The organism is Tautonia marina (assembly GCF_009177065.1).
Lineage (GTDB): Bacteria > Planctomycetota > Planctomycetia > Isosphaerales > Isosphaeraceae > Tautonia > Tautonia marina.
The window spans coordinates 1-57671 of the sequence record NZ_WEZF01000013.1; the positions used below are offsets into that span (position 1 = coordinate 1).

At 65.7% G+C, this 57671-nt stretch carries 49 protein-coding genes (1 of these 49 running past the window's edge); 31 read left to right on the plus strand and 18 right to left on the minus strand.

Going from position 1 to position 57671, the window contains the following annotated elements:
* The first annotated feature begins 427 nt into the window (after positions 1–427).
* The 7 genes from GA615_RS16080 (at position 428) to GA615_RS16110 (ending at position 9848) form a co-directional block, all read left to right on the plus strand.
* Complete coding sequence (locus tag GA615_RS16080) at positions 428–979, plus strand: hypothetical protein (protein WP_152052340.1); 552 nt, start codon at positions 428–430, stop codon at positions 977–979.
* Positions 980–1345: 366 nt separating this feature from the next.
* Positions 1346–3232, plus strand: coding sequence for a TIGR00341 family protein (locus GA615_RS16085; RefSeq protein ID WP_152052341.1), 1887 nt, complete (start codon positions 1346–1348; stop codon positions 3230–3232).
* Between the two features lie 132 nt (positions 3233–3364).
* Positions 3365–4015 (plus strand): hypothetical protein, encoded by a 651-nt coding sequence (locus tag GA615_RS16090; protein WP_152052342.1) that lies wholly within the window; start codon positions 3365–3367, stop codon positions 4013–4015.
* Between the two features lie 183 nt (positions 4016–4198).
* A complete protein-coding gene (locus GA615_RS16095) occupies positions 4199–5173 on the plus strand; it encodes a metallophosphoesterase family protein (RefSeq protein WP_201750209.1) in 975 nt (324 codons plus the stop codon).
* A 208-nt stretch (positions 5174–5381) separates the two neighbouring features.
* A complete protein-coding gene (locus GA615_RS16100) occupies positions 5382–6743 on the plus strand; it encodes a Gfo/Idh/MocA family oxidoreductase (RefSeq protein ID WP_152052343.1) in 1362 nt (453 codons plus the stop codon).
* A 220-nt stretch (positions 6744–6963) separates the two neighbouring features.
* Positions 6964–8331: a Gfo/Idh/MocA family protein gene (locus GA615_RS16105; protein WP_152052344.1), complete on the plus strand. Its 1368-nt coding sequence runs from the start codon at positions 6964–6966 to the stop codon at positions 8329–8331.
* A gap of 248 nt (positions 8332–8579) precedes the next feature.
* Entirely contained in the window at positions 8580–9848 is a 1269-nt protein-coding gene (locus GA615_RS16110; RefSeq protein ID WP_235905508.1) for a PQQ-dependent sugar dehydrogenase, read from the plus strand.
* On the opposite strand, the gene GA615_RS16115 is transcribed toward GA615_RS16110, so the two are convergent.
* Complete coding sequence (locus GA615_RS16115) at positions 9797–11593, minus strand: potassium/proton antiporter (RefSeq protein ID WP_152052345.1); 1797 nt, start codon at positions 11591–11593, stop codon at positions 9797–9799. The genes GA615_RS16110 and GA615_RS16115 overlap by 52 nt on opposite strands.
* Positions 11594–11790: 197 nt before the next feature.
* Positions 11791–12891 carry a M48 family metallopeptidase gene (locus GA615_RS16120; protein WP_235905509.1) on the minus strand — a complete coding sequence of 367 codons (1101 nt, stop codon included), beginning with the start codon at positions 12889–12891 and terminating at the stop codon, positions 11791–11793.
* Between the two features lie 243 nt (positions 12892–13134).
* Here GA615_RS16120 and GA615_RS16125 point away from each other — a divergent pair, with 243 nt between their 5' ends.
* The 3 genes from GA615_RS16125 to GA615_RS16135 all read left to right on the plus strand — a co-directional run bounded on the left by GA615_RS16125 (position 13135) and on the right by GA615_RS16135 (position 15035).
* Entirely contained in the window at positions 13135–13539 is a 405-nt protein-coding gene (locus tag GA615_RS16125) for a BlaI/MecI/CopY family transcriptional regulator (RefSeq protein ID WP_152052347.1), read from the plus strand.
* A gap of 81 nt (positions 13540–13620) precedes the next feature.
* The gene (locus tag GA615_RS16130) at positions 13621–13851 is read left to right on the plus strand and encodes a hypothetical protein (RefSeq protein ID WP_152052348.1); all 231 of its coding nucleotides are present in this window, start codon (positions 13621–13623) and stop codon (positions 13849–13851) included.
* 50 nt (positions 13852–13901) lie between these two features.
* Positions 13902–15035 carry a TLC domain-containing protein gene (locus GA615_RS16135; protein ID WP_152052349.1) on the plus strand — a complete coding sequence of 378 codons (1134 nt, stop codon included), beginning with the start codon at positions 13902–13904 and terminating at the stop codon, positions 15033–15035.
* A 24-nt stretch (positions 15036–15059) separates the two neighbouring features.
* On the opposite strand, the gene GA615_RS16140 is transcribed toward GA615_RS16135, so the two are convergent.
* The 7 genes from GA615_RS16140 to GA615_RS16170 form a co-directional block, all read right to left on the minus strand.
* Positions 15060–16022, minus strand: a complete 963-nt coding sequence (locus GA615_RS16140; RefSeq protein WP_152052350.1) for a M28 family metallopeptidase — start codon at positions 16020–16022, stop codon at positions 15060–15062.
* Between the two features lie 3 nt (positions 16023–16025).
* Entirely contained in the window at positions 16026–16745 is a 720-nt protein-coding gene (locus GA615_RS16145) for a hypothetical protein (RefSeq protein ID WP_152052351.1), read from the minus strand.
* A gap of 313 nt (positions 16746–17058) precedes the next feature.
* Positions 17059–20007, minus strand: a complete 2949-nt coding sequence (locus tag GA615_RS16150) for an FAD-binding and (Fe-S)-binding domain-containing protein (protein ID WP_152052352.1) — start codon at positions 20005–20007, stop codon at positions 17059–17061.
* Positions 20008–20332: 325 nt separating this feature from the next.
* Positions 20333–20635 (minus strand): hypothetical protein, encoded by a 303-nt coding sequence (locus tag GA615_RS16155; RefSeq protein WP_390622239.1) that lies wholly within the window; start codon positions 20633–20635, stop codon positions 20333–20335.
* Positions 20636–20639: 4 nt separating this feature from the next.
* Positions 20640–21716, minus strand: a complete 1077-nt coding sequence (locus GA615_RS16160; RefSeq protein ID WP_152052353.1) for an FAD binding domain-containing protein — start codon at positions 21714–21716, stop codon at positions 20640–20642.
* A 109-nt stretch (positions 21717–21825) separates the two neighbouring features.
* Positions 21826–23985, minus strand: coding sequence for a xanthine dehydrogenase family protein molybdopterin-binding subunit (locus GA615_RS16165; RefSeq protein WP_152052354.1), 2160 nt, complete (start codon positions 23983–23985; stop codon positions 21826–21828).
* Between the two features lie 3 nt (positions 23986–23988).
* Positions 23989–24648: a (2Fe-2S)-binding protein gene (locus GA615_RS16170; protein WP_152052355.1), complete on the minus strand. Its 660-nt coding sequence runs from the start codon at positions 24646–24648 to the stop codon at positions 23989–23991.
* Between the two features lie 284 nt (positions 24649–24932).
* Between GA615_RS16170 and thiO the strand changes: the two genes are divergently transcribed.
* The 6 genes from thiO to GA615_RS16200 all read left to right on the plus strand — a co-directional run bounded on the left by thiO (position 24933) and on the right by GA615_RS16200 (position 31231).
* Positions 24933–26087, plus strand: a complete 1155-nt coding sequence (thiO, locus tag GA615_RS16175) for a glycine oxidase ThiO (RefSeq protein WP_235905510.1) — start codon at positions 24933–24935, stop codon at positions 26085–26087.
* Between the two features lie 69 nt (positions 26088–26156).
* Positions 26157–26489 carry a hypothetical protein gene (locus tag GA615_RS16180; protein WP_152052357.1) on the plus strand — a complete coding sequence of 111 codons (333 nt, stop codon included), beginning with the start codon at positions 26157–26159 and terminating at the stop codon, positions 26487–26489.
* Between the two features lie 306 nt (positions 26490–26795).
* The gene (locus tag GA615_RS16185; protein ID WP_152052358.1) at positions 26796–27248 is read left to right on the plus strand and encodes a hypothetical protein; all 453 of its coding nucleotides are present in this window, start codon (positions 26796–26798) and stop codon (positions 27246–27248) included.
* An 84-nt stretch (positions 27249–27332) separates the two neighbouring features.
* Positions 27333–28274 carry a DUF1559 domain-containing protein gene (locus GA615_RS16190; protein ID WP_152052359.1) on the plus strand — a complete coding sequence of 314 codons (942 nt, stop codon included), beginning with the start codon at positions 27333–27335 and terminating at the stop codon, positions 28272–28274.
* A gap of 48 nt (positions 28275–28322) precedes the next feature.
* On the plus strand, positions 28323–29399 hold the full coding sequence (locus GA615_RS16195; protein ID WP_152052360.1) for a tetratricopeptide repeat protein: 1077 nt from the start codon (positions 28323–28325) through the stop codon (positions 29397–29399).
* A 41-nt stretch (positions 29400–29440) separates the two neighbouring features.
* Entirely contained in the window at positions 29441–31231 is a 1791-nt protein-coding gene (locus tag GA615_RS16200; protein ID WP_152052361.1) for a CRTAC1 family protein, read from the plus strand.
* Between the two features lie 11 nt (positions 31232–31242).
* Here GA615_RS16200 and GA615_RS16205 read toward each other — a convergent pair whose 3' ends face one another.
* Entirely contained in the window at positions 31243–31917 is a 675-nt protein-coding gene (locus tag GA615_RS16205; RefSeq protein ID WP_152052362.1) for an FKBP-type peptidyl-prolyl cis-trans isomerase, read from the minus strand.
* A gap of 379 nt (positions 31918–32296) precedes the next feature.
* Between GA615_RS16205 and GA615_RS16210 the strand changes: the two genes are divergently transcribed.
* Positions 32297–33220, plus strand: coding sequence for a GGDEF domain-containing protein (locus GA615_RS16210; protein ID WP_161602377.1), 924 nt, complete (start codon positions 32297–32299; stop codon positions 33218–33220).
* A 17-nt stretch (positions 33221–33237) separates the two neighbouring features.
* On the opposite strand, the gene GA615_RS16215 is transcribed toward GA615_RS16210, so the two are convergent.
* Positions 33238–34977: a hypothetical protein gene (locus tag GA615_RS16215; RefSeq protein WP_152052364.1), complete on the minus strand. Its 1740-nt coding sequence runs from the start codon at positions 34975–34977 to the stop codon at positions 33238–33240.
* A 344-nt stretch (positions 34978–35321) separates the two neighbouring features.
* Between GA615_RS16215 and cyaB the strand changes: the two genes are divergently transcribed.
* Positions 35322–35891, plus strand: a complete 570-nt coding sequence (gene cyaB, locus GA615_RS16220; protein ID WP_152052365.1) for a class IV adenylate cyclase — start codon at positions 35322–35324, stop codon at positions 35889–35891.
* Positions 35892–35906: 15 nt separating this feature from the next.
* On the opposite strand, the gene GA615_RS16225 is transcribed toward cyaB, so the two are convergent.
* Positions 35907–36488 (minus strand): beta-lactamase hydrolase domain-containing protein, encoded by a 582-nt coding sequence (locus tag GA615_RS16225; protein ID WP_152052366.1) that lies wholly within the window; start codon positions 36486–36488, stop codon positions 35907–35909.
* A gap of 40 nt (positions 36489–36528) precedes the next feature.
* Complete coding sequence (locus GA615_RS16230; RefSeq protein WP_161602378.1) at positions 36529–37119, minus strand: pyridoxamine 5'-phosphate oxidase family protein; 591 nt, start codon at positions 37117–37119, stop codon at positions 36529–36531.
* 178 nt (positions 37120–37297) lie between these two features.
* Here GA615_RS16230 and GA615_RS16235 point away from each other — a divergent pair, with 178 nt between their 5' ends.
* The 5 genes from GA615_RS16235 to GA615_RS16255 all read left to right on the plus strand — a co-directional run bounded on the left by GA615_RS16235 (position 37298) and on the right by GA615_RS16255 (position 44054).
* Entirely contained in the window at positions 37298–39412 is a 2115-nt protein-coding gene (locus tag GA615_RS16235; RefSeq protein WP_235905511.1) for a molybdopterin-containing oxidoreductase family protein, read from the plus strand.
* Between the two features lie 79 nt (positions 39413–39491).
* Positions 39492–41378, plus strand: a complete 1887-nt coding sequence (locus tag GA615_RS16240) for a right-handed parallel beta-helix repeat-containing protein (RefSeq protein WP_152052368.1) — start codon at positions 39492–39494, stop codon at positions 41376–41378.
* 50 nt (positions 41379–41428) lie between these two features.
* Positions 41429–41755 (plus strand): glutaredoxin family protein, encoded by a 327-nt coding sequence (locus tag GA615_RS16245; protein ID WP_152052369.1) that lies wholly within the window; start codon positions 41429–41431, stop codon positions 41753–41755.
* A 4-nt stretch (positions 41756–41759) separates the two neighbouring features.
* On the plus strand, positions 41760–42479 hold the full coding sequence (locus GA615_RS16250) for a TIGR04282 family arsenosugar biosynthesis glycosyltransferase (protein ID WP_161602379.1): 720 nt from the start codon (positions 41760–41762) through the stop codon (positions 42477–42479).
* A gap of 42 nt (positions 42480–42521) precedes the next feature.
* Positions 42522–44054 (plus strand): ArnT family glycosyltransferase, encoded by a 1533-nt coding sequence (locus tag GA615_RS16255; RefSeq protein WP_152052371.1) that lies wholly within the window; start codon positions 42522–42524, stop codon positions 44052–44054.
* Positions 44055–44111: 57 nt separating this feature from the next.
* Here GA615_RS16255 and GA615_RS16260 read toward each other — a convergent pair whose 3' ends face one another.
* Positions 44112–44603: a DinB family protein gene (locus GA615_RS16260; protein WP_152052372.1), complete on the minus strand. Its 492-nt coding sequence runs from the start codon at positions 44601–44603 to the stop codon at positions 44112–44114.
* Positions 44604–44659: 56 nt separating this feature from the next.
* Positions 44660–45805, minus strand: coding sequence for a TolB family protein (locus GA615_RS16265; RefSeq protein WP_235905513.1), 1146 nt, complete (start codon positions 45803–45805; stop codon positions 44660–44662).
* Between the two features lie 156 nt (positions 45806–45961).
* On the opposite strand from GA615_RS16265, the gene GA615_RS16270 reads away from it, so the two are divergent.
* The 6 genes from GA615_RS16270 (at position 45962) to GA615_RS16295 (ending at position 52623) form a co-directional block, all read left to right on the plus strand.
* On the plus strand, positions 45962–46516 hold the full coding sequence (locus GA615_RS16270; RefSeq protein ID WP_152052373.1) for a cob(I)yrinic acid a,c-diamide adenosyltransferase: 555 nt from the start codon (positions 45962–45964) through the stop codon (positions 46514–46516).
* On the plus strand, positions 46513–47289 hold the full coding sequence (locus GA615_RS16275) for an SDR family NAD(P)-dependent oxidoreductase (RefSeq protein ID WP_152052374.1): 777 nt from the start codon (positions 46513–46515) through the stop codon (positions 47287–47289). The genes GA615_RS16270 and GA615_RS16275 overlap by 4 nt, the downstream gene beginning before the upstream one ends.
* A 152-nt stretch (positions 47290–47441) precedes the next feature.
* On the plus strand, positions 47442–48698 hold the full coding sequence (locus GA615_RS16280) for a PAS domain-containing protein (RefSeq protein ID WP_152052375.1): 1257 nt from the start codon (positions 47442–47444) through the stop codon (positions 48696–48698).
* Between the two features lie 6 nt (positions 48699–48704).
* A complete protein-coding gene (locus GA615_RS16285; RefSeq protein ID WP_152052376.1) occupies positions 48705–49025 on the plus strand; it encodes a circadian clock KaiB family protein in 321 nt (106 codons plus the stop codon).
* 7 nt (positions 49026–49032) lie between these two features.
* A complete protein-coding gene (kaiC, locus tag GA615_RS16290) occupies positions 49033–50553 on the plus strand; it encodes a circadian clock protein KaiC (protein ID WP_152052377.1) in 1521 nt (506 codons plus the stop codon).
* A gap of 36 nt (positions 50554–50589) precedes the next feature.
* Positions 50590–52623 carry a PAS domain-containing hybrid sensor histidine kinase/response regulator gene (locus tag GA615_RS16295; protein ID WP_152052378.1) on the plus strand — a complete coding sequence of 678 codons (2034 nt, stop codon included), beginning with the start codon at positions 50590–50592 and terminating at the stop codon, positions 52621–52623.
* Positions 52624–52675: 52 nt separating this feature from the next.
* On the opposite strand, the gene GA615_RS16300 is transcribed toward GA615_RS16295, so the two are convergent.
* The 3 genes from GA615_RS16300 to GA615_RS16310 form a co-directional block, all read right to left on the minus strand.
* Entirely contained in the window at positions 52676–53149 is a 474-nt protein-coding gene (locus GA615_RS16300) for a sirohydrochlorin chelatase (RefSeq protein ID WP_152052379.1), read from the minus strand.
* A gap of 281 nt (positions 53150–53430) precedes the next feature.
* Complete coding sequence (locus tag GA615_RS16305) at positions 53431–54507, minus strand: hypothetical protein (protein WP_152052380.1); 1077 nt, start codon at positions 54505–54507, stop codon at positions 53431–53433.
* Between the two features lie 146 nt (positions 54508–54653).
* Positions 54654–55622, minus strand: coding sequence for a cation diffusion facilitator family transporter (locus GA615_RS16310; RefSeq protein ID WP_201750211.1), 969 nt, complete (start codon positions 55620–55622; stop codon positions 54654–54656).
* A gap of 188 nt (positions 55623–55810) precedes the next feature.
* On the opposite strand from GA615_RS16310, the gene GA615_RS16315 reads away from it, so the two are divergent.
* Positions 55811–57169 carry an MFS transporter gene (locus tag GA615_RS16315; protein ID WP_161602380.1) on the plus strand — a complete coding sequence of 453 codons (1359 nt, stop codon included), beginning with the start codon at positions 55811–55813 and terminating at the stop codon, positions 57167–57169.
* A 206-nt stretch (positions 57170–57375) separates the two neighbouring features.
* Positions 57376–57671, plus strand: partial view of a nuclear transport factor 2 family protein gene (locus tag GA615_RS16320; protein ID WP_161602381.1) — the 5' portion only. 115 nt of this gene lie beyond the right edge of the window; the window shows 296 of its 411 coding nt (coding positions 1–296); the start codon lies at positions 57376–57378; its stop codon lies off the right edge, out of view.

The window sequence follows — 57671 nt, forward strand, 5'->3', positions numbered from 1 at the left end:
TTCGGGAGGGGTTTCGGGCATGTCCTTGCTGGTCCAGGAGGCGACGAGCACTTCCATGCGCTGGCGTTCCTCGTCGCAGAGGGGACGCTTGGCGGTCAGGCCGTGGGTGAGGGCGTTGGCGGAGGGGTCGGACGGGAGGGGATGAGGGTTCGGGTCGTGGGGTTGCGGAATCATAGGGGGGGCCTCGATCGGTGCTCGGGTCGGGGTGGGTGTTTGGCTCGCTCGGGATCGAGGGCTCGGAGGGAATCGTTGCGGTTGGACAGTCGCGGAATGACGGAGACGGAGAATCAGCCCTCATCTTTCATCATCGAAACAGATCGGAGGTTTAAGCACATTTTCCGAAAAAAATCGTCGGTGGACCGATTACGATGGAACGAGGACGCGCGGCGAGGCGGCTCGGCGCGAGCGGCCAGAAGGAGGGGAACCGATGAGCGACGTGGAAAAGGCTCGGTCCCTGTTCGAGCAGGCGGGGTTGAGCTTCCCGACGATTCCCGAGGCGCTCGCGGGGCAATTGAAGGAGCGCGAGGAATGGCGCTTCTCGACGCGAACGCTCCCGAGGATTCCGTACGACCTGCCGTATTATTCTGAGGAAACCGATGGTCCCGAGGAGTACGCCGTGCTGAGCCACGACGGACACGGGGTGAACTCGTATGCAATCCAGTACTACCTGGTGACTGGCCCGCTCAGGATGTTCCTCCACCTGGGATGGGGTGGGGCCTACATGGATCACGATCGGGAGGCGTCGAAGATCCGGACCTGCTTCGCGCTGGCCGATGCCATCGTGAGCGAAGTGAAGACGACGGAGAAGCTCGCCCCGGGGGAACGGCTGACGATCGTCGGCGCCGACTTCTACGGCAGTTCCTGGTCGGCCCCGAGGCAAGGCCCCTACCGATACGAGGCGGGGATGGAAGGGGTGGTGCAGGTTCTCAGTGGTGCCCTGGCGTGGCTCCGGATTGGCCTGATGAATTCCTCGGAGTGAGCGGTTCTCGATGGCCGGAGGAGGCCCCCTTACCCCGGCGCTCTCTCCCGTGAGCGCAGACGAGGCGGCCCCGGGGATGGGACGGGTGGGCTCCGCTCAACGACGAGGGTGGACACGAGGGGCTCTGCGTTGCCAGGGGGGAGACGGAGCCTGGCGGCTTGTGCCGGGGGGAACCAGGGGGTAGGTTGCCGGTCGGGAAGCGAGCGGGGATCAGGCAACGCGGCAAACGGGAGGCTCCCGAGGTCCGGGCATCGGCCGTCGGGGTCGGTGGCCGGTGCGCTGGCGAGAGTTGGACCTCCCCGGCCCGACGCTCGCGTGTACATGCAATGACATCATGCATTTCTATTGGGTTCTGAGACGAAACCGATGGCGATTCTCTTGTTGTTTGATCCCGCCGAGGAAGCGAAGGTGCGCGAGACGATCGTGCCGCTGTTCGGGGAGGAGGTGGTGGAGGCGATCCCGTATCCGTCGGCCGAACTGCCGGAGAAGGAGGCCGGGACTCGGGTGGTGACGTTTCTGGGGGACGAGGCGTTGGCGCCGGTGGTCCAGGAGGCGGCGAAGCGAGGGTGGCGGCTGGGGATCTTGCCGCATCCGGGGCTGGATCGGGCGCGGTCGAGTCTCGGGATTGCGCCAAAGCTGGAGGAGGCGGTGGCCGACCTGCTGGACGGTCAGGCCGACGAGGAGAAGGACCTGGAGCTTGACCTGTTGCTCTGCAATGGTCGGGTGGTGTTTCAGGATGTGGTGATCGGTCATGCGTTGACCCTGGCGCCGGGAAGCACGCCGATCAACGGGATCTGGGGACGCCTGAAGCACTTTGCGGGGCTGGTGCGGGATCTGACCTCGCTACGGCTTCAGCCGGTGCAACTGGTGACTCAGAACGAGAACGAGATCGACACAGCGGCGTTAGGAATTGTGGCGGTTGAGCAAGGGCGAAGCTCGCTGCTGGCCAGGCGGATCGTGGATGCGTCGAGCGATAACGACGGCATGTTGTACGCGATGGTGCTGGCCCCTCGAAGCCTGCTGCAATTGCTCGGGTATCTGGTGACCTCGGTGGTGATGGGGCGGTGGGGAGGGACGAGGATTCCGTCGTTTGTGGGGCTGGTTCGGGCGTCGAGCTTGACGATCCGGAGCCCGAAGCCCCTGGAGCTGGCGCACGACGGCGTGCTGCTGAACGCCAAGCAGGTGGAGCTGATCGTCGAGCCGAAGGCGCTTCGGCTGATCGCCGGACATCGGCTGACGCTGGAGCCGGGGAGCCCGGAGTCGAAGGAACGGTTTCAGGTGCAGGCGCTGCCGGTGGGAGAGGCGAAAGGGGCGCTGATGTCGAAGCCGCTGCCGTGGCTCTCGCACGCCAGCACGGAAGAATTCAAGGAACTGTATTCGCTGTTGCGAGACAATGCGCGCTGCTCGTCGTCGTACCTGACCTTGATGGTCCTCTCGACCTTACTGGCGACGCTGGGGCTGTATGGCGACTCGGCGCCGGTGATCATCGGGGCGATGATTCTGGCCCCGCTGATGGCGCCGATCATCGCGCTGGCGATGGGTCTGGTGCGGCAGGATTTTCGCCTGCTCGGAAAGAGTAGCGGGACCCTGGCGGCGGGCCTGGTGCTGGCGCTCGGCTTTGCGATGGTGACGACCTGGTTCACGCCGCTTCGGGTGGTGACCGACGAAATCAGCGCCCGGATGCGGCCGACCTTGCTGGATCTGGGAGTGGCGGTGATTTCGGGAATCGCCGGGGCATATGCTCATGCTCGGGCCGAAGTGGCTCGAAGCCTGGCAGGCGTGGCGATTGCCGTGGCCCTGGTGCCGCCGGTGGCGGTGGCAGGGATCGGGATCGGCTGGGCGGACTGGTCGGTGTTTGGCGGGGCGAGCCTGCTGTTCTTGACGAACCTGACGGGGATCATCCTGGCCAGCGGTGCGACGTTCCTGTGGCTCGGGTTCGCGCCGTTCCGGAGGGCTCGGAGCGGGCTCTTACTGGAGCTGGTGCTGGTGGCAGCGGTGAGCGTGCCCCTGGCGTTCAGCTTCGGCCGGATGGTGGAGGAGCATCGGATCATCCGGGAGCTGGACGGCTGGGAGGTCGGTTCGATCGCCGTGCGGAGCGTGGACGTGCGGCCCGGCGACCCACTGCAGATCGGGGTGACGCTGGTGAGCCGATCGGCCCTGAATGACGCGGACCTGGACCGAGTGAAGCGGGCGATCGAGGAGCGGATCGGCCAGGAGGTCGAGCTGGTGATGAGCGTGGCTATCATGCGATGAGCGACGGGGTTGATCGGCCGAGGGGATGTGATCGGCCACGGTGGAGGCAGACAGGGCGTGACATCGCCTGTCGGGCGAAGACCTGGTGCGGGCACCCGTGCCAACCGACCAGCAAGGGGGGATGGTGAGTCGATGGGGATTGGAAGGCGAGAATTCCTCAAGTTTGTTGCCACCGCGCTCGGCGGGCTGGCCATCGATCCAGCCCGGGAGATTGCCGTCAACGGCGACTACTATGTCAACACGAGGCTCGGCCTCGGGTTCGTGAAGCCCGGGGGCTGGACGCTCGACGTGTTCCGGGATTTCGCGGCGAAGCATGAAGGGCAGATCGTCCACGGCCTGCAGCCCGGCGTCGATGAGGAGGAGTTCCGACGCGACCAGGCCGCGACGATGGTCGCGACCATCAGCAAGTATGGCGACGCGGTGCGAGCGTTCGGCCCCTCGATCACCGTCTTCAAGAACCAGGAGGATTATCCGGGGGCGATGCCCAGGGGCCTGGAGGCGATCACCTGGGGCGGGATCGATGGGTGGGGGAGCCTCTTGAGGGATTACGAGGTGCTCGAAGAGCCGAGCCGAGGCGAGGTCTCGCGGTGTGCCTGCATGCGCTTCAAGGCCCGATGGCTCTTCGAACATCGCGACATCGAACCGGTCGTGATCGAGGATGAGACCCTGTTGATCGATCAGGGATCGCTGCTGTACACGATTCATCTGTACGATTCGCCAGAGGAGGGGGAAACCGCCCCCGAGGAGTTCGCACGGTTCCTGGAAGGTCTGCATCTGGCGTGAGGCTGTGCTCGGGATCGGGACACAGGGCCGGGCGGGCGATCGCCGCGTTCATGGAGATTTCATGGGCGAGGGACGAGGACAATGGGTAAGATCGAGCCGCGAATTGAGTCCGGTTTCGCGGTTTTCATGATCCTTTCTCCAGAGTAAATGATGTTCAATCGATTCTTTCGGAAGGGCGAACAATTGCCTTTTCATGCCGGGATGACCCGGCGAGGAATCTTGCGGGCGACCGCCGGCGCGGCCGGTGGAGCGCTGGTGCTGGGATCGGGGGCAGAGGCGGTTGCGGCCACGCCGAAGGGTCGGCGGGTGCTGAGGCTGGCGCATTTGACCGACATCCACATCACGCCCGAGCGGAACGCCGAGGCGGGGTTTGCAGCCTGTTTGGAGCATGTGCAAGGGCTGGACGATGCGCCGGAGCTGATCCTGTTCGGCGGCGACTGCATCATGGACGCCTTCGCGCAGGATCGGGAGACGGCGGCGAGGCAGTGGGCGCTCTGGCATCGGAGCCTGGAGCAGGATTGCTCGCTGCCGGTCGAGGCGTGCATCGGCAATCACGACGTCTGGGGATGGCGAGGGGGCGGATTCGAAGCGTCGACCGACGGCAGTTGCGCGGGGAAGCGCTCGGCGGTGGAGGAGCTGGGGCTGCCGGGTCGCTACCGAGCGTTTGAGAAGGCCGGTTGGAAGTTTGTGGTGCTCGACAGCACCCACCCCGGGGCCGAGCCGGGCAGCTACACGGCGAAGATCGACGAGGAGCAAATGGACTGGCTCGTGAGGGAACTGGAAGCGACCCCGGCCTCGACGCCGATTCTGATCCTTTCGCATATTCCCATTTTCGCGGCATGCCCATTCCTGGATGGAGAGAACGAACAAAGCGGCAACTGGCAGGTGCCGGGGGCCTGGATGCACATTGACGCCCGCACGCTGACGGCCTTGTTCCACGAGCGGGGGAACGTGCGCGCCTGCCTGAGCGGACACATTCACCTGGCCGATCGGGTTGATTATCTGGGCACCACGTATTACTGCAACGGAGCGGTTTGCGGGGGTTGGTGGCGGGGACCGTATCAGCAATTCGCCCCGGCGTATGCGGTGGTGGACCTGTACGATGATGGATCGACCGCGTGCCAGATGATTCCCTATGGATGGGATGCCACGGGCTGATCGGTCGATCGTTCGGCGCGGCTCTCCGAGGCCGAGGGGCCTCGGGGGGGATGCCCGAAACGGAGGAGGCCCCGGGAGTGGCCGACGCTGGCGGAGTGGGAGACGGGCCGTTAGGATCGAGGCGATCGCATCCTCTCGGCTGGGCCCCTCAAGGGTCCGGGCCTGTTGATCGGGTCACTCGATACCACTCGAAACGGGGAAGAGGCCAATGACCTCCAAGCAAGGGCTTTCGCGTCGGGGATTTGTGGGTTCAGTGGGTGTTGCGGCAGGCGCGGCGACGTTCGGGATCAGGGCGTCGGGGGCGAGCCCTGCGCAGGATCGGGTGCGGCTGGGCCTGATCGGCGCGGGGAGCCGGGGGAATCAACTGCTCAGCGAGTTTTTGAAGCGCGAGCAGGTGCAGTTCGTCGCGGTGGCCGACGTGGACGATCGGCACGCCAACGACACGGCCGATCGCATCCACCGCGAAAAAGGGGGTGAGCGTCCGGAGTCGATGCGAGACTACCGGGCGATGCTCGACCGGAACGACCTGGACGCGGTGGTGATTGCCACGCCGGACCACTGGCACGCACACCCGACGATCCACGCCTGCCAGGCGGGCAAGGATGTTTATGTCGAGAAGCCATTGGCCCATAACGTGGTCGAAGGGCAGGCGATGGTCAAGGCGGCGCGGAAGTATGGGCGGGTCGTGGGCGTGGGCACGCAGCAGCGATCGAGCGAGAACTTTCGCAAGGCGGTTGAAGCGATCCGAGCGGGGAAGATCGGACGGGTTCACTGGATTCAGACCTGGAACTTTGAGAACATCAGCCCGTTTGGCATGGGGGTTTCTCCGGACAGTGAGCCGCCGTCGGGCGTGGATTACGACGCCTGGCTGGGACCGGCGCCGTCGCGGCCGTTCAATATCAACCGCTTTCACCTGTTGTTCCGCTGGTTCTTCGACTATGCCGGCGGCATGATGAGTGACTGGGGTGTGCATCTGAATGATATTGCCCTGTGGGCCCTCGATCAAAAAGGCCCGACGACGGTGAACACGACCGGCGGCATCTGGACGGTGAAGGACGACCGCGACACGCCGGACACGATGCAGGTGGTGTATGAATTCCCCGGCGATTGCGTGTTGACCTATTCGATGCGCAAGGGGAACGGCTACCCGATGAACGGGCACGGCTACGGCATCTTGTTCTGCGGGACCGATGGGACGTTATTCATCGACCGATCAGGGCATGAGATTTTCCCCGATCGGATGGCCGAGCCGTATGGCATCAAGCTGATCAAAGGGGAAGTGCCCACGCGGTCGATTCCGACCCAGGCCGAGGACTTCAAGGCCCAGGACGACGGCCTGCCCGACCACGTGACCGACTGGCTCGAATGCCTGAAGACCCGAGGGCGGCCGATCTGCGATGTGGAAGTCACCCACTGGTCCACGAACACGACGCACCTGGGGAACATCTCGTACCTGCTCGGCCGCAAGCTGACGTGGGACGCCGAGACGGAAACCTTCCCCGGCGATGACGAGGCGAACCGCTTGCTCTCGCGGCCGTACCGGACGGGGTATGAGCTGCCGGAGGTGTGAGCGGGAGGGTTCGTTTCGGCCTCCCTCTCCCCCGCTCGCGGGGGAGAGAGCCGGGGTGAGGGGGCCGGAGACAAACGGAATCGCCATGCAATCCGAACGAAGACCCCCTCACCCGGCCTGCGGCCACCCTCTCCCCGCCAGCGGGGAGAGGGATGAGATGGAAGCGGATCGGCAAACAAGCGAGTCAATCAACATCTTGACCCAACAGGAGTCTCAAGCGATGGCGCACCGTTTTGACCGTCGGCAGTTTTTGCGATCGACGTCGGCCGCGGCGGCCGGGTTTTTGATTTTGAGCAAGGATGAACGGGTGGCGTTGGGACGGTCGCCGAACGAACGAGTGGCGATTGCGTGTATCGGGGTTGGGGGGAAGGGACGGAGCGACACGGATCACGCGGCAAGCTGCGGGCAGGTGGTGGCGCTGTGTGATATTGATGATCAGCGGTTGATGCAGAAGGCAGAGCAGTACCCGGACGCGAAGAGGTTTCACGACTTCCGGGAATTGCTGGAGACGCTCGACGATCGGGTGGACGCGGTGGTCGTGAGCACGGCGGATCATACGCACGCGGTCATCGCGATAGCGGCGATGAAGCGAGGCAAGCATGTCTATTGCCAGAAGCCGCTTGCGCATTCACCGTTTGAAGCGAGAATGATGATGGAGGCGGCGCGGCGCTATGGCGTGGCAACGCAGATGGGGAATCAAGGAACGGCGTCGAACGGGTTCCGGACGGGAGTGGAGTTGATCCGGTCGGGGGTGATCGGGCCGGTGAAAGAGGTTCATGTCTGGACGAATCGGCCGTTCAAGTACTGGAAGCAGGCGCCCGACATTGTGGCACGGCCGACCGAGACGCCGCCGATTCCGGAGCATGTGAAGTGGGATTTGTTCCTTGGCCCCGCGCCGGAACGGCCGTATCACCCGGTCTATCACCCGCACGACTGGCGAGGCTGGTGGGACTTCGGCACGGGATCGCTGGGTGACATGGCCTGCCATACGGCGAACCTGCCGTTCATGGGGCTCGAGCTGGGGTATCCGACGCGGGTTTCGGCCGAGAGTGGCGAAATCAACCCGGAGACGTACCCGGCGTGGGCGACGATTACCTATGAGTTCCCGGCGCGGGGGGATCTGCCGCCGGTGAAGCTGACCTGGTACGAGGGGGCGAAGGACGGCGAGCGGAACCTGCCCGATCCGGCGTTGTTCCAGGGGCGAGAGGCGGTCGATAGCGGCTCGCTGTTGATTGGCGAGCGGGGGTCGATGTACTCGCCGAGCGATTACGGCATGGAACAGGTTTTGTTGCCGGCCGATCGCTTCTCGGGATTCTCGGCGCCGGAGCAGACCTTGGAACGGCTCGGCGGCGAGGACGAGCGGGACCTGAACGCGAAGCGGGAGTGGGTCCGCGCGATCGAAGGTGGCCCGGCACCGCTGGGGAATTTCGACTACGCGGCGGTCCTGACCGAGTCGATGCTGCTGGGCAATGTTGCCGTCCGGCTGGGCCAGGCGATCGATTACGACGCGAAGACGATGACCGTGGCCGGCGTGCCCGACGCAGCGGCGCTCATCAAACCACCGTACCGGCAAGGGTGGTCGCTTTGACGCGAAGCCGACCGAGCGACCCTGGAATGGCCCGACGCGAAGCCGGGGACGAACAGATCCCCCTCGGGCGACCATTTTGTTTAGAATGACGGTTCGCACGAGGGGCCGATTGGGGAACAATCCCAGGGGATTGCCCGCGATCGGCTCGTCGTGGTCCCGACGGCTGCGCCTGCAAGCGTCGCCGGTTTGCTTGATCCCACCTTCTCCGCCCGACGTTTGACTCGACCCGCACCCCGGAGATCGACTGCATGCCCCTTCCGACGACTCCCCTGCCCCGCCTGAGCCTGGTCTTTGGGCTGGCGATGACCCTTGCGGTTGCCGTCCGGCCCGCCTCGGCCGCCACGCCCGCCGATGAGACACTGCCGGAACTGTACACCGAGGTCGCCTTCCCGAACCTGAAGTTCGACCGGCCGGTCACCCTGGCGTATCCGAACGATGAACACAAGCTGCTGTTTGTTGTCGAGCAGCACACCGCGAAGATTTATTCGTTTCCGAACGACTTGCAGACGGATGACAAACAGCTCTTTCTCGACCTTCCGCAGACGATCGGCAAGGACAACGAGGAAGGGTTGCTCGGGCTGGCCTTTCACCCGAACTATGCCGAGAACGGACAGTTTTATGTCTACTACTCGGCGACGAACCCGAGGCGGTCGGTTGTCTCGCGGTTCAACGTGTCGAAGGACGACCCGCGCAAGGCCGACCCGAACAGTGAGCAGGTGATCTGGGTCTCGGCCGATCAGCCGTACGGCAACCACAACGGCGGCTGCATCGAGTTCGGCCCGGATGGTTATCTGTACATTTCACTCGGCGACGGCGGCGCGGCCGACGACCCGCTGAGCACCGGTCAGAACCCGACCGACTGGTTCGGCTCGATCTTGCGGATCGACGTGGACAATCCCGAAGGGGACATGGCCTACGGCATTCCGGCCGATAACCCGGCAAAGCGCGACCCGAAGTTCTCCCACTGGGCGCCGGAGGTCTACGCGATCGGGATTCGAAATATCTGGAAGTTCACGTTCGATCGGGAAACCGGCGATCTGTGGGCCGGAGACGTCGGTCAGAACAAGTGGGAAGAAGTGATCAAGGTGGTCAACGCCGGCAACTACGGCTGGAACGTGTACGAAGGGTTCCACCCGTTCAAGGTCCGGGGGAACCGGGTCGAGCGGTCGTCGCCGATCTTGCCGCCGATCGTCGAGTATCCTCACCCGGACGTGCCGGCCGCGCAACGCCGAGGGCGCAACGACACGGGCAAGAGCATTACCGGCGGCTACGTGTACCGAGGCGATCGGATTCCGGAGTTGCAAGGCGTTTATGTGTACGGCGACTTCGAGACGTTCCGCATCTGGGGGGTGAAGGTCGATGAGCAGGACGAGGTGATCGTCACCGGCGAGCTGATCGACCTTGACTCGCCTCGCCAGGCAAAGATCAACATTGCCGGGTTTGGCGAGGACCAGGAGGGGGAACTTTACATCCTCGGGTTCGACGGGCGAATCCACCACCTCGTCCCGCGCCGCTGAGGCGGGGAGAAGGTGGGGGGCGATTCGGGATCGATGGGGACGATGACCATGCCAACCCCGTCGATCCGGCCCGCATCGTCCAGCTCGCGGATGCGCAAGGCGACCGGCCCGAAGGGAACGAGGCAACCGACCTCGGCTCGCTTCGGGCCGAGTCGTTCCAGGATCACGTCTTCCAGCGTGGCGTCGGTCGGGGCATGAAGGCTGAAGCCGTAGCAGGCTTCCAGGTCGCCGACCCGGCTGGAGGCACGAAGGGGAAACTCGACATCGCGCGGCAAGGCCTCGCCCGGGGCTCCCTGCGCAAAGACCCGATCGACGAGCGGCCGGGTCCCGGGGCCGAGGACGACGATGACGTGGTCGCCGGGCAAGACGCGGGTGCTTCCCTTGGGAGGGATGACGCGATCGCCGCGGGCGATCAGGGCGATGACGGCTCCCTCGGGCAGGGCCAGCTCGCGGACCATCTTGCCGGAGGCTCGGGAGTCGAGGTTGAGGTAATAGTCGACGATGTCGCCATCGACGTGCCGGAGCGCGGTCAGTTCCAACGTCACCGGCGCCGAGGGTTCCGGAGGCCGTTGCAGGCCGAGCTTCCTCGCCAGGATCGGCAGGGTCCAGCCCTGGAACAGGGCCGAGACGAGCACGACGAAGAAGACGACGTCGAAGATGCGGTCGGCATTGGCGATCTGAAAGAGGAACGGGAAGGTGGCCAGGGTGATCGGCACGGCCCCCTTCAAACCTCCCCAGGAAAGGAAGATCAGCTCTCGCCAGGCGAAGCGGAAGGGTAAGAGGGTGAGGCCGACCGCCACCGGACGGGCCACGAAGACCAGGACCGCCGCCAGCAGCAAGCCCTGAGGCGCCACATCAACCAGGCGGCTCGGGAAGCTCAACAGCCCCAGCACCACGAACATGACGATCTGAGCCAGCCAGGCTCCGGCGTCGTGGAAGAGAAAGATCCCGCGTTTGAACACGAGTCGGCTATTGCCGAGGACGATGCCGGCCAGGTAAACCGCCAGGAATCCGCTGCCGCCCAGCGCCACGGTCAGGCCATAGGCAAGCATGCCAACCGCCGTCGCCAGCACCGGATAAAGGCCGGCCGATTCGAGCCGGATACGGTTGATGAGCTGAACCCCCAGGAAGCCCACGCCGAGGCCGATGACCGTGCCGCCGATCGCCTGGGTGGCGAACAGGCCGAGCAATTCGGGTCCGATCGCCATCTCGCCTCGAATGACGCCAATCAGGCCGATCGTCAAGAAAATGGCCATCGGGTCGTTCGATCCGCTCTCGACCTCCAGGGTCGCCGACAACCGGCCGGGCAGCCGGATTCCTCCCGATCGCAAGACCGCGAAAACGGCGGCCGCGTCGGTCGAGCCGACAATGCTGCCGAGCAACATGCCGTCGATCAGCTTCAGGCCGAGCACCCAGGCCGCCGCGGCCCCCATGATGGCCGACGTGAGCAAGACCCCCAGGGTCGCCAGCGCCGCCGCCGGTTTCCAGGCGGTGCGGAAGGCGGAAAGCGGGGTGCTCAGACCGCCATCAAAGAGGATGAGCGTGAGCGCGAGCGTGCCGATGCCGTAGGCCAACTCGTAGCTGTCGAAGTTGATCCGCCCGATCCCCTCCGACCCGGCCAGCATCCCCAGAATCAAGAACAGGACGAGCACCGGAATGCCCGCCCGCGCCGAGAATTTGCTCGACGCAATGCCGAGCAGGATCAGGACGCTCGCAATCAGGATCAACGCTTCCGCAGGAAACATGCAGGACGACTCTCCGGTTTCGAGGGCGTGCGAGGCGCTGCGGCCAGTCGAAGAACCCCTTCACCCGGCCTTCGGCCACTTGCTCCCCCGGCGTGGGGGAGAGGGTTGATTCAGGGATTCGTTTGGTCTGCCCCCTGGCAGTTGACTAGCTTACCCGTTCGACAGGCGGCGATCGATCGCAACCGGGGCGAACCCGGTCAGCTTCCGGAACGATGGAAGACGGTGGGAGCAGTGGAGAAGGTGACGCCGAAGAGCCGGTTGTGGAGCATCTGCTCAAGGGTCGTCGGGTCGCCGAGCATGGCTTCGGCCGGCGCGAGGTCGACTTCGGAGACGGGTCGAGACGGATAGGCATGAACAATCGCCAGGCGGTCGATTATGGGTGGGTGGGCGGCGTCGGTCTTGGTCGGGGGATCGCTCAGAACGCGGTGACGCATGGCCGTCATTAACGGGTCGGGCAAGCGCTGCCAGAAGGCGCGGAAGGAGGCGTAGAGATTGGGCACGCCGGGAAGGTCGGGATCGTAGTGTTCCAGCACTTCTCGGAAGATGGGCTGGACGAGCGCGACCTTGACCAGGGCCGAGGCGGTGGCGGGTCCCCCGGCGACCCCGGCGGCGAAGCGGTCGGCGCGGGCCTCCTGGCCCTGGGCGATCGGGGCGAGCAGGCGCGATCCGACGGCGAAACTGCCGCGAGCCCAGGCTCGGAGCGGGCTGCGCGAGGAGGGGCTGGCCTGGTCGAGGGCGCGGCCGAGGGCCTCGACAAACCGGGCCGATCGGGCGGCGTGGGTCGCATCGCCCCGAGCGAGGTGGGCCAGCTCGTGCGCGAGGACGGCACGCAGCTCGACCCGATTGAGGACCGAGAGCAAGGGCAAGCCGATGAGCAAGGCCCGTCCGCGGCGTCCCCAGGCCGTGGCGCCGCAGCAGGGGAGATAGGCCAGGCGGATCTGACCCGGCGGTTTCGCCCCGGCGCGTCGGGCCAGAGCGGCGACCTCGTCGAAGAGTTCGGGGGCATCGGTCCGGCCGAGGACCGGGCCGTGATCGCCGTCGGGGTTGCCCACCTCGGCCGTCGGCCGGACGCCGCCGAGGGTCGCCAGCACGTCGGCCCAGGAGGTCACCCGATCATCAAGCCAGCCGCGCAGGACCGGTACGAAGCCGCCGAGCGCGATCAACCCGGCCGCCCCCAGCGCGTTCCCCACCGGAAAGGCGCGTTCGAGGACTTCAAGGGCTAGCCCCCGCAGGTGCAAGCCCAGGCCCCCGATCGTTGCGTCCCGGCCCGGGTCGCCCCCGTCGTCGGCTCGGCTCACCCGCGCTCCTCCGCTCGACCGTGCTTGACAGATGTCCGATTCACGGTTGACCTTCTGGGACAAGTGTCTTAGGATACGAAGACCGGGGATCGCGGGTCAACCCCGGACCGCATCCACCCACCTGCCCGCTCTGCGCGATCGCCCCGCGTGTCGGGGTTCCCCCCGCGCCGCCGAGGCCCGTTTGTTTGGGATTGAGTTCACCCCGCATCTGACCCGCACTGAACCGTGGAAGGTCCCCGAGCAATGGCCAAGCGACCCCCCACCATCCCCGACTCGGAGCTGGATGTCCTGCGAATTCTCTGGGACCGCGGCCAGGCGACGGTTCGAGAGGTGCTTGACGCCTCGAAGGCCGCCGGGCGGCAGTGGACCTATGCGACCGTCGCCACCCTGCTCGACCGCCTGGAGCAGAAAGGGATGATCAGCAGCGACCGGAGCGAGCTGGCGTTTGTCTACACTCCCAAGATCGCCGCGCAGGACGTGCGCCGCAAGCGGGTGGAGAACCTGGTCGACAAGCTCTACCAGGGAGAACCCGGCCTGCTCGTGCTTCATCTGTTGCAGCAGCACCGGCTGGCCCCGGAACACGCCGAGCAGATCCGCGCCTTGCTCGAACAGGGTGAGCCCGAGAGCCAGGGCTCGGATCAGGGATAATTTGGTTCGGGTTCGGGTTTGGGTCGGGTCATTCCCGCCTTTTTCCCGATTGCTGATCGCTTTGACTGAGGAACGGCTGAGATGCCCCCCACCGACGGATCGAATGCGAGAGATCCGTGGCTGGCCGCGCTGGTGCTGGCCGCCCTGGCCCTTTCGGGAGCGATGGGAGCGATGCGCGCCTCGCGGCCGTCGAACGGAACGTGCCCGGCACCGGGCCTTGAGGGGATCGGCGTGCGAGGCGGCGCGCCGATTGCGCCGCTGGAATCGTCGCCGGGCGTGAGCGTCCGGGAGTCGATCGCGGAGATCCGCTGAGCGCGGGGCTTCCGTCGCGGCTCGACTTCGGGGATCATGGAACGATTGGAATGGACCGCGAGCCGCCGGTTGACCGTGCCGCCCGCGCGACGGATCGACCCGAAGCAACACGCAAAGACCGGCCGGCCCCCGGCCGTCGGACGAACCGGGGCATCATGGCGATCGTCATTTGCCAGTGCGGAACGTGGTTGAAGGCCCCCGAGCCGGGATCGGTCGGGACGGGCCGGTGCCCGAAGTGCGGCCGGGTGATCGGCCCCGATGGGACGGTCGGCAGCGATCCGGCCCCCGAACTGGTCGCCGGGCGATCGAAGTTGCGGTTCCGGGCCTTCCGCCCTGCCCCTTCGTACCCAAGACGGGGGCAGCCGATCGGTCTGGGAGAGGTCTTGACGTTCCCCTTACGCGACGGGCCGGGGCTGGTCTTGCTCGTCCTCTTCCCGCCGTTTTTGACGATCATGTCGGTGCCGGTGTTCGACATCGTGATGTTCTTCCGAGACGGGCCGAGGGGAGGGTTTAACCCACTCGCGTTGCTCTTGATTCCGTTCTCGCTGCCGTTGATCATCAGTTTTTCGTTTACGGGTGGGTATCTTTTGCTCTATTTCGCCCGGGTGTTGACCGATGGGGCGATGGGGAGAACGGATCACCCTCGGTTCCCGATGTGGGACCGGCAGACGATTCTGGAAGGGCTGGGGCGGTGGATCTGGGCGGGGATCGTGGGGCTGGGGGTGGGGGCGATTCCGGTCTTGCTGTATGCCAAGCTGCGCGGCGAGTTCGGGCCGCTCGACTGGGTGGCGGTGGTCATCCTGATCGGACTGGCGGCCGGTTACGTGCAGATGGGGCTCGCCGCGGCGATTTTGCACGACAACCTCACGCTGGCGCACCCGCTGTCGATCGCTCGGGCGATTCGGATTATCGGCCGGGAGTACTTGCCGCTCTGGCTGTTGACCGCCTTCGCGCTGTTTCTGGCGGTTGGGGTCTGGCGGCTGGTGATGTTCCACGCACCCAACCTGACGGCGGCGGCCCTGGGGTTGTGGGGGCTCTGGATGCTCTTGCTTTATGAAGGCATGGTGATCACCCACCTGCTTGGGCGAATCTGCTTTCGCAACGCCATCGGCCTGGGCTGGTTCCGGAGGGAACCGACCTGGAGTTCCTGGGATCGCTCGGGGCGGATCTATTCGAACTCGTGAGGGTGGATGGGATCGCCCAAGGGCTCAGGGAGCCGGAGCCGGGTGAAACGAGGGATCGGCCGCGTCGCGGATGAGGGCCAGGGCGGCGGCGGTCGCCGAAGCGCAGTAAGAGGCGTTGACCTTGTCGGGTGTGTCGGCCTGATCGTGGTAGAAATCGGCCTCATCGGCGCCGTCGAATAGCCCGACGCAGACGACGCCATTGGCCTCGAACGGCATGTAATCGCTGCCGTACATGACGCCGGAAACCGGCTTGAGGCCGGTGGCCGCGACGTGCGATTTGAGCCGATGCGCCCAGGCTCGTGAGGGGGCGTCGTTGACCGGGGAGCGGAGGCCGGGATCATGCTCGACGATGAGAGCGCGGCGGGCCTCGTCCATGGGGTGGCCGATCATGTCGAGGTTGATCATCAAGGTGATCGGAAGGTTCTCATCCTGGCACCTTTTCGCAAAGGCGCGTGAACCGATGAGCCCCTGTTCCTCGCCGCTGAAGGCGACAAGGCGGACGGATCGAGCCGGGGGATCGACGGCGAGGGATCGGGCCAGTTCCAGCAAGGCGGCGGTGCCGGAGGCGTTGTCGTTGGCGCCGGGAGCCGGTCCCTGGGTGTCGGCGAGCTGAGCGTTCCGCGAGTCGAAATGAGCGCCGACGAGGACGAATTCGTCGGGACGATCGGTCCCCCGGATGGTGGCCACGACATTGTGCCGGGTGCGGGGTCCAATGGAGAAGTCGTGCAGGGCGACCTCGTCGCATCCGGCGTCTCGGAAGCGCTCGGCGAGCCACTCGGCCGCGCGAACGTTCGTTTCGGAGAGGGAGTGACGGGTGCCGAAATCGACCAGGGCGTCCACATCGGCCATCAGGCGAGCAGGAGAGACGGTCGGGGGCGGACCATCATTGAGGGCCAGGCCGGGCGAGCCTGAAAGGCCGCAGGCGATCAGCCCGGCCACCACGAAGCGGGGGATGATGACCAGGAATGGGGCAAAGGCTCGACTCATTCCTCAGACCCGGAATCGGCCGGAACGATTCCGGGACCGTCCGAAGCAGACCAGGCCGATCATGGTTCCGCAGGCCGCCATCGCCAGGGTCGAGGGTTCCGGGACGGCCACAACCGCGGCCAAGGAGGGAGAATCGGCCTTGATACTCAACTGGGCGAGTCGGGCCTCGCCGCCCCGAGTCCGGATCTCGAAGGTGTTCCCGGTCACGTTCATCGTGAAGCGTTCCAGGGAGACGAAACGGGCCAGGGTGGAACTGGTGCTGACAAGGCTGGTGACGGGATTGTTTTCATCGACCAGCAGATCGAAGCTGTAGTCGAGGTCCTCCGTACCGCGCCGACGGAAGAAAACCAGCTCCGTCAGAGTCACAAGCTCGTCGGAGTGGAAGATGAGGGATTCCCCCGTATGCAGCCAGCCGCTGCCGCCACCTCGAACGCCGAGGCCGGGATCGTCCAGGTGGAACCGTTGCGGATTGAGCAATTTTCCGGCGAGGTTTCTCCCACCGGCCGCAGCGATCGTGAGCGAAGTGCCTTCAACGGTCACGTTCTGGCCGGAGACGAGATTGCCGTGGCTGTCTGGAACGAGGCCGACGTTAGGCGCGAACGTGGAGTCGCCCAGCGTTCGGTCGGCAAAGGTGAAGTGCGTGACCAGACCGGCTTGAACAGGTCCAGCGAGCACGAGCGGCAGCAGGGCTCCAAGGAATCTGGAGGAGATCTTTCGATTCATGGCCCTTCTCCCTTCTCGCTCGGTGTCGGGCAACTCCGCGCCCGATTCGTTCGCCGGATGGAAACCATCCGGTTTGGACCATCGCTTCGTTGCGATGCCCCACTTCCTCAAAGATCGAGTCGAGGCGTCAAGCGCCTGTTCGTACACCCACACCCTACCAAGCATTCCGCAATTCGCAATGGCGTGTTGCAAAACGTTGAATTTAATCAACGCCCGAACCGACTCCCGATCGTTGATGCGTGAGCCGGCCGAACGACCGCCGAGCAAGGGGATACGGTCCCGAGCTTCGAGAATTTGCGAAGCGGGGAGGAAGCTACGATCCGCTCCCGTCGTCGAGTTGATCGGCGAGCAGTTCGATGGGGTGAACGGCGTCGATGCCGGCAAGGCCGTGGACCTGGCTGCGGCAGGAGAAGCCGGGGGCGGCGAGGAGGGCATCCGGCTCGGCTCGAACAGCGGGAAGCAGAACACGCTCGGCCAGGGCGACACTCACGTCATAATGGCCGCGTTCGTAGCCGAACGATCCGGCCATGCCGCAGCAGCCGGAATCGAGGGCGTTGACCTCAAGGCCGGGGATGCGCTTCAGCACGGCGACGGTGTCGGCGGTGCCGACGAGGGCCTTTTGCTGACAGTGACCGTGGAGCAGAACGCGATCGGATCGGGGACGGAGCGGGAGGTCGGGGACGCGGTCGGGATCGGCGAGGAAGCGGTCGATCAGCATCGAGGCATCGGCAACGGCCAGGGCATCGGGGCCGAGGCGGAAGTCGCGGTACTCGTCGGTGAGGGTGAGCAGGCAGGAGGGCTCGCAGCCGACGATCGGGACGCCCTGGCGAGCCGCGCCGACGAGCTTCGCCACGTTCTGCTCGGCCCAGCCCCGGGCGAGGCCAAGTAAGCCCTTCGAGATGGCAGGGCGGCCACAGCAGACGAGGCCGGCGAGTTCGACGGTGTAGCCACTCGCCTCCAAAACGCGGACGGCGGCGCGGCCGATGGAGGGCTGGTTGTAGGTGGTGAAGCAGTCGTCGAGAAGGATCACGCGGCCTCGGGTGCCGGCTCTCGGGTCGGGCTGGTGGCGGCGGAACCAGCGGCGGAGGTGGTCGCGCTCGAAGGCGGGGGCGATCCGGCGGCGATCGAATCCGGCGACTTTCTCCATCAGCCAGCGGACGGAGGTGCGCTCGCGCATCCAGTTCGCCAGTGGAGCCGTGGCCGATCCCATGACGTTCAGCCGGTGAATCTGAGCAACCAGGAGCGAACCAAGGGGGACGGCTCGGGATCGGTACTTCTGATGAAGATACTCCGCCTTGAGCTTGGACATGTCGACGTTTGACGGGCACTCGGTCTTGCATGCCTTGCATTGCAGACAGAGGTCGAGGGCCTGGTCCAGATCGGTGCTGACGAGCCCCTCGGCGGGCAAGGTGCCGGACATGACCAGACGGAGGAGGTTGGCGCGGCCTCGGGTGGAGTGGTCCTCGTCCCGGGTGACCATGTAGCTGGGGCACATGGTGCCGGTGCCGGTCTTTCGGCAAGCACCCACACCGGAACACATCTCGACGGCTCGGGCAAAACCGCCCTGGGAGGAAAAGTCGAAAGCAGTGTCGCGCGGTTCGCGGTCGGCGTGATAGTGAGGGCCAAGGCGGAGGTCGAGGCCGGGGTCGGGCTCGGCGACGACCTTGCCGGGGTTCATGAGGTTCTTCGGGTCGAACGCCTGCTTGACGGTGCGAAATGCGCCGTAGATTTCCTCGCCGAAGAGCTTGCGGTTCCATCGGCTGCGGGCGAGGCCGTCGCCGTGCTCGCCGCTCATGGCGCCACCGAATTCGAGGACGAGGTCGGAGACCTCGGCGGCGATGGAGCGGAGTTTCTCGACCTCGTCGGGATCCTTCACATTCAAGATGGGTCGAATGTGCAAGCAACCGACATCGGCATGTCCATAGCATGAGGCGACGGTGCCGTGCCGGGCAACGAGGTCGTGGAAGCGGCGGTAGAACTCGGGGAGCTTCTCGACGGAGACGGCCGTATCTTCGACGAAGGCAACGGGCTTGGCGTCGCCGACCATCCCCATCAGGAGCGAGAGGCCAGCCTTGCGGACCTTCCAGAAGTCATCCTTGGCGGCGTCGGCCAGGGTGGTGCGGTGGCCGAGCAGACCGGGGGCCCCTTCGACGCGACGGAGGAGGTCGTGGGCCTTCGCGGCCAGCTCGTCGGGGGTGTCGGCGTAATATTGAGCGGCAAGGACGGCCTCGGGACGACCGGTGGCGAAGGAAAGGCTTTTGGCGTACTCGGGGTTGCGGGCGGCGAGGTCGAGAATGGCGCGATCGACCATCTCGATGGCGACCGGCTCGGTTTCGAGCATCGGGAGCAGGCGGTCGAGGGCGTGGGGGATGGTGGCGAAGGACAGGACCACCAGACCTTGATGTTTTGGCGCAGGCACAAGTTTGAGTTCGGCGCCGGTGACGACGGCGAGGGTTCCCTCGGAGCCGACGATGAGCTTGGCGAGGTTGAAGGCCCAGGGGTCGTCGGGGACCTCGGGGGCCCGGATCGGCAGGCCGGGGATGAACTCGTCGAGGTTGTAGCCGCTGACGCGCCGCAGGATGGAGGGGAAGTGGCGGGCGATGGCGTCTTTGTGGTCCTTGACCACGTCGCGGACGTCGCGGTGGATGCGGCCGAGGATGCCATCGTGGCGGCAGCGTTCGGCCAGTTGGTCCGGTGAGCAAGGGCCAAGGGTGGTGGGGGTGCCGTCGGAGAGGACGACGTCGAGCGACCGGATGGAATCGACGGTCTTGCCGAAGCGGAGGGAGCGGGCCCCGGCGGAGTTGTTGCCGATCATGCCGCCAATCGTGGCGCGATCGGTCGTGGAGACGTCGGGACCGAACATCAGGCCGAGGGGCTTCAGCTCGGCATTGAGGCGGTCGAGCACGACACCGGGCTGAACGGAGACGGTCATCCGGTCGCGGTTGACGGTGCCGATGCGGGTGAGATACTTCGACGTATCGAGAATAATGGCGGTGCCGATCGTTTGACCGGAAAGGCTGGTCGCGCCGCCTCGGGGGACGATCGGTACGCCTTCCTCGGCGGCGATGCGGACGGTGGCGGCCACGTCGTCGACCGTGCGGGGGACGATGACACCGACCGGCATGATCTGGTAGAGGCTGGCGTCGGTGGCGTAGAGGCCGCGGCTGCCGGGGTCGAAGCGGACCTCGGCGCGGGTGGCGTCAATCAGGCGGTCGCGGAGTCGGTTCACAACGCGGGGAGACGGCGTGGCAGTGCTGGGCATCGGCGATCTCGGCGGTTCGGCCCTGGACTTCGGGCGATCCTTCGGAGAAGGGTATTGTAGGCGCCGGCAGTGCCAGGCCGCCATGCCTGGGGGCGGGGGAAAGGGATTGGGGAGGGGACCTCGCGCAGAGACGCGGAGGCGCAGAGAAGGGAGAGATGAGGATCAAGGGAGAAGGTTGGAGCGAGCAGAGGACTGCTCCGTGGTCCTCTCTGCGACGCTGCGACGCTGCGAGGGTCTCTTATCCGTGCCCATCAATGACAAGAGCCGCAGGACCCACTCTGAGGAGGGGTCCTGCGGCCTTGATGGATCGGGAGAGATCGGTAGCTCAGAGGGCCTCGTAGCAGGACCGGGAGGGGTCGCAGCAGAGGTCTTTCTGGGCGAGGTCGTCGTCGGGCCCGAAGGCCTTGTGGGTGGAAAGGCACCAGTAGATGGTGTTGTCGTAGTCGCCGTGCGACTCGGCAGGCCCATCGGTGTAGACGTACATGCCCTTGCTCCGAAGCTTGCGGCACGTGGGGCCGAGCATCTGGTACTCAGGAGGGGGGGGCGGCTCGGGAGTGGGCTCGGGCTCGGGAACGACCGCGGGGTCGGGCTCGAGGCCGGGCTCGGGCTTCGGTTTCATGGATCGCACGGGGTCAGGCCTCCGTGTTGGACCAGTACTCATCTCCGGCGGCCCGGAGCAGGGCGCGCTTGACGGCGGTCTTGACCAGGGGGACCTTGTAGGCGTTTTTCGAGAGAGGCTGGGCTCCCTCGGTGGCGGCCTGGCCGGCGGCGGCGGCGGTCTCGCGGTTCAGTTCCTTGCCGGCGATGGCGGCCTCGGCAGCCTTGGGCCGGTAGGGGACTGGGGCGACGCCGCCGAGGATGATCGACGGCTCGCCGCCGTTCTCGGGCACGCAGACGGCGGCCATGACGATCGGCCAGTCGTGCGAGAGCTTCTGGCGGATCTCGTAAAACGCGTTCTTGCCCTTCGGCTCGGGCACGAGAATGCGGGTGATGACCTCGCCGGTGGTGAGGGTCAGCTCGCGGTCGCCTTCCTCCTTTGGAACCTGGTAGAGGTCCATCACGGGGATGGTCCGGGAGCCGTCGGGGCCGACGATCTCGGCCTCGGCGCCGAGGGCGATGAGGGCCGGGGCGAGGTTCGACGGAGTGACGAACAGGGCGTCGCCGTCGGTCATGAAGATGGCGTGGTAGCGGTTGTCGCCGTTGCGAACGAGGTGCCCGTTCTCGGGCTGGCCGACGAGGTCGATGTTGTAGGGGGCGAATTCCCCTTCGAGCTCGCGGACGAGCTTGGCCTCGGCATCGCCGGTGCGCTGGCCGCCGAGCAGGCCGAAGCCGGTTCGGTAATACCAGCAGCGCGGGCGCTGAAGAAGGTTGCCGGCCACCGTCGCCATGTTCCGGATCTGAGGCGTGGCGATGGAGCGGGCGGCCTGCTTGATGGCCGGGTACTTCTCGGCGATCGTGTCGTCTTCGAGCAGTTCGGCCAGGGTGGTGCCGGCGCCGATGACGAGCTTACCGCCCTCGGTCCGGATGCCGCGGAAGGTGTCGTCCTCAATGTCCTTGAGGTAAACGACCCGATCGGGGCTGGAGATATAATCCTTCATGCGGCAGAGCAGATCGGTGCCGCCGGAAAGACCCTCGCTGGACTCGGCGCCGGCCAGGGCCTGAACGGCCTGCTCGACGCTGGTCGGGCTGGCGTATTCAAAGGCTTTCATAGGTTCTGATTGCTCCTCGGAATGATCGGATCGGCCGGGGCGGCAGGAGGGGAACCGCGGCGAGCGATCACCGCGGTTCCGGCGTCCACCGCCCGTTTGAGATCGCGAATCAGGCCTTGGCCAGGGCGTTGAGGACGTTCATGGGGGTCATGGGGAAGTGTGGGACACGGGTGCCGAGGGCGTTGGCCACGGCGTTGCCGATGGCGGCGGCGGTGGCGATCGTCGGCGGCTCGCCGACGCCGATCACGCCTCGCTTGCGCATCTGCTCGTTGTCGAAGGGAATGATGTCGATCTCGGGGATGTCGCTGGCGCCGGCGAGCTTGTACAGCTCCATGTCGGGGTTCAGCGAGAGGCCGGTCGAGGGGTCCATGACCAGTTCTTCAAACAGGCCATAGTTCAATCCCATGATCACGCCGCCATAAACCTGGCTTTTCCAGGTCATCATGTTCAGGATCAGGCCGGTGTCCTGAACGGCGACGATCTTGTTGAGCTTGACGACGCCGGTTTCGGTGTCGACGGTCAGGTCAACGAACTGGCAGCCGCCGACGCCCTGAGCAGTCAGGCCCTCGGAGAAGCTGCCGGTGACGTTGATCGGCATGGTGCCGAGCTTCCGGCAGGCGTCCTTCCAGGGAACCTCTCGCTCACCCTTGACGAGGATCACGCCCTCGCCGATGGACAAATCGCCCGGTTCGGCGTCGAGCGCACCGGCGATGCGCTTGAACAGCAGGTCGCGGGCTTCGAGGGCGGCGTTGTAGGCCGGTGGGGCCATCGACGGGGTCGTGGTCGATCCGCCGGAGGCCTGGCCGGGGGGGAACTGCGAGTTGCCGATGTTGGAGTTGATGTCGGTCGTTTTGAGACCGAGCACCTCGGCGGCGATCTGGGCCAGGACGGTCCGGCAGCCGGTGCCGATGTCCTGGGTCGCGCTGCGCAGCTCGACCGAGCCGTCGGGGTTGATGATGCAGGTGACCTGCTTGTCGTCTCGGCCGCCGCCGCCCCACTGGTGCAGGGCCATGCCGAAGCCGCGCTTGATCGGGCCTTCGGCCTTGGCGTTCTCGGCGCGGGACTTGCGCTGATTCCAGCCGATGGCCTCGGTCCCGAGCTTGATCTGCTCGCGGTAGATCTCGCTGCGGTTCAAGGGTTCGCCGGACCCGCTGGGGACGGTGTCTTGCTCGGCGAGGCTGGCGAGGCGCATCTGCAGGGGGTCGATGCCCATTTTCTCGGCCAGGTCGTCGAGGGCCGATTCCATGATGAGGCAGCCCTGGGGGTGCCCCGGGGCTCGCATGGCTCGGGCGTTGCCGCCGTTGACGCGGATGTCGGTATGCTGGCGGCGGCTGTTGGGCACCTCGTAGACGTAGGGCAAGGGGAAGGCGGCCCCTCGGGAGATGCCGCCGGTGCCGGCGGTCTCGGCGATCAGGGCGGAGAGCTTGCCGTCCTTGTCGGCGGCGAGCGTCAGCTTGGCCGAGGCGCTGGGCCGGTTGCCGGCGGTCAGGTGTTCCTGGACACGGTCGAGGAACAGCCAGACGGGCCTGCCGGTCTTCTTGGCCAGTTCACCCGCGGCGACCCCCCAGGTATCGGCGCCGAACTTCGAGCCGAAGCCGCCGCCCATGACGGGGGTGAGGACGGTGACGTCGGTGGCCGGGACGTTGAAGGCACCGGCCATTTCGGACTCGACACCGTCGACGTTCTGGGTGCTCGACCAGACGGTCATCTTGGCGTCGCCGTCCCATCGGACGACCTGTCCGTGGGTTTCGAGGCAGACGTGGGTGATGACCGGGACGGAGTACTCTCCTTCGATGCTGGCGGCGGCCTCCTTGAGGGCGGCGTCGGGGTCGCCGTCTTCCTGGGCGCGGCCGGCCTGGGTGTTGCCGCGAGGGGTGAGGCGGGGTGCCCCGTCGGCGAGGGCCTGGGCCTCGGTGACGGCGTGGGGCAGGACCTCGAACTCGATGGCGATGGCGCGGCAGCCGTCTCGGGCGATTTCCTCGCTCTCGGCGGCGACGGCGGCGATTTCCTCGCCGTGGTAGCGGAGGGTCGCCCCTTCGTTGGCGATCAGGTGCACGCCCTTGACGCCGGGGATGGCCTCGGCCTTCGACGTGTCGATCTTGACGATCTTCGCGTGGGCGTGAGGGCTATGAAGCACGGCGGCGAACAGGAGGCCGTCGGGCCGTTCGTCGGAGGGGTACTTGGCGCGGCCGGAGGCCTTGGCCAGGCCGTCGAGCCGGGGAACGCCTTCGCCGATGAGACGCGGGTTATCGGGCCACAGTGCTGCCATGACTCAGGCCCCTCCTTTCTTCATCGCCTTGGCGGCGTCGAGCGCCGCCTGGAAGACACCGATGTAGGTGCCGCATCGGCAAATGTTCCCGTCGAGCCCTTGCTTGATGTCGTCAAGCGTCGGCTCCTGGCCGGGGTTCTTTTCGAGCCAGGCCTGGCAGGCGGTGACGAACCCGGGGGTGCAGTAACCGCACATCAGGGCGTCGTTCTGGTGGAAGGCGTGGGGAACGCTTCCCTCGTCGGTTTCGAAGCTTTCGAGCGTGCGGACCTCGTGATCGGCGCAGGAGATGGCCAGGGTCGTGCAGGAGTACACGGCGTCGCCATCAAGAATGACGGTGCAGGCACCGCAGCTGGCCCGGTCGCAGACGCGCTTCGGGCCGGTGACGCCGAGGCGATTGCGGAGCGTGTCCAGCAGGGTCGAGCGGGGCTCGATGGTGACGCTCATCGCCTCGCCATTGACCTTCAGCTCGATCGGGCAGGTGCCGGAATAGATCGCCACGCCGTCGGTTTCGGAGACGTCGGCGCGGGCCTCGTGCATCGCCGTCTCGGCCGAGGTGGCCATCACGGCGCCGGCGGCGGCCAGGCTCGAGCCGCGCAAGAAGTCGCGGCGGCTGTGGCCCGGTCGTGGTAATTCGGCCGGTGCCTTGTGGTCTTCTGGTGGCATCGAGGGGGACCTCCCTGGGATCGAGAACGTGTCGCGGATGATGCCGACACGCGCGGTCCGCAATGCTTCGGGCGGAGAACCGCGCAGGATGCACTATCGTCGGCTGGTCGGTCGTTGGCAAGAGTCGGCTCCCCGAAAAACGCGCGGTTCTTTTTGGTTCGGCCCGGTTCAGGGTGTTCATGAGAGAACGAAAGGATTGCGACGGCCCCCGACGGAGACGAGCTGCGGTCGATCGGCGCGGGGAGGCCCGATCTGCTATGATCGCAAGCCTCGAAGGAGGACCGATGCCGGAGCATGAGACTGCGGATGTTGTCGTCGTCGGCGGCGGAGTGGTGGGGCTGTCGATCGCCTATGTGCTGGCCACCGAGGGGCTGCGCCCGGTCGTGCTCGACCGCCGGGAGCTGGGTCGAGAGGCGAGCTGGGCCGGAGCGGGGATCATCGCCCCCGGCTCGGACAAACCGCACCCGTTGCCGATGGCCCGTCTGCGAACCCGAAGCGCCGAGCTGTACCCCAACTGGTCGGAACGGCTCCGCGAGCTGACCGGCATCGACAACGGCTACCGGCGCTGCGGGGCCGTCGATGTGGCGCTCGACGCCAAGCAAGAAAACGACCTGAAGGCCGCCGCGGGGCGCTGGCGATCGGAGGGGATCGCCTTCGAACGTCTGGAGCCGGGGGACTTTGCCCGGGTCGAGCCGAGCCTCAGCCCCGAGCTTCGGGTGGCGTACTTCGTGCCCGATCGGGCCCAGGTGCGTAACCCGAGACATCTGCAGGCGCTGGCGACCGCCTGCGAACGGCTCGGGGGTCGGCTGCGTCCGGGGGTCCCCTGCACCGGGTTTGCAATGTCGAGGGGGAAGGTGGAGGCGGTGCAGACGCCCGGGGGGCCGATCCGTTGCGGAACGGCGGTCGTCTCGGCTGGTCCCTGGACCGAAGGGCTGCTCGGCCCGCTGGGCGTGCGCGTGCCGACCCCGCCGATCAAGGGGCAGATCGTTCTGCTGAACAGTCATCGCCCGATCTTGCAGCGGATTGTCGAGCTGGAAGACCGCTATCTGGTGCCCCGAGACGACGGTCGGGTGCTGGTGGGGGCGACCGAGGAGGACGCGGGCTTTGAGACGAAGCCGACGGCCTCGGTAGCGCGCGACCTGATCGACCTGGCGATCCGGCTTTGCCCGGTGCTGGCCGAGGCCTCGGTGGAAACCACCTGGGCCGGGCTGCGGCCAGGGAGCATGGACACGAGGCCGATTCTCGGTTGGGCTCCGGAGGTGGGCAACCTGCTGATCGCCACCGGACACCGCCGCGCGGGCTTGCAGCTTTCTCCGGCCTCGGCCGAGGTGGTGGCCGACTTGATTCTGGGCCGAACGCCGTCGCTCGATGTGGCCGACTTCCGGCCGGATCGTCCGGCGGCCTCGACTCCCTCGCCCCCCGACGCGTTCCGGTCCTGAACGGTCGGCCCTGGCGAGCCTCGCGGGGCCGGCTCGTTTTGACAATGCTTGTCTGGAAACGAGAAGGCCATGCATCACAAAGGCTACGACATTATTTACGCCGATCCCGGCACCCTGGACGAGGTCCGATGCCGGGTCTGCGGCACGATCTGCGATGCCAGGCGAGACGTGCCCACCACGGCCGGGTTCGCCGAGTCGCTCGCGGGATCGAAGCGGCGGCGCGATGTCTTCACCTGCCCTCACGCGGCGACCGAGTGGCATGTGCTGGCGCTGAAGCTCGTTCAGGAGATCGAGCGCACGCCGAGCAAACGCCTGGCCGAGCTGATGCGGCTCGACCTGCGCGACCTTCTCTCCGAACACGTTCCCGACGACGCAAGGCACGCCCCCGAGTGGCTCGGATAGCTGATGGAATGCGCAAGCATGTCGGGAAACCTTTCTTTCAAACGCACATCCACGCAACCACAGTCGATCTGACTTTCTTCCGAAAAATTGCTTGACATTCGTTTGCACCTCACCGACGCTGACTCGCAGGTCGTGAAGACGTAAGCGTCTTGATGAATCACACGGACAATCGTGTGATTCACGCAGTGATTCAATGACGTGAAGCGGTTGGGAACAGCGGGAGCGTGGCCCGTTTGCGGAACCTGGACCGTGTCGACGCCGAACGGCACGCCGACGGTTCGGCCCTGCTGGAACGAGTCAAAACAGATGCACAACATACGATCGTTGATCGGACTCCTGATGGTGATGGCCCTGGCCGGGTGTGGTGGTGGCGATGGCGTGGGCGTTTCGGGAATGGTGACGTTTCAGGGTCAGCCGGTCGAGGACGGGATGATCCAGTTCCTTTCCAACGAGGCGTCTGGGGAAGGACGATCGGCCGGGGCGCCGATTGTGGACGGCAAGTACGCGATTGCCCGCAACGGTGGGCCACCACCGGGATCGTACCGGGTTGAGGTGACGGCGTATCAAGAGGTCCGCGAGCAAACGGCCGAGGAGCTGGGCGGGGTGATGTTTGGGCGTGATCCCAGCGAGCTGGGCATTGCTCCCGAGGCGCTCATGGTCCGAGAAAACGTCATTCCCGAACAGTACAACACAAGCAGCACGCTGACGGTCACGATCCCATCGCAGCGCAATTTCCAGTACGACGTTGAGATTCCTTGACGGGATCGGTTGTGTTCCTGGGCCGTCCCTTTCGGGGCGGCGCTGGTTTCTGTCTCACCGTCCGAGCCAGAGGAGTGTTTTTCCATGCACCATCGTCGTCATCGTGACGCATTTACGCTGATCGAGTTGCTGGTGGTCATCGCGATCATCGGCGTCTTGATCGCCTTGTTGCTTCCGGCCGTGCAATCGGCCCGAGAGGCGGCGCGACGGGCGCAGTGCGTCAACAATCTGAAGCAGATCGGCATCGCCCTTCATAACTATCACGACTCGCTCGGCTCGTTCCCGATGGGCACGATCATCAATGCCCCGGGCTGGCCGAACATGCCCAGCCTGCGGACCCCGTGGTCGTTCCATATCCTCCGGTACCTGGAGGCGGGGAACCTGGGCAACGCCCTGAACTTCGAGGTGGGCATTGCCGGGCCAGCCTGGCAAGGGTCGAATGCGAACATGAGCATTGTGGCAACACGAGTTGCCACCTACAATTGCCCCTCGGATACCCCGGAGGTCTTCCTCGCCGACTGGCGGCCGAAGTACAACTACGGCCCGAACTGGGGGAACACGAACCTGGGGCAGCTCAACGTGGGCGACCCGGCGACCACCGGCCTTCGCTACCTTCGCGCTCCGTTCACGGTCAACCGGGTGGCCGGGATGCGCGATTTCCGAGACGGCACGAGCAACACGATTCTCGTCTCCGAACTGCTCCAGGCTTCCGAGCTTCGGGACATGCGTTCCGAGTGGTGGAACGACACCGACTGCAACTTCATGACCCGAACTCCGCCGAACACGACGATCCCCGACTTCATGCCCGCCTGGTGCGTGAGCCGACCGGGCAACAACGAGCCCTGCGTCGTCGGCGGCGGCTGGAACGACCTGTACATGGCCAGCCGAAGCCGCCACCCAGGAGGCGTGAACACGCTTTACGGCGATGGATCGGTTCGGTTTACCAAGAACACGATCGCTCTGCCCATCTGGCAAGCCCTGGGCAGCATGAGCGGCGGCGAGGTCATCAGCGCCGACCAGTTCTAAGGCGTTGTTGATCCCTGGATTGATTTCCTCCCGATCGGAGCGTTTCCGTTGACTCGGCAGGCTTCGACGACCCTCGGGGGTGGTTCCTCACCCCCGAGCCGGTCGAGACGTTCGCTCGTCCGATCGCTGGCGATGGTCGGGCTGGCGGCGATCGCCGTTGTGGGTGTGGGAGGATGGGGGATCAGCCGATCTCGGCCGTACCGTGTTTGGTCGGCCGAGCGCGCGTTGAACAGGGGAGAGCCCGAGCAGGCCATCGAGCGGCTCGGCCCCTGGAAAACGTCGGACGACCCCAGAGCCGTGGTGATCGTCGCTCGCGCGCAGATCGCGCGGGGAAACCCGGAATCGGCCGTGCGATTGCTCGACGCTCGGCTCGCTGATCGGGTCGAGCCGGAGTGGCTCCACTTGCTGGGAGAGACGGCGCTGAGCCTCGGCGACCTGAACCGCGCGTTCGAGGCGTTCGCGGCGCTCGATGCCCGACAGCCGAATCATCCGCCGACCCTCGCCCACCTGGCCGAGCTGTCTGAACCGCTGCGCGGGCCAGCCGAGGCCGATCGGCGTTATCAGGAGCTCGAACGCCTGGAGCCGGAGAATCCCGAGTGGCCGAAGCAGCGCGGGAGGATCTTGCTGGGGACCGACCGCTACGCAATGGCGGTCGAGACGCTGCGGTCGGCCCTGGAAACGAATCCGGAGGATCAGCAGGCTCGTCTCTGGCTGGCCGAGGCGCTCTATCTGTCGGGCGATCCGGCCGCAAGTCTCGAACATCTGGAACGCTGCCGAAAGGCCGAAGGCGAAGGGAACGACCGAATCGAGGTGGCCCGCGCCGAGTGTCTTCGAGCTCTCGGTCGGGGCGAGGAGGCGGCCGACGTTCTGGATGATCTGCTCGGAAGATCGCCGAAGAATGCCGACGCCCTTCGCCTGCGAGCCGAGCTGGCGCTCGAACACGGAGCACTCGATCAGGCCGCCGATCTGCTCGATCGGGCCGTGGCCGAGGCTCCGGACGACTGGCGCATTCATTACCAACTGTCGATCGTTCTGGCCCGGCTGGGACGGCTCGAGGATGCCCGCCACCATGCCGATCGGATGACCGTCGAACGAGAGCGGGCACGGTTTTCGCCAGTCCCCTGAGCGTCTGCCTTGATCGTGGTCTTGAGGAGTTGAACACGTCGATGAGCGATCGAGGGGTTCCTCGTTGGGTCGGGGTCGGTCTGGGGGTTGGGGGATCGGGGGCCCTGATGGCCGCAGCGTTGGCGTATGGGTTGCGGGGCAGTCCTGAGCCGGAGGTCGTCGAGCAGGCCGCTTCAGAAGTCGTTGCCGAACGCTTGCCCGAGGAATCGGTATCGCAATCGCCCGGCCTGGCCTTCTCGGAGGTATCCGACACGGGGATTGACGCGGTCTATCGCAATGGCGAGGAAACCGGAGCGCTGGCGATTCTGGAATCGCTCGGCGGCGGGGTCGCCGTCTTCGATTTCGACCGCGATGGTCGGCCCGACCTGTTTTTCCCGGGAGGGGGGCGAATTGTGCCCTCGGCAGAGGATTTGACGGTCGAAGGGTTGCCGGGCCGCCTCTACCGCAATCTCGGGGACTGGCGCTTTGCGGATGTGACCGAGGACGCCGGGCTCGACGACGCCTCGCGTTATTCGCACGGCTGCGCAGTGGGAGATTTCGACAATGATGGATTCCCCGATCTGCTCGTGACCGCCTACCAGGGGGTTACCCTGTATCGCAACACGGGCGGCACGTTCGTTGATGTGACCGAGGCCGCCGGCCTGACCGAGCCGGGCTGGGCGACCTCGGCCGCCTGGCTCGACGCCGATGGCGACGGCCTGCTCGACCTGTACGTGGCCCGATATGTCGACTGGTCTCCCGAGCACAACCCACCGTGCCGCTATCACTCGTCGGGGGCGGTCGATCTCTGCTCGCCTTCGGTGTTCGACCCCCTGCGCGACCTGCTCTACCGGAACCGGGGGGACGGCACCTTCGAGGAAATCGGCCGGGAGGTCGGTCTGGATGATGGAGGAAAGGGTCTCGGCGTGGTGGCGGCCGATCTCGACGGTGATCGCTGGATCGACGTGTACGTTGCCAACGACACGACGCCGAATCTCCTCTACCGGAACCGGAGGGACGGCACCTTCGAGGAAATCGGCCAGCTCTCCGGGGCGGCCCTCAGCGCCGAGGGCGTGGCGACCGGCAGCATGGGAGTGGCCGCAGGCGATCTGGACGGCGATGGCGACCTGGACCTCTTCGTGACGAACTATGAAGGGGAGATCAACGAATTCTACCGGAACGACGGGGCGATGCAGTTTGTTCCGGTCGGCCTTGCCTCGGGCCTTGGCGCGGCGAGCCGACCCCTGGTCGGCTGGGGGACCGTGCTGGTCGATGGCGACGGTGACGGGGTGCCTGAGGTCCTCATCGCCAATGGTCACCTGATGCACCACCTTCCGGGCACGCCCCGGCCTCAGCCCACGTTACTGTTTCGTCGCGAGCCCGACGCCACGCGATTCGAGCCGATGCGATGGGGTCCGGAGTCCTGGTTCTCCCAAAATCGGGATGCTCGCGGAGTGGCCAGCGGCGATCTCGACGGCGACGGCGACCCCGATCTGATCGTCGTTCTACAGAACGCGCCGGCCAGCGTGCTCCGGAACGACAGCGCGGAGTCGTCGCGGTTCCTCCGCCTTCGGCTCGAAGGCACGCGGAGCAACCGCTCGGCCATCGGTGCGACGGTGATCGTGACGGCCGGCGACCGCTCACAGCACCTTTCGGTTGTGGGAGGAGGGAGTTACCTGTCTCAGAATGACGCGCCCCTGGTGGTCGGCCTGGGAACCGCCGCGATCGCCGATCAGGTCGAGGTCCGCTGGCCGAGCGGGCAGACCGATCGGCACGACGGGCTTCAGGCCGGTTCCGCCTGGCTTCTGCGCGAGGGGGAACCGGCTCAGGCCGATCCGATCGGGGTTGATTGATTGATCGCGTGTCAATCGGGGAGGGCTTCCGTCGTGGTGTCCTCGGCGGCGGGCTCCGGAGCGTCGGCCTCCGTGTTGGCATACTCGGGAGCATCCGCCGGCTCGGAGGCGAGTTCGAGCAGTTCGACCTCGTAGATGATGGTCGAGTTCGGGGGGATCGAGGGAAGTTCTTCGGCCTGCATCGCGCCGTCGAGGTTATGTTCCTTGCCGGGAGCGTATTCGCCGAAGGTGCCGAGCGCTCCATAGGCGAGATTGGCCGGAACGACCAGGCGGCGGAGTTCGCCGACCTTCATGCCGGCAATCCCCTCGTTGAAGCCCTGGACGGCGCGCGCGTCGCCGATGGTGTGGGTCCAGGGGGTGCCGCGGTCGCGGCTGCTGTCGATCGCCTCGCCCCCTTCGATGGTCGCGACGTAGTGAAGCACAACGCGATCGCCTGGCTTCGCCTGAGGACCGTCGCCGGCTTGGATCGTCTGATAGGCAAGGCCCGAGGCGGTGAGAACTTCCTCGCCCTCACCGGTCGGTTCGTTGAGCGCCGACGACGAGCTTCCGGACGGGGCCGGATCGGGGGCCGGCGCGAGCCCGGTCGCGTCTGCCGGGGCGCCGGAGGGCTCGGGATCACCAGAGACGCCGCAACCCAGCAGGGCAAGACTGACGCCGAGGGCCGTCAGACCGACAAGGTGTCGCATCGGTTATTTGCTCCTCCACGGGCGGGGCGTTCCCGCTCGCTTGATTGATCCTGGTCAGGCGAAACGACCCGGTGTCGCAGCGATCGCAATGATCGACTTGAGATGGATTCTAATGCGCCTGGACGTGTCGTTCGAGGGGTGACCCGGTCCAACGCTCCTTCGTCTTGAGGGAGGGTACGCCGGTGCGGGTCGGACGACCGTGGCATGAGGCCGCACGAGCATGGTTCGAGGCCAAACCGAAGACAAATCCACTCGATCATGCAAGTTGTCAGCCGAGAATTTGTAACCTAAAGTTTCGTAGCAAAACGGGGGAGGGTGTGGGCTCGGTTCGGCACCGTCAAGGAGTGGTCCTACCATGCCGGTCGAGGAGATAGGGGAAGTGATCTCCGCAAGTGAGGACGTTCGGCCGTTGGGGTCGCAGTTCTTCGAGCGGCTGCTCGATCACCTGTACGATGGGGTCTACTTTGTCGATCGGAACCGGATTATCCGATACTGGAACCATGCGGCCGAACGGCTGAGCGGCTACTCAAGCAGCGAGGTGGTCGGACGAGCGTGCCAGGACAACATCCTCTGTCATACGGACTGCCAGGGGACCTTGCTCTGCAAACGCGGCTGCCCGTTGCTCAAGTCGATGCGAGAGGACGAACCGATCTCCGCTCGCGTGTTCCTGAAGCACCGCAAAGGACACCGCGTTCCCGTGGATGTCTCGGTGATGCCGATCTACGACGACAACGGGAAAAGCGTGGGGGCGGTCGAGATTTTCCGAGACGCCAGTCCGGTCGTCGCGCTCGAATTGGCCTATCGCCAGATGCGAGAACTGGCGGAGAAAGACCCCTTGACCGGCGCGATCAACCGCCGTCAGGCTCTGGAGATTCTCGACCGGCAGATGACGCTTCAGCGCGAATCGGGCATGCCGTTCTCACTGATCATGGCCGACATCGACCATTTCAAGCTGGTGAACGACACCTTTGGCCACGCCGTCGGAGACGAGGCGCTGAAGGCCTTCGAATCGTGCCTGGAAGCGAAAAGTCGAGGCAGCGACATCGTCGCCCGGATCGGCGGCGAGGAGTTCCTCATCATCCTGCCCAATCTCGACGTCTCGCACGCGCTCCAGATCGCGGAGCGGCTTCGCAAAAGCGTTGCCAAGATCCGGATTGCCGACCCGGACGCGTTGCGACTCACGGCCAGTTTTGGGGTGGCCGAGGCCGATCCCAACGAATCGCTCGACCACCTGCTCGCTCGGGTCGACGCGGCCCTCTACCGGGCAAAACGCCTGGGACGCGACCGGGTCGAATGGGGATGACGAACGGGAGGAGCCGGTCATGATCCGTCGAGCCCGGTCGGCGGCCCCGGCGCTCGGGTCGCGGAGCGAGGCCAGAGCGATACCCCGGCCTTGGCCAGGCTGATCAACGCCGCGACCACGAACGAGAGCAAGCCGAGGGCGATCTGGTCGATCCCCGGTACCAAGCGACGCAGCGCCAGGTACGACCGCGATCCGTAGACCAAGCCCCAGGCCCCGATCAACAACCCCGCCGAAACGAGGAACGCCCGGCCGCCCCCTATCCTGGCATAAACCACCGCCAGCGCCGCCATCGTGGGCAAATAGGCGGCATCGGCCATCGGTCCAAGCCGGATGAACAGCTCGGCAAACGCTCCAGCCATCCAGCAAAGCCCGAAGATCGGAAAGAGGCCAACCGTCAGTTCTCGCAGGAACTCGCCCAGCGCGCCCTCCCTCAATCCGAACCCCAGCGCCACGATGAGCGCCAGGTGCGCGACGACGATCCAGGGAATGGTTTCTCCCGCCGAGTCGGGCAGCGCCGCCGTGAGGCTTGCGATCAGGAAGGCACAGGCGAGCAGTCCCCGGCCTTCGTTGCGCCGTCGGATCGCCGGAACGCCCTGGACGATCGCCGCCATCAGTAAAGGCCAGGGGTTCGCAAACGCAAGGCCGTCGAGGTCGAGCGTCGTCGGCCGCACCACGGCCAGGGCGGCCAGGGCCAGGCAAAGCCCATCGAGCCCACCCGGCACCCGACGATGAACGGCCCAGGCATAGAGCGGCAGGGCCAGCACGATCGTCAGGAAGGCCGGAGTCGCCCCCAGGACCATGCGGAAGTGGGAGAGAAAGGATTGGTAGACCGGATCGGGCCGGTCGTGACCGATCATCGCCAGTCCGAGCAGGCCGATCGGAGCGAGCAGGGCCACGGTCGTCGCCACCCGCCCGGCTCGGTGATCGCGTGCCGATCGGCCCAGCTCGAACAGCAAGAAGGCCCCCGGCAGGAGCAAGGGGACGAGGAAATACGGACCAAAGATCATTTGATCCTTCATCACAAAATGAAAGGAGACGCACAGCCAGTACGACCGCGCGCAGGCCGCTCCGCCGAGCAATCCGAACAGGACCCAGGGGAACAGGGGCCATCGCCACGGGCTGCCGTTCTTCTCGGCGTACGACGGCCCGCGCCGGATCGCCGGGAGCAAGGTCAGGCTGAGCAGGCCCGCCACGGGAGCAAACCCGAACAAAGCCCACATCAAGGCCGGGTCGTCGGGGCGATCGACGAGCGGCGCCAGGCCGATCGGATACAGGAAAAAGAGCGCCAGAAACGCTTGATACGGCAGCCGGAACCCGGTGCGAAGCTCCAGACCCAGGCCGCGGAGAACCCCCTCGCTCACGAGCAGGGCGAACCCGAGACCGACGAGATACAGCCCGCGTCCCATCGCCGGATCGCCGGCCAGCGTCTCGTCAAACGCGACCGAGATGGCCAGGAACATCAGGACGACCAGCAAGAGGACGGTCCGCACGTCGTCCCAGACCTTCCCCCGCCGCACCAGGACCACCGCCGTTCCGGCCAGCAAGAGCGTGTAGGCGGTCAGACCGAGCATCAAGGCTCCCGTCTCCACCGCCGGGCCGCGTGCATCGAACGAGGCCCGCAAGCCCAGAAAGACCAGGCCGGCGCTGATGACATAGAACGGGTTGCTCGTGTAGACCCACCGCATCAGGCCGGTCGGGTCGAGCCCTCGGCGCGTCGGAAGGGACGGCCCGGTCGGGGGAAGCGCTTCGTGATTCATCACTCTACCTCGATCGGTTCGGAAGACGGGACGACGGTCCGATCGGTTCGTTCGAGTGCCCCGCGTCGGCCCCAATGAGAACCGGGGCCAAACTGAGACAGATGTCAGAGGTGTATGGTCATCTTACGCGCCGCTCTGACAAATGTCGAGCCTGATTGGCGGGTGAGTTTTTTCTCGGAAACGTCGATTCGGGGCCGGGGCGTGGGTGGCGATGGGCAAGGACGTGTCGGAGCGTCTCGGAGCGGGTGTCGGTTGACCGCCTGGCATGGGGGCGGATAGGCTGCCGCTGTTGAGGCGAAATGGGGTTTGGCAGACCTTCAATCCACGAGTCGGAGTGCGTTGGAATGAGCCCGTTTGAAGTGGAGATGAAGTTTCGGGACGCCAATCACGACGACTTGTTGCAGCGGTTGGGCGATCTCGGCGCGGTGCCTCGTGAGGAAGTCGAGCAGGAAGACATTTACATGTCGCACCCGGCTCGTGATTTCCGGGAAACCGACGAGGCCATGCGGCTGCGTCGGGACGGAGGCGAGAACCGCGTGACCTACAAGGGGCCGAAGCTCGCCGGCCCGACCAAGACCCGAGAGGAAGTGGAACTGACCTTCGAGCCCGGCCCGGACGCCTTGCTCAAGATGGAACGGCTGTTCGTCAACCTTGGCTTCCGCCCCGTGGCAACGGTGCGCAAGCGTCGGCTGGCCTATGACCTTCAGTTCGAAGGCCGATGGGTTCAGGTCGGCATCGACTCGGTCGAGGGACTGGGGGCGTACGCCGAGGTTGAGGCGATCGCCAACGGCCCGGCCGATCTGGCCGAGGCCCAGCGGGTCGTGCTCGAACTGGCCCGGCAGCTCGGCCTCGGGTCCGATCAGGTGGAGACGCGATCGTATCTGCGCATGGTCCTGGAACGGGGGGGCGCCTGATCCGGCACGACAGGATCAGGGATTTTCCGGCTCGTCGCCGAGAAACTGTTCGACCCGAGCCGGTCCTCCCGTGGTGATCTGGGTGAAGGCATCGACCTGTTCACGCGAAAGGCCCCGGTCCTTGACCAGATGCGCCGCCCAGAGCCGCGAGGCCCGGATCGCCGCCGAGCAGTGGATCAGGGCCTTGCCTTCGTGCGCGGCGAGCGTCTCTCTTAACTGCTCGACCGCTTCAAGCCGGGGGGCGTAGGGGCCTCGACCGATCGGAATGGTCACATAATCGACTCCGAGCGACTTGACCAGGGCCGGCTCGTCGAAGGGGACCGACTCTATTTCCTCGGGGGGCCGCAGGTTGATGACCACCGTCACCCCGTCCTTGGCAAGGCGGGAGAGGGTTTCCGGGTCGGGCTGAGCAGCCAGGTAAATCGGTCCGGATCGGTACAGCCCGCCGATTGTCTTGCCCCCTTCGACCGCCTCGGGGGCCTCGATGGGAGCCGAGGCCAGCGAGGTGTCGGGCTTCGGTTTCGGCTCGTCATCCTGGTTGGGAGCAAGGGCAAGGGCAAGGGCCAGCGACGCCACGGCCACGAGATCGATGGGCATCACGATCGTCTCCTTCTTGAGCGTCAAGTCACCGGACGGGTCACGGATTCACAGCCAGCGAGGCCCACTCGATCGGCTCCTCGGTTCCGAGCCGCTGGTACTGGGTCCGGCTGTGCGGATCGCTCCGGAGATCGAGATGATCGACCCGCTCCGGTTCGAGCAGCAACAGGGCGAACGACGGGGGCGGATCTCGGGGGTCGGGTGTGCCGACGCGGAACCGATGGAGGTCGGCCCGAGGGACACCCGGTTCGGGCCAGAGCAAGCTGATTCGGGTCGCCGGCGGCAAGGCCGTCCAGACGTCGGCCCGCTCGGCGAGCCATTGCGAGTCGGTCTCGTCGGGGCCAATGACGCGCAGATGGCCGGCGAGGCGGAACTGCTCGCGAGTCTCGGCGAACATCCAGCAGGCCTCGGCCCGAGCATTCTCGGCAATCTGCCCAACCTTCGCGCTGCGCAGATCGGACGTGAAGCGGAGGACAGGACCGGCCCCGAGGAATCCTCGGAAAACGACGGTCCGGACGCTCGGCCAGCCGTCGGACGTGACGGTCGCCAGTTGAAGCCATCGCGAGGGAGGGGCTCCGCGATGGATCGTCAGGGCGCGCTCAATGGCGATTCGCCAGGGGATCTCGCTCATGCCCTTATTGTGAACCGGCGGCGATCGACACGCAAGCCATCGTGATGCGCGGCTCATCCCCTGTCGGGAGAACGGTCTGCGTGGCGGCCCCTACCGCTCGACGAGGCAACCGTTCTAGAATCGAGAGAATCCCACCCCGTTTCGGTGGCCGAGCGTTCTTTACGGAGCACCATCTGCCGTGTCCAACCCTGTCGAAACCGTTGTCAAGAACGTCTGTCCGCTCGACTGTCCCGACACGTGCAGCATGGTTGTCACCGTCCGTGACGGGGTTGCCATCGACCTGCGAGGCGACCGCGACCACCCCTTCACGCGCGGGTTTCTCTGCCAGAAGATGGCCCGATATCTCGATCGTGTCTCCAGCCCCGATCGGCTGGAATACCCAATGCGGCGGGTCGGCCCCAAGGGCCCTGGCCAGGGGAGGTTCGAGCGCATCGGATGGGACGAGGCGCTCGATCTGATCGCCGATCGCTTCCGAGCCGTTGCCGACTCGGCCGACGGGCCGCAGGCCATCCTGCCCTACAGCTATTACGGCACGATGGGGAAGTTGCAGGCCGAGAGCCTCGACCGCCGCTTCTTTCACCTGCTCGGCGCCTCGACGCTCGACCGGACGATCTGTGCCTCGGCCGGTGGGGTCGGTTACGAGTACACGATGGGAACCGGCCGACTGGGAGCCGACCCCCTGGCCGTTCTCGAGTGCCGCTTGATTCTCAACTGGGGATCGAACACGGCGAACACGAACAGCCACCTCTGGAGCCTGATGATCGAGGCTCGCAAGCGCCAGAATGCGACGATCGTCACCATCGACCCCTACGCCAGCCCCACCGCCCGCCGATCAGACTGGCACCTCCAGCCCCGCCCCGGCACCGACGCGGCCCTGGCGCTCGGTCTGATGCACGTCATCTGGCGCGAACACCTGCACGATCAGGATTACCTGGATCGCGGCACCGTGGGAGCCGAACAACTCCGCGACCGCGTGTTGACCGAGTACCCCCCCGATCGGGTTGCGACCATCACGGGAGTTCCCGTCGCTCAGATCGAAACCCTTGCCCGGCGTTATGCGACCGAGCATCCCAGCCTGATCCGCGTCAACTACGGGCTCCAACGCCACGGTGGCGGCGGGATGGCCGTGCGAACCATCACCTGCCTGCCCGCGATCGTCGGCGCCTGGCGGCACCGAGGAGGCGGGGCCTTGCTCTCGACGAGCGGGACGTACGGGCTCAACTCGTTTGCGCTCACCCGGCCCGACCTCTCACCGGCCGGAACCCGATCGGTGAACATGAACCAACTGGCCGAGGCACTCACGGGAGAGCTTCCCGGCCCTCCGGTCAAGGCCCTTTATGTGTACAACTGCAATCCGGCGGCCGTGGCCCCCGATCAGAAGAAGGTGATTGAGGGCCTGCGCCGCGACGATCTGTTCACGGTGGTTCACGAACTGTTTCCGACCGACACGGTCGATTACGCCGATGTCGTGCTTCCGGCCACCTCGCAACTCGAACACGAAGACATTCACACGTCGTACGGCCATCATTTTCTGATGCACAACCCTCGGGCGATCCCACCTCGGGGTGAGTGCCGATCGAACGCCGACGTCTTCCGAGCCCTTGCCGGTCGGCTCGGGTTCGATCCCGCCCTCTTCCCCGACGACAACACCTTGATGCGGCAGGCGATCGATGGCGGCCCCGCGCTGGCCGGGATCACGCTGGAGCGGTTGAAAGCGGAAGGATCGGTTCGCTTGAACATTCCCGAGGATTATCGCCCGTTTGCCGACGGCCGCTTCCCAACCCCTTCGGGCAAGTGCGAGCTGTACTCGGAGCGGATGAAGGCCGACGGCTTCGACCCCCTGCCCTCCTACATCCCTCCGCACGAAGACCCGCAGACGAAGCCCGGGCTGGCGGCTCGCTATCCAATTCAACTGGTCAGCCCGCCTCGCCCGCAGTTTCTCAATTCGACGTTCGCCAACTCGGCCTCGCACCTCCGTGCCGCCGGAGAGCCGACGATCGAGTTGGCCGCCGAGGATGCCGCAGCGCGGGGCCTCGATGCTGGAGACTGGGCCGAGGTCGTCAACGATCGCGGCCGATTCGTCGCCCGAGTTGCCCTGACGGGGTCCGTCCGCCCCGGCACGGCCGCGAGCCTGGGAATTTACTGGGCGAAGCATTCACCCAGCGGATCGGGAGTCAACGCCACGACCTCGTCGGCTCTGGCCGACATGGGAGGCGGCGCGACCTTTTTTGATAACCTGGTCGAGATCCGCAAGTGCCTCGACCATCCCGAGGCCGGGCCTTGCGACGCGTGACGGCTCGGGCCTAGACTGCGAAATCGAGTCCAAACACAATGCGCCGATCGACCGACGTGACAGAACCACGGTGATTGAAATGTGTCGATTCTTGCTCCACGCCCTGCTCCTGGCCCTTGGTCCGGCGAGTGGGTTTGCGGTCTGCCACGCCGACGAGATTCTGCTGCACGTCGCTCCCGAAGGCCGCGATACGTGGTCGGGCCGAGTCTCGACCCCGACTGAGGACGGGTCCAACGGCCCCCTGGCCTCCCTCACCGGTGCTCGAGACGCGATCCGCCAACTGCGAGCCGAACATGACGGCCGCTTGCCCGGTCCTGTTCGGGTCCAGGTGCAGCCGGGGTTTTATGCGATGGCAACGCCGCTTCGGCTGGACCCAGGCGACTCGGGCACCGAGGAATCGCCGATCCGGTTCGAGGCGAGTCCCGGAGTCAATCCGCTCGATGCGCCGATCATCAGCGGTGGCGTTCGCCTGAAAAACTGGTCCGTCTCGGGAGATGCCTGGGAAACGACCGTCCCGGATTCCATCCGATCCGTTCGTCATCTCTATTGTTCGATCGACGGTGGCCGATCCTTCGTGCGACGCTTCCGGCCAACTCGGGGAGCGTTCGTGATCGCCGGCCTGACCGACTCTCCCATCAAGCCAGGAGCCAACCAGGCGCACATCCGGAGCCAGAAGGATTTCGTGTTTCACGAAGGGGATCTCGGCCCCTGGGTCCTGGAACCCGAGGTCGAGGTGCTGGCGCTGCATGACTGGAGTGCATCTCGACTGCGGGTGGATGCGCTCGACCTGGATCGGAACGTGATTACCTTTACGGGTTATCCGCGCTACCGAATCGGCCACTGGTGGGAAGGGGGACGCAACCCGTATGTCATCGAAAACGTGGCGGAAGACTTCGGGACGCCGGGCGAGTTCGTGTTCGACCCTCATACCCGGCGACTCCGCTATACCCCGACCGAAGCGGAACGATCGGCCGATCCCAACGAGGCCACAGTTCACCTCGTCGTCCCGAAGCTCGAACATTTGATAATTCTTGACGGCGATCCCGACTCCGGGTCGTTTGTCGAGCATCTTGAGTTCGAGGGCCTGGTCTTTGCGTTCACCGGGTTCGAGCTGCCGGCCGAGGGCTACACCGACGGCCAGGGAATGACCAGCTTGCCCGCGGCCATCGAGGCCACCGGGGCGCGCCGGAATCGTTGGCGGCACTGTGCCTTCGAGCATACAGGGGGCTATGCGAGCCGGCTGGGCCTGGGGTCGTCGCACAACGCGATCGTCGGCTGCACGATGCACGACCTGGGCGGAGGAGGCGTCTTGATCGGTGTCACCAACCGCCACGCCGAACCCCCTCGCTTGCCGGTGGGGAACGTGGTGGAGGAGTCTTGGATCGAAGGGCTCGGGCGTGACCATTTTTCGGCGCATGGTGTTTGGGTCGGGATTGCGGCCGAAACGCTCGTGCGACACAACCGGATTGCCGATGGGCTCTACTCCACCGTTTCGGTCGGTTGGTGCTGGGATGACGAGCCGTCGTCGGTGCGCGACAACCGGATTGAGGCCAACCAGATTCAGCATGCCATGCGATTACTCGCCGATGGCGGCGGCATCTACACGCTGGGCCGACAGCCCGGCACGGCCCTGGTTGGCAACCACATTCACGACATTCACCGGTCGCGCTACGCCGGACGAGCGGAAAACAACGGCATCTTTTTCGACGAGGGAACGCGCGATCTGCTCGTGGAAGGCAACGTCATTCACGAGATCGCCGATCGGATCATTCGCTTCAATCGGAGCCAGGAAGACTGGCAGGACTTCCATGACAATGCCTTCGGCGTTTCCCCCGACGACCCCCGGTTTCCGGCCTCCCAAGCCGCATCGGCCGGCCCCACTCGTCCCGCCTGGCGACCCAAGCCCCCGGTGGTTAATCCTCCGATCCTGGCCCTCGAACTCCCCGATCCGAAGACCGAGGAGTGATCGCTCCGATTCGTTCCCCTGGTATGAAGAGACCGGAGGCGCTCGAACCCATGTCGCACCTGTTCGACCGGATCAAGGAACTCGTTCGTCCGGCTCGGGCGGATCACCTTCGCGTGACGATCTACACGAGGGCCGATTGCTCCTGCTGCGAGAGTGCAAAAGCCGTCATCGAACCCAGACGCCGGGAGCATGATTTTTTCGTTGAGGAAATCGACATCGACACCGACCCGAAACTGGTCGAAGCGTACGGAACGCTCGTTCCCGTGGTGGCGATTGATGGAAAGGTCCGGTTCCGGGGGAAGGTCGAGCCGAGCCTGCTCGATCGCCTGCTCCGGGCCGAAGCAACCAAACACCGAGACAAAAGCATCACGAGGTGATCACGTGGCGTGGCCGATGCCAGACGGGGCGGTGCTGGGGATCTTCGGGAAGAAGCCGGAACCAGGGAAGGTCAAGACGCGGTTGGCGGCCGAGTTCGGCAACGACTTTGCCGCCGAGGCGCACGAGGCCATGCTGCTCGATACGCTCGACACCTGGGGGTCGAATCGTTTTCTCGCTCCCGGAGGACGGCGGGTCTTCGTCTTCGCCCCGGATGACGCCGGCCCGTGGTTCGATTCGATCGTACCGGCCGGCCTGGCAATGCAGGCCCAGGCTCACGGCGATCTCGGCGCTCGCCTGCAATCGTTCTTCGAGGGAGAGTTTGCCGACGGGGCCTCTCGCGTGGTGGTGATCGGATCGGACAGCCCGACGCTCGATCCGTCGATTGTGGTGAGCGCATTTCTTTGTCTCGATCAGAAAGATGTGGTCATCGGTCCCTCGACCGACGGCGGCTACTACCTGATCGGCTGCCGGGTGCCGGTGCCGTCCGTGTTTGAAGGGGTCGAGTGGGGGTCATCACGCGTGTTCGGGCAAACGCTTGATCGGCTCAGAGGATCGGGGCGCTCGCTGGCGGTCTTGCCGCCGTGGTACGATATCGACACGCCCGACGATTGGCGGTTGCTCGGCGCGCACGTCCGGGCGATGCGATTGTCGGGCATGGACCCGGCCTTGCCTCGGATCGAGGCGTTGTTGCCCCGGGTTCTTCCGGCTCTTGAGCCGCGCTGACTCTCCTTCTTGATTTCCGGGATGGAGCCGGGCTGACTCCCCATGCGCATCGTGATTCGACTCTTGCTGATTGGTGTGTTCCTGATCGCCCTGGTCAGGGCGGGGCTCTTTCTCGGCAATGCCTGGTTCACCGTGGGCAATCCGCTCGACGTGTACCACCTCGAAGCCCAGATGGTTCACCTGGCCTGGCGTGTCCAGCACGACCGGGTCATGTATCCCGAGTGGCACAACGACCCTCACGTCATGAACGTGTTCGGACCGCTTTACTTCTTGCTGGTCGGCGGAATCGGCCGATTGCTCGACAGCGACCTGGACGGCTTGTATCGAATCGGCAGGCTCATCAGCCTCGGCTCGGCCCTGCTGGCGAGCCTGATCGTCGGGGTAGCCTCGGGAAGCCGGGGCGGCAAAGGGGCCGGCATCTTCGCCGGTTTACTCACGCTCGGCGCGGCCCCTCTGTACGGATTCGGCGTCATGGTGCGAGCGGATCTGATGGCTGATACGCTCGGCATTGCCGGGTTTCTGCTGGCAGTCGGTCGAGCGTCGCGGTGGCGGTACGCGCTGGGGGCCTTTTTGCTGGTCGCGGCCATCTTCACCAAGCAGACGATGGGGCTGTACCTGATTGCCGCCGTCCTGGCGGCGATGGGAACTGGTCGGATGCGTTGGGGGTTGACCCTGGCAGCCACTGCGGGAGCCGTCACCCTGGCGATCATTGCGGCGGTCACGCTGACGGTCGAGCCCCTGTTCGCCCGCGAGCTGTTCGGCGCGGCCGAGACGCCGATTTTGCTCACCGACTGGCAACGGACCCTCTCCCGACTCTGGCAGCTCGGGCCGGAATTACCGATCCTCGCTCTGGTCGGGGTGGTTTTGTGGACCGTCCCTCGTGGGTTGCCGGAACGATCGCTGGCAGTGCTGGCCGGGGTGGTGCTGACCGGGGCGATCGTTCTGGCAATGAAAAGCGGCTCGGATCTGAATTATTTTCTTGGTCTGCGTCTCGTCGCGGCGATGGCGGGCGGGGCGGTCTGGGGATGGGCCGTGTCGTTGGTCCGGAACCCAGGGCCGATTCGACCGGGGACCGCCGTTCTGTCGATCGTCGGACTGGTCGGCCTGGGGGCAAGCCTGCTTCCGAGTCTCGACCACTCGTACGCCCAGTACCAATCGGCCCAGTCGATCCACGGGTATTTTTCAACCGTCGGTCGCCCCGTGCTGGCACAGTTCCGACAGATTTTCGAACTGGCCGAGGACCCGGACATCCGTTTGCTGACCGAAAGCGGCATGGTGGCCGCTCATCAAGGCGATCGCGCCGCGTTCGTCGATCCGTGGCTCTTTCGCATCCTCGTCGAGACGGGCAAGATCGAGCCAGCCGCGATCCGAGAACGGCTCGAATCGCGTGAATACAATTACATTATCACGACCAAGGATCTGTATGACGAGACCGACCCGTACGACACCTACGGGTTTGGCCTTCCTCCCGAGCTGGCCGAGGCTGCCCGGCGGAATTACACCTTCGCCGGTGTTTCGGCCGGGCTCTTTCTTTATGTGCCCAGGCGATCCGGCGAACCGTCGGAGCGTGAGTGATCCTCGCCATTCAGATCGAGAATCACTCATCCCTCCCCTGCCCTGGCTTTTCTCAACTCAGATGGACACGGGCTTGCCGAGCTTCCGGCGGACCGCGACGAACTGCCCGGCGTGCATCAACGGGTGCGCGCCGACCATGTTCATGAGGGCGCCGACGGTCGGGGCAAACGGGGGAAATTTCTCGGCGTCGGTGCGGTCGAGATCGGCATCCGAGAAGCTGTCGAGCAAGGCCAAGGTCGCCTGACGCTGGGCTCCCCAGAGTTCTTGATATTTGGCGACCGAGTAGAATTTCGCCGGGTCGTCTTCGGTGAACTTGTCGCGGCCGTGACCTTCGAGAAAGTCGGCGGGCAGGGCCGGGCTAGTGCCGGGCTTGATCAGCTCGACAAAGTGCCGCTCGGAACCGATCAGGTGGCCAATCTGCCAGGCCATGTGGTTCATTCCCTCAACCGGCCGAACCAGCAGGTCGGCATCGCTGAGATCCTTGAGATAGCTGTCAACAATCATCGCGCTCATGTCGATGGTATTGCGAATCGCGTCCTTGGCGTTCATCGAGGGCAGGTGCTCCGAAAGGGTTGGAGGAAGTTGGGGTCGAGGCGTTTCGCCCCTTACTGCTCGGTGTCGGAATCAAGCACGAAGTCGGCGATGAAGAGCTGGCTGGTGTTGTCGGCGGTGCGGCCCTTGGAGGTCCACATCAGCTTCGTGCCGTCGGGGCTGAAGACGGGGAGGCCGTCGAAGCCGGGGGCAAAGGTGATGCGCTGCTCGTCGCCGGTTTCGAGATCCATCAAATAGATCTCATAATTGAAGTGGCCGTGCTTGCTCGTCGAGTAGGCGATGAAGCGGCCGTTCGGGTGGAAGTACGGGCCCCAGTTGACGTGCTCGTTGTCGGTCAGTTGCCGCTCGTTCTGGCCGTCGACGGTGTTGATGAACAGTTGAAGCAGGTCGTTCTCCGCACGATCGCTGCGGTAGATCAGGTACTTGCCGCACGGCGAGAAGAAGGGGCCGCCGTCGTAGCCGGGGGCGTCCGTGATCTGTCGGACGTTCGAGCCGTCGGCGTCCATCACGTAGATGTCGGCGTCGCCGTCACGGAAGCTGGTGAAAACGATCTGCGAGCCGTCGGGCGAGTAGCTCCCTTCGGCGTCGTAGCCTGGGGCGTCGGTCAGGCGGACAAGGTTCGAGCCGTCCGGCTCGGCGCGGAAGATGTCCATGTGGGGGTCGAAGTCCCAGGCATAGCGTTCCGATCGGCTGTAGGCCGGGGCGGCCTCGCGTTCCCCTTCGGCCGAGCCGTCGGCCAGGGCCGGGTCGAGGTGGGAGGAGGCAAAGAGGATCGACTGACCGTCTGGGTGGAAATAGGCACAGGTGCATTTCCCCTTGCCCGTGCTGACCAGCTTCGGCGTTGCGCCGGGGGTCAGGGGGACGGTGTAGATCTGGTAGGCGTCCCAGTCGGGCGGCGGGGGCTGAAGGGTCGAGGGCTCCGGATACTCGGCGGCCTGGAAGATGATGGCGTTGCCATCGGGGCTATAGTAGCCTTCGCCGGCCTTGGCGAAGCCGTAGGTCACCTGGCGGATGTTCTTCAGGTGGCGTGACTCGTTGGCGGCGACCTGCTCGGGGGTCATCTCCTCGGCCCCCGGAGGACCGCCGGGGCCGCCGTACGAGCGGCCCGAGGAGGACGAAGGGCGCTGCTCTTGCGGCGTCGGATCGAGGGCGAAGATCGGGGCCAGGAGGGCCGCGGTCAGGGCGATCGGGAGCGTCATCGATGAGGGCCTCCGGGGTGATTCGGTGCCGGAGGGTCCCTTTTCGACCCCCCGCCTCGCGACTAGTATAGGGGCTGTGACCCGCCTTCGCCAATCCGCCCGCCGCTTCGCTGTCTTGCCGCGTTCTCGGGCCGCCGCATCGGAGCAAGTGAATTCGTGCCCAAGATTTACACGAAAACCGGAGATGATGGTACCACCGGCCTGCTCGGTCCCGGCCGAGTCGGCAAGGACGACCTTCGGATCGAGGCGTACGGCACCGTCGACGAGCTGAACGCCATCCTTGGCGTCGCCCGATCAACCACCGCCATCAGCCTGGATCTCGACCGCAAGCTTTCCCAGATTCAGGAAGAGCTGTTCACCGTCGGTGCCGCCCTGGCCGACCCCGCCCCCGAAGGTCCGTTCCACAACAGCGTCCCGCGAGCCTTCACGCAGCGCATCGAGCACGAGATCGATCACGTCGAGTCGAGTTTGCCAACGTTGCAGCACTTCATTCTTCCGGGTGGCTCCCCCACGGCCTCGCAATTGCATCTGGCCCGTACCATCTGCCGGAGAGCCGAGCGCGTGACCGTTGCCCTGAGCCATGCCGAGGGGCAGCACGTCCCGTCGAACCTCGTGATCTATTTGAACCGCCTGAGCGACTATCTGTTCGTCCTCGCCCGATCGGCCAATGCCGAGGCCGGTGTGGCCGACGTCCCCTGGAGAGGTCTGTGAAGCTTGCCGGAGCCTCGATCCTGATCACCGGAGGCCGCCGCGTCGGTGCCTCGCTCGCCCGGTTGCTCGCCGACCGTGGCGCGAAGCTGGCCATGACCTTCCGGACCAGCCGCGACACCATCGAGCAAACCCTCGACGACTGCCGAGCCCGAGGAGCGGCCGACACCCTCGCCATCGCGGCCGACCTGGCCGATCCCGACCAGGCCGAGCGTGCCGTCCGCCTGGTCGTCGAGCGGTTCGGACGGATCGACGCGCTGGTCAACATGGCCAGCATCTACGAACGGACCCCATTTGCGGACCTGACGCCCGAGCATTACGACCGGATGATCGCCGCGAACCTCAGCGCGCCGTATCACTCGGCCGTCGCTGCCGGTAAGGCCATGCTGGCCCAGGAACCGATCGCCGACGCCTCGGGCCTGAAGGGGAAGATCATCTGCTTCGGCGACTGGGGAACCGATCGCCCCCGGGGCGGCGATCTGCCATACATCGTCGCCAAAGGTGGCCTGACGACCATGACCCTGGCAATGGCCAAGGAACTCGCCCCCCACGTCGCGGTCAACCTGATTCAGCCGGGGACGATCGTTCCCTGGCCGGAGATGACCAACGAGCAACGGCAAGAGATTCTTCGGGCCACCCCCCTGGCCCGGCTTGGTTCGGCCGAAGACGCCAACCATCTGGTGCTCTATTTGCTTGAAGGCACTGATTTTGCAACGGGTGGCTGTTATCGGATCGACGGCGGACGCTACCTGGGCACCGACGACGAACCTTCCTGATCGAACACGTTTACTGGTTGAATCCACCGAAACGATTTGCCTGAAACAGGGGTCGGCGCGATACAATACGAAACCAAGGAACCTTGGACAGCGTCCATGAGTTTCACGCGCATGGCGGACCAGGGTGATTTCCATTGGGAGCATCGGGTACGGTGATCGCCGGAGAGCTTCGGACAGTCTTGAACGTCCATGGCGACGGTGAAACCCGTGAGGCCGTGTCTCGGCTGCTCGTGGGCGAAGGGTTGCGGAGTCGGGACGTTCCCTCGACGGCCGAGGCCCGCGCCGCCCTGGCTGGTCCCGAGGCCCGGGATGCCGGACTCATCTTGCTCGACGCGTCGCTCGACGAGGCGGAATCGTTCTGTCGCGAGGTGCTGCGATCGACCCCTTCCGTGCCCCTGGTGCTGACCCGAGCCCAGGACACGCCCTTATCGGAAGGGCTCTCCTCCCTTGCGGTCGAAGTCCTAGACCGTCCGCCCGATGAATCGCGATGGCTCGCCGCGATTCGAGCCTGGACTCGGGTCGGCGGTCGAGTGCAGGAACTCGGTGCCGAGGCCGAGCGCTGGCGGTCGATCTTCGAGGCGATCGACGAGGGGATGGCCCTGCTCGACCCCGATGGCCGGATTCGATGGTGCAACATCGCGCTGGCCGGCTTACTTCGAGACAAGCCGACGGCCTTGCTCGGCCAGCGGCTGAGCGATCGGGCGGCGCACCTCATCCCCCCGGGCCGCCAGTGGCCCCACGATCGAACCCTTCGCAGCGGTTCCCGGAGCCGGGACGAGTGGGAACTGGAGCATCACTGGTTCCGATCGGCCGCCGCCCCGGTCCGAAACGCGATCGGTTCCCTGAGCGGGGTCGTCACCACCATCGAAGACGTGTCGCACGAGGTGCGGCTCCGCCAGCGAATCGCCCAGGTCGAAGCCGAGGCCGAGGCCCGTTCCGAACGGATCGATCGGCTCGAACGTGATGCCAGGCTCTATCAGGCGCTCGCCGGCATTCCCGTTCGCCCCGAGGATCTGGGGGCTCCGCGTCATCTCCCGCTGAGCCGCGAAATGCCCGAGGTCTTTTGCGATGCTCTGGAAGACTTCGGACGCGTGCTCGATCTGCGCTTGCTCCGCCGCAGCTACCAGACGCAACACCAGCCCGACGGCTCGGCCATCCTGAGCGCCCTGGCCGAGCGGCTTGCCACCGCCGGCGCGGGGCCGCGCGACGTGATCGAATTGCACGCGATGGCCCTTCGACAGCGCTCCTCCGGCACGAAAGCTGCAAAAGTGAATGTGTATGCCGAGGAAGCTCAACTTGCCGTGCTAGAGTTAATGGGCCGTCTTGCCGAACACTATCGCGCCGGTCTCGCCGCCGCGACTCGCAATGAAGCGGTCGCATCGGATCGGTCCCCGGATTTCTCGGAGTGACCGTCTATGGACCGTTATCTCTTAAAATTGTACATCACGGGCCTGACCTCCCGATCGCAACGCGCCGTCGCGACGTTGCAGCGCCTCTGCGATTCGGAGTTGTCCGGCAGGTATGACCTGCTGGTCGTCGATGTACTCGAACAACCCGAGCTGGCCGAGCAAGACAAGGTGCTTGCTACGCCCACGGTGATCAAGGAACACCCCGAGCCGCAACGCCGAATTATCGGCGATCTCTCCGACGCGGCTCGCGTGCTGGCGGCGCTCGATCTCCATGCGAGCGAGACGCACGCCCCGGTCACGGATTCCCGCGTCAAGGAGGCCGATTGAACCTTCCATGTCGATCTCGAAGCTCCCTACGGAAATCCACGGATTCGACCTCATCGCCTGCGGTGGCCTTCCCGAAGGCCGGGTGACACTGGTGGCCGGATCGTCCGGCAGTGCCAAGACGGTCTTCGGCGCCCAGTTTCTGGCCGCTGGGATCATGAAGCGCGATGAGCCAGGGGTCTTCGTCACCTTCGAGGAAACCCCAGAGGACCTGCGGCGCAACTTCGGCGGCCTCGGCTGGGACATCCCCTCGTGGGAAGCGCAGGGCCGTTGGGCCTTTGTCGATGTCTCTCCCGATCCAGGGGAACAACCCGTCTTTGCCGGCGGCTACGACCTGGGCGCCCTGATGGCCCGCGTGCAATACGCGGTCAAGAAAGTCGGCGCGAAGCGCCTGGTCCTCGATGCCATCGGGGCCTTCTTCGGTCAGTTTCCCGACCAGCACACCGTCCGGTCCGAGCTGTTCCGGATGACCCGAGCCTTGCGATCGCTGGGCGTGACCTCGCTCATCACGGCCGAGCGAGGCGAGGAGTACGGCTCCGTCTCACGCTACGGCGTCGAGGAATTCGTCTCGGATAACGTCATCATCCTCCGCAACGTGCTCGACGAGGAAGTCCGCCGCCGAACGCTCGAAATCCTCAAATTCCGCGGCACCGACCACTTGAAAGGGGAGTGGCCCTTCACGATCGTCCCCGAACGCGGGATCGTCGCGATTCCGCTGGCCGCCCTGGAGCTGAAGCAAAAATCGTCCGACGTGCGCATCTCGTCGGGCAATGCCGACATCGACCGCATGTGCGGCGGCGGCTTCTTCCGCGATTCGATCGTCCTGGTCAGCGGGGCCACGGGCACGGGCAAGACCTTGCTCTCGACCGAGTTCATCGCCGGAGGAGCCCGCAGCGGCGAGCGCAGCCTTTTATTCGCCTTCGAGGAAAGCCGCGAGCAACTGTTCCGCAACGCCGCCGGCTGGGGGGCCGACTTCGCGACCCTCGAAGCCCAGGGGTTGCTCAAGGTGCTCTGCACCTATCCCGAATCGACCACGCTGGAAGACACGCTTATCCTTATCAAAGAAACGGTCGAAGAATTCCAGCCCGACCGAATCGCCGTCGATAGTCTCTCGGCCCTGGAACGGGTCGCGCCGGTCAAGAGCTTCCGAGAGTTCGTCATCGGCCTGACCTCGGCGATCAAGGACAAGGAAGTTCCCGCGCTGTTCACGGCCACGACCGACAGCCTGCTCGGCGGCTCGTCGATCACCGAGGCTCATATCTCAACCATTACCGACTCGATTATCCTGCTCCGCTATGTCGAGCTGTTCGGAGAGATCCGACGCGGCATGACCGTGCTCAAGATGCGCGGTTCGTGGCACGAAAAGGTGATCAGAGAGTTCACGATCGACGGCTCCGGCCTGCACCTGGGCCATCCGTTCCGCAACGTTTCGGGGATCCTCTCCGGCATGCTCTCGCATGCGGGCTCGTCGCCGTCGAATCGGATCGACGACCTGTTCCAGGACGACCCCCCGCCTCCACCGGCTCATTAATCCCGATGTCCCGCCCCCCTCAGCGAGGTTTCGAGGATGGAAGGATCGAATGAGCGAAGGGAGCCCGCATCCCTGCCACTGGGCGGGCCAGGCCCTCCCCAGATCGCAGCCGCTCCCTTTCAGCAAATGGTCGAGCATGGCGCCGATGGCCTGGCGATCCTCGACGCCTCGGGAGTCATCGTCTATGCCAATCCGGCCGCCTCGGCCCTGCTGGGCCGGCCCTTGAATCTGTTGATCGGTCGGCCGCTGGGCTTGCCGGTCGTCGCCTTTCAATCGGCCGAGATCGACGTGCCGACGGCCGGAGAGTCGGCACGCATCGTCGAGCTTCGATCAACCCAAGTGGACTGGGAAGGCGGCCCCGCCTTGCTCGTCGGCCTGAGAGACGTCACCGCCTATCGTCGCCTCGTCGACAACCAGCGCTTCCTCGTTCGGGCCGGGGCCGAGCTGGCCCATTCGCTCGATCTTCCCACCACCCTCGCCCAGATCTCCCAGCTCGTCATTGAGGATCTGGCCGATGGCTGTCTAATCGACCTGATCCAGCCCGACGGCACCGTCCTCCGTCCGATTGCCCGGCACGCGACCGCCGAGGATGACGCCCTGCTGGCTCCGCTTCGAGACGGCTCCTGCGTCGATCTGAACGAACCCATCGGCCTTCCTCGCGCCCTCCGCACCGGCCGTCCCAAGATCTACAACCGCACCACCGAGTCGGCCATCGACTCACTGGCGACCGATCCCGTCCGTCGTCAAACGCTCCGGCAGATCGGCATCGGTTCCATCATGATCCTGCCCCTGATTGCTCGGGACCGGATCCTCGGGGCCTTGACCCTTTTGACCACGCGTCCCGGTCGCTTTTTCTCGGCCGCCGATCTTCCCAGTGCCGGAGAACTGGCCACCCTGGCCGCACTGGCCATCGACAACGCCCAACTCTATGACAACGCCCGAGAGGCCGTTCGACGCCGAGACGAATTCCTCGCCATGCTCTCCCACGAGCTGCGCAACCCCCTCTCCTCGATCATTCACGCCACCACCCTGCTCCAGAGCCACCAGAACCTCCACTCCGATCAGACCGGGGCGATCGAGGTGGTGGCCCGCCAGTCTCAACAGATGAGCCGATTGCTCGACGACCTGCTCGATATCTCTCGGGTCACCCGGGGGATCATTCATCTGGAGCGCCTGCCGGTCGATCTGCTCGACGTGCTCGATCAGGCTCTCGAATCGGCCCGGCCGGCGATCGAATCGGCCGGACATCGCCTGCACCTGAACCTCTCGGGCGGCTTGATGCCGGTGATCGGCGATCAAACCCGGCTGGTCCAGGTCCTGATCAACCTGCTCACGAACGCCGCGCGTTACACCCCCTCCGGCGGCGACATCTGGCTGGAGATGGCCTCGAGACCGCAGACGGTGGAGCTTGTGGTTCGAGACAACGGCATCGGCATCGAACCCGAGTTCCTTCCCCAGATCTTTGACCTGTTCACCCAGGGACGCCGCAGCCTCGATCGCTCGCAAGGGGGCCTTGGCATCGGTCTGACGCTGGTCCGGGAAATCGTCGAGCTGCACGACGGCTCCATCTCGGCCTTCAGCGACGGCCCGGGGCTTGGCAGCACCTTCCGGGTCCGATTGCCGGTTGCCAGTGTGCAAACGGACCCAATCAATACGCCGATCACACCGGCTCCCCGTCAGACTCCTTCGGAGCTGCGCCCCCTTCGCATCCTGCTGGTCGAGGATCACGACGACAACCGCGAGATGCTCCGCACCCTCCTGATGCTCAGCGGCCATCAGGTCGAAACTGCCGCCGACGGCCACGCGGCGCTCGACGCCCTCCGACATCGGCCCGACCTGTCCCTCATCGACATCGGGTTACCCGGCATCGACGGCCTGACGCTCGCTCGGATCGTTCGATCCGACCCCGATCTCAGCGACCTGACCCTGATCGCCGTGACCGGCTACGCCCGTCCCGAAGACCGTGCCGAGAGCCTCGACGCGGGCTTCGACGACCATCTCCCCAAACCCGTTCGGATCGATGACCTGAAGCGTCTGCTCGATCGCCTTCCTCGGTCTGCCGATCCGTGATCCCCCCCTTTCAGACCACGACCGCCCAAACCCCGGCTTCGCCCCCCCTCGATCACCCTCCGGCATCGCCGCCGCCGTCCATCGGAGCGAACCGGGCCGCCGCGACGGCCGAGGGGGTTTCGATCGCCGCCAACGTTCCTTGATCGAGCCGAGCGACCCGATCGGCCACGAGACGGTCGAGCAGCGGGTCGGGACCGAGCGGGGGCCCCAGCAGGAACGCCACCTGCGGATGTCGAGCCGCCAGGTCTTCCCGGGCCGCCGTCAGGTCGCGCAACAGGTGAACCCCCATCGAAAGAAAATAGGGGACCATCAGCACCCGAGTCGCCCCCCGAGCCACGCAGCGATCCCCCGCCTCGGGAATCTCCGGCTCGGTCAGCTCTAGAAACCCTGCTTCCACGATCGGATACCCCCCCTGCTCGGCCATCCGCTCGGCCAGGCGTCGCAGGTCGGCGTTGGCCGGTTCGTGTCGGCTTCCGTGGGCGATCAGCAAGACGGCCGTCACGGGTTCAGTCTGCGGCTGGGGCATCGGGAACACCTCGGAGCCCTTTGGGATGGGGGCGGGCGTGTCGTCATGTCGGAAACGGTCCACCAAGGAACCTCTCCCGATTGTTTGCCACCCCGACGACTCCGGCAAGGGCGCGTCTCGGCACAAAGCGGATGGCAATGAACCGCCCGCATCACTCCCCGCGCAACGAAGAACCGCCGCTCCCGGCGATCGTTCCGATCCGGAACGAGGCGGAAGCGGCGGTGTGGCGTCTCGTCAACTCCAGGCACTCACCAACCAGAAAAACCTGGCGGAGGCTCCCCTCAGCGGGGGAATCCCCCGGTCGTCGGCGGACCTCCCGGAACGGGGAACAATTCGGGCAAGCTGCCCGGAACGGCCGGAGGAGGAGGAGCCGCCGCCGGCAGGCCCAGCGGCGAGACTCCGGCCGGAACCGGCGGCGGGGGAGGCGCCGAGGCCGGCTTGGCCAGGGCACCGGGATGGCGGTCGGCGGCCGTTTCGGGACGAGCGGTCACGACCACCAGACGTTCGACCACCGCCGATCGTCCCCACTTCTCGGCCACCGATCGCGCCCCGAGGCTAATCAAGAGGCTTTCCCCCGGCTTGACTGGCCAGGCTCCCTCGACATGCGACCGGATGACCTCCGGCACCTGGAACGACGCCTGAAGCTTCATCGCCCCGGTTTTCGAGACCGAGGGATCGTTCCCCTCGCCGAAGCGGCGGAAAAGGCCCGCGATCGGGCGATCATCCCCCGCACCGGGACCTTGAATCGCGTCTTCGAACGACCCGGTATGCACCCCTTGCAGGCTCGTCTCGTCGAGGTTCACTCCCATGACCAAACCTTCAGGAGACGGCGTGGCCGAGAGGGCCATGTCCAGACCATTGTGCATCTGTTCCAGGATCGGCTGATAGGCCAGGCCCCCTTCGCGGCCGGTCGGCTTCTCTCCCTGGCGTTCGAGATCGACGATGAGCTGGATGGTTGACCCGGTCATCGTCCGGGCCGATTGACCAGCCCCGGCCACCGCCGAGGGGGCCTGGACCACAGAGGAACGCGAAGACTTTTCGGCATGGTCAATCAGGTCTCGGACCGCCGGCTCACCGACGGCCCAGACCATCAGGCCCGCCTGCCATTCGAGTCGTCGAGTGCGACCCTTGAGAACCCCTCGCCAGTCGAGCCCTTCGACCTGAAGATCACGGACCTCGAACACGTAACGAGGACCATTGCCGTTGACGTTGCCCTTCGACCCTTCGGCCGGGGTTTCCCTCGGCAGCGCCGAGGGGTCCGGGATGGGGGCCGAAGGCGGCACGGGCGACGGTAATTGCGGGGGGCCTTCGAGCGGCGCCAGGAGCAAGACCAACGACGAGACAATCGCGCCGAGCATCTGGGAGTCCCTCCCTCCGAGCTGGCAATTCGTATCTATCCGTTCCCCTCTGGAACCGAGTGACCGGCCCCGGGCGCGGCGGATCATAGCCCTGAGCGCCGAAACGGTCAACCGAACTCCTGCCCCTGGTTTCGAGCCAAGCCGGATCAGTCGGCTCTGGGCCGCTCGGTCCAGGGACGAGCCGCCGCGTCGGGTGGGTGAGGCTCTTCGGGAAACGGCTCCAGATGGACGAGGACATCTCGCAAGGTCGGAAAGGCTTCAAGTAAGCGATCCTTGACCCGATGGCCGATCCGGTGCCCCTCGGCAATGGTGAGATGGGGGTCGACTTCCAGATGGATGTCGGCGAAGTACTCCAGCCCCGACTTCCGCACCCAGAGGGTCTCGACCCCCTTGACCTCGTCATCGGCCAGGGCTTCGGCCTCGATCCGGGAGACAAACTCTCCCTCGGCCTGTGCGTCCATCAGCTCGTGAGCACTTTCCCAGGTCAGCACCAGTGCCGACCGCACGATGATCCCCATGACAACCAGGGCCGCCACCTCGTCGGCGAAGCGATACCCCGGCCCTCCCCATCGCACCACCGACAGGCCGATCAGGACCGCCAGCGCGCTGAAGGCATCGGCCCGATGGTCCCAGGCGTTGGCGACCAATGCCCTCGACCCCGTCCGCCGGCCGATCCCGAGCTTGTAACGGAACAGGACTTCCTTGATCACCACGTTGACGGCGGCGATGACGAGGGTCCACCCCGGCGGAATCTCGTGCCGCTCCGGCAGGCGTCGAATCGCCTCGGTCGCAACCAGCACGGCCGAGCCGAGCACCAGCAGCGAGACGCTCAGGCCGGCGATCGCCTCGGCCCGGGTATGGCCGTACGGATGCTCCCGATCGGGTGGCCGTTGCGCCAGCCTCAGGGCGACCAGCACGGCGAGCGACGTGACCACGTCTCCCAGCGAGTTGACGGCGTCGGAGATCAGAGCAAACGAGTGCCCGACCAGCCCGCCGACCAGTTTCGCCACCCCCAGGCCGGCATTGACCACCAGGCCCAGGACCGCTGCGCCGACGACCTCGCGGTACAGGGCCGCTCGCGATTCCTCTCTCGGTACCCTCGGCCCCTGTGTCACGCGTCTCCGACCTCCCGGCCTCGATCGCCGGGGCTCGCTGCCCAGGCATTCCTCACTCTTATACCCGCCCGATCCGATTCGCGTCGGCGCGGATCTGTGTCATCGCCGAGATGAATTCGGGATGAAGCCCGCCGCAAGCGCTCCGACTCGAATTGAGCCGGATGTCGCATCCTGCTAAAATCCTTCGGATGAGCACGACACTGACCGAACCTGCCAGTTCACAACCCGCCTCCTCTCCCCTCGCCAACCTTCGCCACCGAGCCTCGCAGACGACGCCGTTGATGCGTCCGAGGTTCTACTACGGCTGGATCGTTCTGGGCGTCGCCGCAATGGCGATGTTCATGTCCGGCCCCGGACAATCGTACTCGATGGCGGCGTTCATCGACCCGATGCTCGCCGACCTCGGCCTGGCTCGCAGCCAGTACTCGCTGGCCTATCTGGTGGCCACCCTGATCAGCGGCTCGCTCTTGCCGATCGTCGGCCGATTGCTCGATGGCCGAGGGGCCCGGGTCGTCCTGCCGATCGTCGCAATCATGCTCGGCCTTTCCTGCTTCGGCATGTCCTGGGTGGCCGGCCCTCTGGCCCTGTACCTGGGCCTGACCTGCGTTCGATCGCTCGGCCAGGGGGCCCTGACTCTGATGGGCACCTGGATGGTCAGCCAGTGGTTCGAGCGTCGCCGAGGGATGGCGATGGGCCTGCTCGGCCTCGGCTCGACCCTCTCCTTCATGGCCTTCCCGGCCACGAACCTGGCCATGATCGGGCACTTCGGCTGGCGAGGGGCCTGGGTCGGTCTGGGCCTGGCCGTCTTGACCTTGCTGGCCATTCCCGCGCTGATCTTCGTCCGGAACCGGCCTGAGGATCTCGGCCTCGAACCCGACCGGATCGCCCCGAAGCCTGGCTCGGACGCGAGGACCGACGGCCGATCGTCCTACGCCTCGTGGACCTCGTCGCAGGCGCTCCGGACCGCCTCGTTCTGGAAGGTCATCTCGGCCATGAGCGTCGGGGCGATGGTCTCCACCGGCCTGGTCTTCCATCAGGTCTCGATCCTCGGCGACCGCGGCCTCTCGGGAGGGGTCGCGCTCTGGCTCCTGACGATTCAGGCGGCCTTCGCCTGCGTGACGAGCCTGGTCGGCGGGGCCCTGGCCGATCGGATCGCCCCGAGGAAGATGCTCGCGGCGAGCATGGCCTTCATGGTCGTGGCGATGGCCTTGCTGCTGGTCCCGGTGACGGCGGCGACGGCCCTGCTCTACTCGGCCCTGCTCGGCCTGCACACGGGAATCCAGCGGTATAGCGGATCGCTGACTCTGGCGGGGTACTTCGGCCGGGGGCACTTCGGCTCGATCAAGGGGATCGCCATGGCGGTCGTCATCGGAGCCTCGGCCCTGGGACCGTTGCCCCTGGCGATCGCCCGCGACAGCCTCGGCCACTACGACCTCTCGCTGCTCGCCATGATGATCTTCCCGATCGCCGCCGGCATCGCGGTCTGGTCGGCCCGGCCGCCGGTCCTGCCCGAAGCCAGCGAGCCCCTCGCGGCTCCCTCGGCCTGAGCAGAGCCGACGAGATCGGGCCCAGGCCGCCTAGCGACCGATCGACGGGGAAACACACAAGTCTTGACTGGTGCAAGCTGCTGGCTCAAAATCGAGAGGAGTCTCGGTCATCGCCTCGGCTCACCCGGAGCGATCCTCGTCTTCCTTTGGGTTCCGGAAAGGGCGTCATGGGCCTGTCTGAGGGAAGCTCGTTTCTGGATCAATTGATGGATGTTTTTCGTTCGGGAGCCACCGCGCCGATCGCTCCCGAACAGGAGGAGCTGGTCGAGCAGGTCCGGGCCCTCTACGGCTGCATCATCCGGGGAGACTTCGCAGCCCTGGGAGACCTGATGACCGAGGACGTCTGCCTCGACATCGACGCCCCCTCGATGCCCGCCTTTCACGGCAGAACCGACGGGCGAGACGCGGTGCTCGCCGTGATCGAGCAGAACTTCTCCCAGGTTGACGAGCAGGTTCCCGAGGTCCGGGAGGTGGTCGTGCAGGGGGATACGGTGGTGGTCCT

Bases quoted from the DNA above. Each gene is read 5' to 3' on its own strand.
- GA615_RS16090 (WP_152052342.1), top strand. From the start codon at position 3,365: ATGGGGATTGGAAGGCGAGAATTCCTCAAGTTTGTTGCCACCGCGCTC.
- GA615_RS16185 (WP_152052358.1), top strand. From the start codon at position 26,796: ATGCACAACATACGATCGTTGATCGGACTCCTGATGGTGATGGCCCTG.
- GA615_RS16145 (WP_152052351.1), bottom strand. From the start codon at position 16,745: ATGAATCGAAAGATCTCCTCCAGATTCCTTGGAGCCCTGCTGCCGCTC.
- kaiC (WP_152052377.1), top strand. From the start codon at position 49,033: ATGTCGATCTCGAAGCTCCCTACGGAAATCCACGGATTCGACCTCATC.
- GA615_RS16115 (WP_152052345.1), bottom strand. From the start codon at position 11,593: ATGTTTCCTGCGGAAGCGTTGATCCTGATTGCGAGCGTCCTGATCCTG.
- GA615_RS16140 (WP_152052350.1), bottom strand. From the start codon at position 16,022: ATGAGTCGAGCCTTTGCCCCATTCCTGGTCATCATCCCCCGCTTCGTG.
- GA615_RS16260 (WP_152052372.1), bottom strand. From the start codon at position 44,603: ATGAACGCCAAGGACGCGATTCGCAATACCATCGACATGAGCGCGATG.
- cyaB (WP_152052365.1), top strand. From the start codon at position 35,322: ATGAGCCCGTTTGAAGTGGAGATGAAGTTTCGGGACGCCAATCACGAC.
- GA615_RS16110 (WP_235905508.1), top strand. From the start codon at position 8,580: ATGCCCCTTCCGACGACTCCCCTGCCCCGCCTGAGCCTGGTCTTTGGG.
- GA615_RS16170 (WP_152052355.1), bottom strand. From the start codon at position 24,648: ATGCCACCAGAAGACCACAAGGCACCGGCCGAATTACCACGACCGGGC.
- GA615_RS16225 (WP_152052366.1), bottom strand. From the start codon at position 36,488: ATGCCCATCGATCTCGTGGCCGTGGCGTCGCTGGCCCTTGCCCTTGCC.
- GA615_RS16215 (WP_152052364.1), bottom strand. From the start codon at position 34,977: ATGAATCACGAAGCGCTTCCCCCGACCGGGCCGTCCCTTCCGACGCGC.
- GA615_RS16305 (WP_152052380.1), bottom strand. From the start codon at position 54,507: ATGCTCGGCGCGATTGTCTCGTCGTTGGTCTTGCTCCTGGCGCCGCTC.
- GA615_RS16265 (WP_235905513.1), bottom strand. From the start codon at position 45,805: ATGACGCTCCCGATCGCCCTGACCGCGGCCCTCCTGGCCCCGATCTTC.
- GA615_RS16190 (WP_152052359.1), top strand. From the start codon at position 27,333: ATGCACCATCGTCGTCATCGTGACGCATTTACGCTGATCGAGTTGCTG.
- GA615_RS16285 (WP_152052376.1), top strand. From the start codon at position 48,705: ATGGACCGTTATCTCTTAAAATTGTACATCACGGGCCTGACCTCCCGA.
- GA615_RS16255 (WP_152052371.1), top strand. From the start codon at position 42,522: ATGCGCATCGTGATTCGACTCTTGCTGATTGGTGTGTTCCTGATCGCC.
- GA615_RS16100 (WP_152052343.1), top strand. From the start codon at position 5,382: ATGACCTCCAAGCAAGGGCTTTCGCGTCGGGGATTTGTGGGTTCAGTG.
- GA615_RS16160 (WP_152052353.1), bottom strand. From the start codon at position 21,716: ATGAAAGCCTTTGAATACGCCAGCCCGACCAGCGTCGAGCAGGCCGTT.
- GA615_RS16200 (WP_152052361.1), top strand. From the start codon at position 29,441: ATGAGCGATCGAGGGGTTCCTCGTTGGGTCGGGGTCGGTCTGGGGGTT.
- thiO (WP_235905510.1), top strand. From the start codon at position 24,933: ATGCCGGAGCATGAGACTGCGGATGTTGTCGTCGTCGGCGGCGGAGTG.
- GA615_RS16080 (WP_152052340.1), top strand. From the start codon at position 428: ATGAGCGACGTGGAAAAGGCTCGGTCCCTGTTCGAGCAGGCGGGGTTG.
- GA615_RS16315 (WP_161602380.1), top strand. From the start codon at position 55,811: ATGAGCACGACACTGACCGAACCTGCCAGTTCACAACCCGCCTCCTCT.
- GA615_RS16150 (WP_152052352.1), bottom strand. From the start codon at position 20,007: ATGCCCAGCACTGCCACGCCGTCTCCCCGCGTTGTGAACCGACTCCGC.
- GA615_RS16135 (WP_152052349.1), top strand. From the start codon at position 13,902: ATGGACCGCGAGCCGCCGGTTGACCGTGCCGCCCGCGCGACGGATCGA.
- GA615_RS16180 (WP_152052357.1), top strand. From the start codon at position 26,157: ATGCATCACAAAGGCTACGACATTATTTACGCCGATCCCGGCACCCTG.
- GA615_RS16245 (WP_152052369.1), top strand. From the start codon at position 41,429: ATGTCGCACCTGTTCGACCGGATCAAGGAACTCGTTCGTCCGGCTCGG.
- GA615_RS16085 (WP_152052341.1), top strand. From the start codon at position 1,346: ATGGCGATTCTCTTGTTGTTTGATCCCGCCGAGGAAGCGAAGGTGCGC.
- GA615_RS16295 (WP_152052378.1), top strand. From the start codon at position 50,590: ATGGAAGGATCGAATGAGCGAAGGGAGCCCGCATCCCTGCCACTGGGC.
- GA615_RS16300 (WP_152052379.1), bottom strand. From the start codon at position 53,149: ATGCCCCAGCCGCAGACTGAACCCGTGACGGCCGTCTTGCTGATCGCC.
- GA615_RS16240 (WP_152052368.1), top strand. From the start codon at position 39,492: ATGTGTCGATTCTTGCTCCACGCCCTGCTCCTGGCCCTTGGTCCGGCG.
- GA615_RS16230 (WP_161602378.1), bottom strand. From the start codon at position 37,119: ATGAGCGAGATCCCCTGGCGAATCGCCATTGAGCGCGCCCTGACGATC.
- GA615_RS16125 (WP_152052347.1), top strand. From the start codon at position 13,135: ATGGCCAAGCGACCCCCCACCATCCCCGACTCGGAGCTGGATGTCCTG.
- GA615_RS16130 (WP_152052348.1), top strand. From the start codon at position 13,621: ATGCCCCCCACCGACGGATCGAATGCGAGAGATCCGTGGCTGGCCGCG.
- GA615_RS16165 (WP_152052354.1), bottom strand. From the start codon at position 23,985: ATGGCAGCACTGTGGCCCGATAACCCGCGTCTCATCGGCGAAGGCGTT.
- GA615_RS16205 (WP_152052362.1), bottom strand. From the start codon at position 31,917: ATGCGACACCTTGTCGGTCTGACGGCCCTCGGCGTCAGTCTTGCCCTG.
- GA615_RS16105 (WP_152052344.1), top strand. From the start codon at position 6,964: ATGGCGCACCGTTTTGACCGTCGGCAGTTTTTGCGATCGACGTCGGCC.